Origin of the sequence: Sphingobium naphthae (assembly GCF_043589935.1) — a bacterium.
Classification (GTDB): Bacteria; Pseudomonadota; Alphaproteobacteria; order Sphingomonadales; family Sphingomonadaceae; genus Sphingobium; species Sphingobium naphthae_A.
The window spans coordinates 112,950-159,100 of the sequence record NZ_CP171456.1 but is presented as its reverse complement, the minus strand read 5'-3'; the positions used below and the strand labels follow the sequence as shown (position 1 = coordinate 159,100).

Annotated in this window: 45 protein-coding genes and 2 pseudogenes (1 of these 47 only partly in view); 32 read left to right on the top strand and 15 right to left on the bottom strand. The window is 64.9% G+C overall.

Annotation, left to right across the window (positions count from 1 at the left end):
* The first annotated feature begins 29 nt into the window (after positions 1 to 29).
* Both ACGGKE_RS17995 and ACGGKE_RS17990 read left to right on the top strand, forming a co-directional pair.
* Entirely contained in the window at positions 30 to 266 is a 237-nt protein-coding gene (locus ACGGKE_RS17995; protein ID WP_004212856.1) for a hypothetical protein, read from the top strand.
* A gap of 20 nt (positions 267 to 286) precedes the next feature.
* Positions 287 to 1,465 carry a winged helix-turn-helix domain-containing protein gene (locus ACGGKE_RS17990; RefSeq protein WP_394443185.1) on the top strand — a complete coding sequence of 393 codons (1,179 nt, stop codon included), beginning with the start codon at positions 287 to 289 and terminating at the stop codon, positions 1,463 to 1,465.
* A gap of 51 nt (positions 1,466 to 1,516) precedes the next feature.
* Here ACGGKE_RS17990 and ACGGKE_RS17985 read toward each other — a convergent pair whose 3' ends face one another.
* The 5 genes and pseudogenes from ACGGKE_RS17985 to ACGGKE_RS17965 all read right to left on the bottom strand — a co-directional run.
* Positions 1,517 to 2,668: a replication initiation protein gene (locus tag ACGGKE_RS17985; RefSeq protein WP_037492281.1), complete on the bottom strand. Its 1,152-nt coding sequence runs from the start codon at positions 2,666 to 2,668 to the stop codon at positions 1,517 to 1,519.
* Positions 2,669 to 3,396: 728 nt separating this feature from the next.
* A complete protein-coding gene (gene istB, locus ACGGKE_RS17980; RefSeq protein WP_031304487.1) occupies positions 3,397 to 4,125 on the bottom strand; it encodes an IS21-like element helper ATPase IstB in 729 nt (242 codons plus the stop codon).
* Positions 4,112 to 5,374: pseudogene (gene istA, locus ACGGKE_RS17975) on the bottom strand (IS21 family transposase); the annotation flags it as partial. The gene istB and the pseudogene istA, both read right to left, overlap by 14 nt.
* Before the next feature lie 20 nt (positions 5,375 to 5,394).
* Positions 5,395 to 6,560, bottom strand: a protein-coding gene (locus ACGGKE_RS17970; RefSeq protein ID WP_394443184.1) for an IS3 family transposase whose coding sequence is annotated in 2 segments (ribosomal slippage) — positions 5,395 to 6,299 and positions 6,299 to 6,560 — 1,167 coding nt in all. Because the reading frame shifts where the segments join, the coding sequence is not laid out codon by codon here.
* A 64-nt stretch (positions 6,561 to 6,624) separates the two neighbouring features.
* Positions 6,625 to 6,878, bottom strand: a pseudogene (locus ACGGKE_RS17965) (IS21 family transposase); the annotation flags it as partial.
* 354 nt (positions 6,879 to 7,232) lie between these two features.
* On the opposite strand from ACGGKE_RS17965, the gene ACGGKE_RS17960 reads away from it, so the two are divergent.
* The 19 genes from ACGGKE_RS17960 (at position 7,233) to ACGGKE_RS17870 (ending at position 29,085) form a co-directional block, all read left to right on the top strand.
* Entirely contained in the window at positions 7,233 to 7,553 is a 321-nt protein-coding gene (locus ACGGKE_RS17960; protein ID WP_004212853.1) for a single-stranded DNA-binding protein, read from the top strand.
* Between the two features lie 194 nt (positions 7,554 to 7,747).
* Positions 7,748 to 8,515: a toprim domain-containing protein gene (locus ACGGKE_RS17955; RefSeq protein ID WP_234906592.1), complete on the top strand. Its 768-nt coding sequence runs from the start codon at positions 7,748 to 7,750 to the stop codon at positions 8,513 to 8,515.
* Between the two features lie 67 nt (positions 8,516 to 8,582).
* Positions 8,583 to 12,803 (top strand): strawberry notch-like NTP hydrolase domain-containing protein, encoded by a 4,221-nt coding sequence (locus ACGGKE_RS17950; RefSeq protein WP_137405258.1) that lies wholly within the window; start codon positions 8,583 to 8,585, stop codon positions 12,801 to 12,803.
* A gap of 225 nt (positions 12,804 to 13,028) precedes the next feature.
* Entirely contained in the window at positions 13,029 to 15,083 is a 2,055-nt protein-coding gene (locus tag ACGGKE_RS17945) for a ParB/RepB/Spo0J family partition protein (protein ID WP_037509289.1), read from the top strand.
* 111 nt (positions 15,084 to 15,194) lie between these two features.
* The gene (locus ACGGKE_RS17940; protein WP_037509358.1) at positions 15,195 to 16,118 is read left to right on the top strand and encodes an ArdC family protein; all 924 of its coding nucleotides are present in this window, start codon (positions 15,195 to 15,197) and stop codon (positions 16,116 to 16,118) included.
* Between the two features lie 2 nt (positions 16,119 to 16,120).
* Positions 16,121 to 17,083, top strand: coding sequence for a phosphoadenosine phosphosulfate reductase family protein (locus ACGGKE_RS17935; protein WP_037509292.1), 963 nt, complete (start codon positions 16,121 to 16,123; stop codon positions 17,081 to 17,083).
* 72 nt (positions 17,084 to 17,155) lie between these two features.
* Positions 17,156 to 17,785, top strand: coding sequence for a hypothetical protein (locus ACGGKE_RS17930; RefSeq protein ID WP_037509294.1), 630 nt, complete (start codon positions 17,156 to 17,158; stop codon positions 17,783 to 17,785).
* 55 nt (positions 17,786 to 17,840) lie between these two features.
* Entirely contained in the window at positions 17,841 to 18,251 is a 411-nt protein-coding gene (locus tag ACGGKE_RS17925) for a hypothetical protein (protein WP_037509295.1), read from the top strand.
* On the top strand, positions 18,244 to 18,888 hold the full coding sequence (locus ACGGKE_RS17920) for a hypothetical protein (RefSeq protein WP_037509296.1): 645 nt from the start codon (positions 18,244 to 18,246) through the stop codon (positions 18,886 to 18,888). Before ACGGKE_RS17925 ends, ACGGKE_RS17920 begins: the two co-directional genes overlap by 8 nt.
* Positions 18,885 to 19,889, top strand: coding sequence for a hypothetical protein (locus ACGGKE_RS17915; RefSeq protein WP_394443178.1), 1,005 nt, complete (start codon positions 18,885 to 18,887; stop codon positions 19,887 to 19,889). The genes ACGGKE_RS17920 and ACGGKE_RS17915 overlap by 4 nt, the downstream gene beginning before the upstream one ends.
* A complete protein-coding gene (locus ACGGKE_RS17910) occupies positions 19,876 to 20,088 on the top strand; it encodes a hypothetical protein (protein ID WP_037509313.1) in 213 nt (70 codons plus the stop codon). The genes ACGGKE_RS17915 and ACGGKE_RS17910 overlap by 14 nt, the downstream gene beginning before the upstream one ends.
* 663 nt (positions 20,089 to 20,751) lie before the next feature.
* Positions 20,752 to 21,711: a DUF2493 domain-containing protein gene (locus ACGGKE_RS17905; RefSeq protein ID WP_037509315.1), complete on the top strand. Its 960-nt coding sequence runs from the start codon at positions 20,752 to 20,754 to the stop codon at positions 21,709 to 21,711.
* A 154-nt stretch (positions 21,712 to 21,865) separates the two neighbouring features.
* A complete protein-coding gene (locus ACGGKE_RS17900) occupies positions 21,866 to 22,342 on the top strand; it encodes a DUF6878 family protein (protein ID WP_394443175.1) in 477 nt (158 codons plus the stop codon).
* 10 nt (positions 22,343 to 22,352) lie between these two features.
* A complete protein-coding gene (locus ACGGKE_RS17895; protein ID WP_037509318.1) occupies positions 22,353 to 22,742 on the top strand; it encodes a DUF6915 family protein in 390 nt (129 codons plus the stop codon).
* A gap of 603 nt (positions 22,743 to 23,345) precedes the next feature.
* The gene (locus tag ACGGKE_RS17890; RefSeq protein ID WP_037509321.1) at positions 23,346 to 23,750 is read left to right on the top strand and encodes a single-stranded DNA-binding protein; all 405 of its coding nucleotides are present in this window, start codon (positions 23,346 to 23,348) and stop codon (positions 23,748 to 23,750) included.
* A 580-nt stretch (positions 23,751 to 24,330) separates the two neighbouring features.
* Positions 24,331 to 25,851 carry a TolC family protein gene (locus tag ACGGKE_RS17885; RefSeq protein WP_394443172.1) on the top strand — a complete coding sequence of 507 codons (1,521 nt, stop codon included), beginning with the start codon at positions 24,331 to 24,333 and terminating at the stop codon, positions 25,849 to 25,851.
* Positions 25,848 to 26,852 (top strand): HlyD family secretion protein, encoded by a 1,005-nt coding sequence (locus tag ACGGKE_RS17880; protein ID WP_017502347.1) that lies wholly within the window; start codon positions 25,848 to 25,850, stop codon positions 26,850 to 26,852. The genes ACGGKE_RS17885 and ACGGKE_RS17880 overlap by 4 nt, the downstream gene beginning before the upstream one ends.
* Positions 26,849 to 27,976, top strand: coding sequence for an ABC transporter permease (locus ACGGKE_RS17875; RefSeq protein WP_394443169.1), 1,128 nt, complete (start codon positions 26,849 to 26,851; stop codon positions 27,974 to 27,976). Before ACGGKE_RS17880 ends, ACGGKE_RS17875 begins: the two co-directional genes overlap by 4 nt.
* A complete protein-coding gene (locus tag ACGGKE_RS17870) occupies positions 27,973 to 29,085 on the top strand; it encodes an ABC transporter permease (RefSeq protein WP_394443167.1) in 1,113 nt (370 codons plus the stop codon). The genes ACGGKE_RS17875 and ACGGKE_RS17870 overlap by 4 nt, the downstream gene beginning before the upstream one ends.
* A 337-nt stretch (positions 29,086 to 29,422) precedes the next feature.
* Here ACGGKE_RS17870 and ACGGKE_RS17865 read toward each other — a convergent pair whose 3' ends face one another.
* The 3 genes from ACGGKE_RS17865 to ACGGKE_RS17855 are packed head-to-tail and all read right to left on the bottom strand — an operon-like array spanning position 29,423 to position 34,948.
* Positions 29,423 to 32,740, bottom strand: a complete 3,318-nt coding sequence (locus tag ACGGKE_RS17865; protein WP_066858779.1) for an error-prone DNA polymerase — start codon at positions 32,738 to 32,740, stop codon at positions 29,423 to 29,425.
* Positions 32,737 to 34,296 carry a DUF6504 family protein gene (locus ACGGKE_RS17860; protein ID WP_066858781.1) on the bottom strand — a complete coding sequence of 520 codons (1,560 nt, stop codon included), beginning with the start codon at positions 34,294 to 34,296 and terminating at the stop codon, positions 32,737 to 32,739. Before ACGGKE_RS17860 ends, ACGGKE_RS17865 begins: the two co-directional genes overlap by 4 nt.
* Positions 34,217 to 34,948, bottom strand: coding sequence for an ImuA family protein (locus ACGGKE_RS17855; RefSeq protein ID WP_394443165.1), 732 nt, complete (start codon positions 34,946 to 34,948; stop codon positions 34,217 to 34,219). The genes ACGGKE_RS17860 and ACGGKE_RS17855 overlap by 80 nt, the downstream gene beginning before the upstream one ends.
* Before the next feature lie 192 nt (positions 34,949 to 35,140).
* Here ACGGKE_RS17855 and ACGGKE_RS17850 point away from each other — a divergent pair, with 192 nt between their 5' ends.
* Positions 35,141 to 35,566, top strand: a complete 426-nt coding sequence (locus ACGGKE_RS17850) for a DUF1810 domain-containing protein (RefSeq protein ID WP_037509379.1) — start codon at positions 35,141 to 35,143, stop codon at positions 35,564 to 35,566.
* Positions 35,567 to 35,719: 153 nt separating this feature from the next.
* Here the strand turns inward: ACGGKE_RS17850 and ACGGKE_RS17845 are convergent, their stop codons facing one another.
* Positions 35,720 to 36,133, bottom strand: a complete 414-nt coding sequence (locus tag ACGGKE_RS17845; RefSeq protein WP_004212806.1) for a thermonuclease family protein — start codon at positions 36,131 to 36,133, stop codon at positions 35,720 to 35,722.
* A 296-nt stretch (positions 36,134 to 36,429) separates the two neighbouring features.
* Between ACGGKE_RS17845 and ACGGKE_RS17840 the strand changes: the two genes are divergently transcribed.
* Together ACGGKE_RS17840 and ACGGKE_RS17835 are read left to right on the top strand one after the other, a co-directional pair.
* Positions 36,430 to 36,594, top strand: a complete 165-nt coding sequence (locus ACGGKE_RS17840; protein ID WP_004212805.1) for a hypothetical protein — start codon at positions 36,430 to 36,432, stop codon at positions 36,592 to 36,594.
* Positions 36,578 to 37,162: a hypothetical protein gene (locus ACGGKE_RS17835; RefSeq protein WP_230588557.1), complete on the top strand. Its 585-nt coding sequence runs from the start codon at positions 36,578 to 36,580 to the stop codon at positions 37,160 to 37,162. The genes ACGGKE_RS17840 and ACGGKE_RS17835 overlap by 17 nt, the downstream gene beginning before the upstream one ends.
* A gap of 111 nt (positions 37,163 to 37,273) precedes the next feature.
* On the opposite strand, the gene ACGGKE_RS17830 is transcribed toward ACGGKE_RS17835, so the two are convergent.
* The gene (locus ACGGKE_RS17830) at positions 37,274 to 37,615 is read right to left on the bottom strand and encodes a hypothetical protein (protein ID WP_037492277.1); all 342 of its coding nucleotides are present in this window, start codon (positions 37,613 to 37,615) and stop codon (positions 37,274 to 37,276) included.
* 263 nt (positions 37,616 to 37,878) lie between these two features.
* Between ACGGKE_RS17830 and ACGGKE_RS17825 the strand changes: the two genes are divergently transcribed.
* The 8 genes from ACGGKE_RS17825 to ACGGKE_RS17790 all read left to right on the top strand — a co-directional run bounded on the left by ACGGKE_RS17825 (position 37,879) and on the right by ACGGKE_RS17790 (position 42,744).
* Positions 37,879 to 38,271 (top strand): DUF3768 domain-containing protein, encoded by a 393-nt coding sequence (locus ACGGKE_RS17825; RefSeq protein ID WP_004212795.1) that lies wholly within the window; start codon positions 37,879 to 37,881, stop codon positions 38,269 to 38,271.
* A 183-nt stretch (positions 38,272 to 38,454) separates the two neighbouring features.
* Positions 38,455 to 38,688 (top strand): hypothetical protein, encoded by a 234-nt coding sequence (locus ACGGKE_RS17820; protein WP_004212793.1) that lies wholly within the window; start codon positions 38,455 to 38,457, stop codon positions 38,686 to 38,688.
* Between the two features lie 2 nt (positions 38,689 to 38,690).
* A complete protein-coding gene (locus tag ACGGKE_RS17815; protein WP_004212791.1) occupies positions 38,691 to 38,867 on the top strand; it encodes a hypothetical protein in 177 nt (58 codons plus the stop codon).
* Between the two features lie 27 nt (positions 38,868 to 38,894).
* Positions 38,895 to 39,659, top strand: coding sequence for a ParA family protein (locus ACGGKE_RS17810; protein WP_004212790.1), 765 nt, complete (start codon positions 38,895 to 38,897; stop codon positions 39,657 to 39,659).
* Positions 39,659 to 40,555 (top strand): ParB/RepB/Spo0J family partition protein, encoded by an 897-nt coding sequence (locus ACGGKE_RS17805; RefSeq protein WP_394443159.1) that lies wholly within the window; start codon positions 39,659 to 39,661, stop codon positions 40,553 to 40,555. Before ACGGKE_RS17810 ends, ACGGKE_RS17805 begins: the two co-directional genes overlap by 1 nt.
* 62 nt (positions 40,556 to 40,617) lie before the next feature.
* Positions 40,618 to 40,827, top strand: coding sequence for a hypothetical protein (locus ACGGKE_RS17800; protein WP_004212788.1), 210 nt, complete (start codon positions 40,618 to 40,620; stop codon positions 40,825 to 40,827).
* Positions 40,828 to 41,080: 253 nt separating this feature from the next.
* Positions 41,081 to 41,611, top strand: a complete 531-nt coding sequence (locus ACGGKE_RS17795; RefSeq protein ID WP_004212787.1) for a CopG family ribbon-helix-helix protein — start codon at positions 41,081 to 41,083, stop codon at positions 41,609 to 41,611.
* Positions 41,608 to 42,744, top strand: a complete 1,137-nt coding sequence (locus ACGGKE_RS17790; protein ID WP_137405249.1) for a relaxase/mobilization nuclease domain-containing protein — start codon at positions 41,608 to 41,610, stop codon at positions 42,742 to 42,744. The genes ACGGKE_RS17795 and ACGGKE_RS17790 overlap by 4 nt, the downstream gene beginning before the upstream one ends.
* A gap of 21 nt (positions 42,745 to 42,765) precedes the next feature.
* Here ACGGKE_RS17790 and ACGGKE_RS17785 read toward each other — a convergent pair whose 3' ends face one another.
* The 5 genes from ACGGKE_RS17785 to ACGGKE_RS17765 all read right to left on the bottom strand — a co-directional run.
* Complete coding sequence (locus tag ACGGKE_RS17785; protein ID WP_004212785.1) at positions 42,766 to 42,993, bottom strand: hypothetical protein; 228 nt, start codon at positions 42,991 to 42,993, stop codon at positions 42,766 to 42,768.
* 641 nt (positions 42,994 to 43,634) lie between these two features.
* A complete protein-coding gene (locus ACGGKE_RS17780; protein WP_004212784.1) occupies positions 43,635 to 44,279 on the bottom strand; it encodes an SOS response-associated peptidase in 645 nt (214 codons plus the stop codon).
* Positions 44,280 to 44,327: 48 nt separating this feature from the next.
* Entirely contained in the window at positions 44,328 to 44,987 is a 660-nt protein-coding gene (locus ACGGKE_RS17775) for an SOS response-associated peptidase family protein (RefSeq protein ID WP_004212783.1), read from the bottom strand.
* A gap of 79 nt (positions 44,988 to 45,066) precedes the next feature.
* Entirely contained in the window at positions 45,067 to 45,993 is a 927-nt protein-coding gene (locus ACGGKE_RS17770) for a nucleotidyl transferase AbiEii/AbiGii toxin family protein (protein ID WP_004212782.1), read from the bottom strand.
* Positions 45,990 to 46,151, bottom strand: partial view of a type IV toxin-antitoxin system AbiEi family antitoxin gene (locus ACGGKE_RS17765; RefSeq protein ID WP_004212781.1) — the 3' portion only. The gene runs 699 nt beyond the window's last position; the window shows 162 of its 861 coding nt (coding positions 700-861); the start codon falls outside the window, past its right edge — the gene reads right to left on this strand; it ends in the stop codon at positions 45,990 to 45,992. The genes ACGGKE_RS17770 and ACGGKE_RS17765 overlap by 4 nt, the downstream gene beginning before the upstream one ends.

Here is a 46,151-nt window from a genome sequence, read left to right as displayed (position 1 = left end):
AGCTGCTCCTGTTAAAGTCTGGAGCATCCATGTTCGATTTTCACTTTTTGGTCAATATCCGCCCGAAATTTGACAGTTGGACCATGGAGACCGTCGGATCGCCAGCCCGTACTTCTATCCTGTCCTCTTGGGGGCTAATCGACGCCTTCATGGCAGGAATTGCAGCCCTGCAATTTGTGCCAGACGCGCCTTCCGCTCGCAACCTGACTCGGTGGGGGCACAGGATTGACGATAGCGCGACGTTCATCCTTGCGGGTCGCAAGTGACCGCGTTGATATGTGTCGTCATGACAGAGAGCCTCAACCCCGCGCTTGCCCGACGCATCGCCCTTGCCGCGCAAGGCTTTGGTGAGGCCATGCCTTCTATTGTCAGGGCTAACCATTTGCGGCGTACTATCGCCCGGCTCGGTCTCCACCAGATCGACAGCGTCAACGTGTTGACGCGAGCTCACTACCTTCCGGCCTATTCGCGCCTTGGTGTTTATGATCCGAGGTTGCTGGAGGCCGACGCCTGGGGGCCACTCCGATCGCGTCGGCTCTTCGAATATTGGGCGCACGAAGCGTCTTTGATCCCCCTCCCCCTCCAGCCGTTGCTGCGATGGCGACAGGCAATGGCAGACGCTGGCGAGACTGGATGGAAGGGTCTGCGCATATTCGCGCGCGATCGGCGGGCGGACGCGATCTCGATCCTCGAGCGCATCCGCAACGACGGACCCCTCGCTGCATCCGATATCGAAAGCGGGAAGCGACGCGCAGGCTGGTGGGAGTGGGGCGACAGCAAGATGGCGCTGGAGTGGCTTTTCTGGTCCGGCCACATCACCACTGCGACACGACGTGCGAGTTTCGAGCGAGTGTATGATCTCACCGAGCGCGTGTTGCCACAGACGATCCTCGCTCTCCCCACCCCGGAACCTGCGGCAGCCAGACGCCAACTCATTGAGCACAGCGCCCGCGCCCTTGGCGTAGCAACGGCAAAAGATCTGCGTGACTATTTCCGGCTTTCTCCAACAGAGGCTCATCCAGCTATTGCGCAGCTCGTGGAGGAGGGCGTCCTTCAGCCCGTGAAGATTGATGGGTGGAACCAGTCAACGTGGTTGCACCGGGAGGCGAGGCGCCCACGACGAATACGCCATGCCGCTTTGCTAGCGCCATTCGATCCATTGATCTGGGAACGCGACCGCGCCGAGCGCCTCTTTGGCATACGCTATCGGATCGAAATATACGTCCCTGCTCCGCTGCGCACCTATGGATATTATGTTCTACCGTTCCTGCTTGATGAGCAGATCGTCGCACGGGTCGACCTGAAGGCAGACCGGAAAGCGAAAGCGCTACTCGTTCAACAAAAGACGTTCGAGAGCGACGCGCCTGCTCATGCCGGCGAAGAGCTGGACGAGGCCCTCCGGTCAATGGCGCAGTGGCTGGGATTGGACCGTGTGATATTCGGCGATGCGGTGAGGGGCGTGTGACCGCCTGCACGACCCTTTGTGGCACAAATTGCAGGGCTGCAATTTGTGCTGTTACGGCCGGCCTCGCCGATTGAAAAAGGCTTCGCACCAGCCCTTCCAGGACTTTTCGAGTTTCGTACCGGACAGGGTGTTCAAGCGTGCGCCCATATGGTCGCGATAGGCCTCGGCGATCATGTCGACGTCCCAGCCACCGCCATAGCGAACTCCAATCTCACGAGCCGCCTCCTCGGTAGCCCCGAAATGCAGCCGGCCCCGGGGGAACCTTGCCCACAATTCTACCCCGCCCGACGACGCCGCGTCCGAGCTTACCAGCGCAGCAGTTACCTTCTTCAGGACATTCGCCACGTCCACGCCGTCGACGGTCGGGCTGTGGGGAAGGGGACTATCGCTTGCCACGACCTTCTCGACGGTATCGTCGCGCCTAGCTTTCCGTCCCTTCGAATGACGCTCGAGTTCGTCGACCGTTGCAATCTGCGCCGGCGCATCTTTCGAGACGAACCGGAACTCGATCTCGATCACGGCACGGCCTCGCCGGATCTCTTGCCATTCGACTGTGAAGTGGGCGAGCTGGTCGATCTCTGCCTTGGCGACCGTCAGAACCTTGCGGCGTAGCTGAGCGAAGTCGGCATACTTGTCGGGATCGATCCCCAGCGCCGCGCGCAAACCCACCATATCGACTTTCCACACAGGTTGCCGTCTGTGGAGGCGAAGAGCGCCCTCTTCGTACAGCTTCAGGGCATAGGCTGACCTGAACCCTAGCACGGCCTGGCGGTTCATCACCGCATAGGTTTCGGACTCCTGGATAAGCCGGCGAGCGTCAGGCGTGAACTGCCACTCGATCCAGCCCGTTTCCTTGTCGTTGTCCTCGACCTCTTCCCAAGACGCCTGAATAAGGTTGAAACGCTTCGTGGCGCGCTTGCCGCGCCAAGATTTGTCATCCTCTGCGAAGAGCGTTCTGTGCAACTCTTCAAGCATATCGACAATTCGTTCGTTGCCCTTGTGGCCGCGACGGATGTCCGACTTTCGCATACGGTGCGTCGTGTCTTGCCAGGCATCGCCGCCCGCAGTCAGGATCATGAGGGCGAGGAGGCGGGAGGCGGTCAGACTGAGCGATTGCCCTTTGACGAAGCGGACCTCGACAAGGCGACCGGGTTTGGCGAACTGGTCGCCACCCTTGCGAGCGAGCGCTGCAGCCACGCGCATCGAGCGGGCGGCCGAAGTCTCTTCGCCGCCTTCCTCGTCTACGCTTTCCGCTGGCACTCCCATGCGATTCACCTCACACTGTTTCGGAAACTGCCTGTCCTGACCTCGTTCGTCAAGTCAGGTCAGGTTAGACTCTTCTTAGAGCCCCCAAAAGGTCAGGATAGATTCGCCGTGAGAATCGGACATTCCGCCTGTGATTCCGCCGAGTCGCAATTGTCAGCGGTATCGCGCGAAACAGGGACCAAAAAGCGGCTCGAAACACATGGTTCGGTCACGATACCACGCCTCCCCCAAGAAGACAGGATGATCCCCAAGAGGTCAGGTTAGAGCCCCCGCCAGGACAGGTTACATCCCCCGCGAAGTCAGGCAAAAGCCCCCAAGAGGTCAGGTTAGACCCTGATTCAGTCTGTGGTTTCAAACACATAGCGGCCCTGAATCATAGAATCATTAGAATCTTAGAATCACCCCGACGCTGCGCGCCGGGCGTTTTTATAGATGGAGTCTTTCAGAAGAAGTGATTCGGTGGTGCCCGGTGACCAGCGGTGGCAGCTGTCAAACGGCGTTCAAAAGGGACCCCCGATCGGCGTCGAAGAGGGACCCCCTTTTCAGATAATATGATGCTGGTTTGTTGAAGATGGCCTTGCGCTGCGTGCGGCGGAGGGCGGGCGTAGCCCGACCGGAGGCGCGCGCAGCGCAAGATAGATTTTTGAAGGCGCCGAAGGTGGCTGTCAGCTGCGGTTTTTGAAGCGCCAGCTGTCGTTGCCCGTCTCGACGATATCGCAGTGGTGGGTGACGCGGTCGAGCAGCGCCGTGGTCATCTTGGGATCGCCGAACACGGTCGGCCATTCGCCGAAGGCGAGGTTCGTGGTGATGATGACGCTGGTCCGCTCATAAAGCTTGCTGATGAGGTGGAACAGCAACTGCCCTCCCGAGCGGGCGAACGGCAGATAACCGAGCTCGTCGAGAACGATCAGGTCGAGCCGCGACAGCTGCGCCGCCAGGGTCCCGCCTTTGCCGATCCGGGTCTCCTCTTCGAGGCGTGTCACCAGATCGACGGTGTTGAAGTAGCGGGCGCGAGCGCCCCTTCGCACGACATTGGCGGTGATCGCGATGGCGAGGTGGGTCTTGCCTGTCCCCGTGCCGCCGACCAGCACGATATTGCGGCGAGGCGGGAGGAAGGAGCCATCGTGAAGGGAGCGGATCATCTCCTCATTGATCGGTGTGCCCTCGAAGCTGAACCGCTCCAGGTCCTTCACCACGGGCAGCCTCGCAGCCGTCATCCGATAGCGGATGGAGGCTGCATCCCGGTGGGTCGCCTCAGCACGGAGCAGGTCGGTCAGTATCTCCATGGTGGTGCGCTTGCGCTGGAGGCCGGTGGTGACCGCCTCGTCGAACGCCGCCGCCATGCCCTTGAGTCCGAGGCCGCGCATCGTGTCGATCATATCATGCCGCTGCATCATAGCCTCGCAGCAGATCATAGCGGGCACAGTCGGCGAGCGGAGGATGCTGCAGCATCCGGTCTTCCGAAGTGACGATGCTGTGGGGTGTCGCCGGCTCGCGGCGCCGGGAGAGGATGTTGAGGATCAGCTCGTCGCTGGCCGTTCCGTTCGCCAACGCTTCGCGCACGGCAGCCTCTACCGGCTCCAGGCCATCGGTGAGCACCGCCGAGAGGACCCGCACGAACCTGCGATCGGCCTCGTCCCCGGTGCCGAGCCTTCGCCGTAATCGGTGCAGGGCGGGCGGCAGATCCCAGTCCTGGAACGGTGCGCCGTTACGCAGCGCGCCGGGCTTGTGCGCGAGGACCGGCAGATAATGCCAGGGATCGTATATCGTGCGGTTCCGACCGAAGTGGCGCTCATGCTCCCCGACGATCGCATCGCCGCAGCGTATGACGATGCGATCGGCATAGGAGCGCACCTGAACGGTCCGGCGTGCGGCCGTCGACATGACCGAGTAGCGGTTGCGATCGAAGCTGATGAGGCAGGTGCCGGTGACGGCATGCTCGCTCTCATGGAAGCCGTCGAACGGTGCCAGGATCGGCTGCAGGGCCGGTCGCTCCATATCCAGCGCCTCGGCGACGGTAATATCCCCGCGTTCGGGATGGGCATGATGCTCGGCCCAGCGCCGGCACTCGGCCTCCAGCCACCCGTTGAGCTCGGCCAGGCTGGCGAACCGGAGCCGCGGCTGGAAGAAGCGGCCTCGGATTGTCTGGACCTGCTGCTCGACCTGGCCCTTCTCCCATCCCGCCGCCGGCGAGCAGGCGGTCGGCTCGACCATGTAATGATCGGTCATGATCAGGAAGCGGCGGTTGAACACACGCTCCTTGCCGGTGAACACGGCCGTCACCGCCGTCTTCATATTATCGTAGATACCGCGTCGCGGCACACCGCCGAAGAACGCGAACGCCCGGGCATGGGCATCGAACAGCATCTCCTGGCCCTCGCGCGGATAGGCCCGGACATAGGGTGCGCGCGAGTCGCAGAGACGCATATGCGCCACCTTCACCCGCATCGGCTTGCCGGCGATCTCCACATCCTCGTGGCTCCAGTCGAACTGGTAGGCCTCACCCGGCTGGAAGGTCATCGGGATGAACGCCGGTGCGCCTTCGCCAGCATCCTTCCGCCGCGCAGCACGCCAGCGCGCCGCATAGCGGCGCACCGCATCATAGGATCCATCGAACCCCTCGCGCACCAGCAGGTCATGGATACTGACGTGACCCCGGTCTTTCATCCAGCGGCAACCAGAGACCGACCAAGGTTTTCGCGCATGAGCGCAGGTGAAGCAACGGGCGGGGTTAACCCCGCCCGTTGCTGTTCGAGCCCGGCAGCGAAGGCTGCCGGAGTAGTGTAGCCGAGCGACGAGTGCGGCCGCTCGGTGTTGTAGTCGTCGACCCAGCGCGACAGGATCGAGCGGGCCTGACCGATAGTGAAGAACAGCGTCTCGTTGAGCAGCTCGTCGCGCATGCGACCGTTGAAGCTCTCGACAAAGCCATTCTGCGTCGGCTTGCCAGGCGCGATGTAGTGCCACTCGACGCCGACATCTCCCGACCAGACGAGCACCGCGTTCGACGTCAGTTCAGTCCCGTTGTCGCTGACGATCATCTTCGGCTTGCCGCGCTCGGCGATCAGATCGGCCAGTTCGCGCACGACCCGCCGGCCCGAGATTGACGTGTCCACTACCGCCCGGAGGCATTCGCGCGTGACGTCGTCGACGATGTTGAGCACGCGGAACCGTCGGCCGGTAACGAGCTGGTCGTGCACGAAGTCCAGGCTCCAGCGCTGATTGGGAAGTGCCAGCACCGGCGCGGGCGCCCGCGCGCCGACGGCGCGCTTTCGTCCCTTCCGGCGCCTGACAGTCAGCCCTTCCTCACGATAGAGCCGCTGGGTCTTCTTGCGGTTGATCGTGATGCCGTCCCGGCGAAGCAGGATGTGCAGACGCCGATAGCCGAACCGCCGACGCTGCTGCGCCAGCTCACGCAAACGCGACCGCAGGTCGCCATCATCTGCCCGGCACGAGCGATACCGCATGCTCGTGCGGTCTGCCCCAACAACCATGCACGCCCGCCGCTCGCTCATCCCTAACGTCGCCTGGAGATGCGCGACCGCTTGCCGCTTCGCGGCGGGCGTCACCACTTTTTTGACAGCAGGTCTTTCAACCCCGCGTTGTCGAGCATCGTGTCCGCCAATAGCCGTTTGAGCCGGGCGTTCTCCTCTTCGAGCGACCGCAGGCGCTTTGCGTCAGACACCTCCAGGCCGCCGAACTTCGCCTTCCACGCATAGTAGGTCGCGCTCGACATCCCGTGCTTGCGGCACAGCTCCGTCACCACCGCCCCCGCCTCGGCCTCCTTCAGGATGCCGATGATCTGCTCTTCCGAAAACTGCTTCCGCTTCATTCCGTCCGTCCCTTCGAGGGGCCGGTCTCTAGTTCCAGATGGATGAAGAAACGGGGGTCACGTCAATACGCGTCATCCGTAGCCGATCGCGGCGGCCGCACCTTCGTTCTCCTCAAGCAGCGCATCGAGACGATCCTGATAAGGACCGATCCGCGGCAGCGGCTGGACTTTGCGCTGATAGTTGAACGCCGCCTCCGGCGACCGGATCGCTTTGCGGACGACCTTCCGCGACAAACGAAGGTCACGAGCGATCGCCTTGATCGCCTTACCCGCTGCATGCTCACGCCGAATCCGAACCACTGTCTCCACGATCAACATCCCGTTCTCGCCAACTGATCAAAACCAGTCGGCCGACTAAATCCCCGGGATGAAGGGGTCCTTTTTGCACGCCGATCACCCCACGAAGGGGGTGCCTATTGCACGCTGATCCTCAGCAGCTATCGCTCATCAAGATCCGCATCATCAGTCGGGCGTAGCTCGTCCCCAAGATCAACCGCCAACCATCGAGTGAAGACGGCCTGTTGCTTCCCCTGCCTATCCCTCCAACTGGGGGGATAGGAGCCCAGGTCGTGCTCCCGTACCGTGCAGCCCACGGCAGCTCAGCAGTCATATGGCGTGCGAAATCCGATCGTTTGCTCGTTCATGTTTGCTCAGCGCCAAGCTGGAGGCACCATGATCAACTTCGCAAAGTTCGAGATTATAGGGCGGATCGGGGAGATCGACGCCAAACCCAAGGTCACCAATGTCTCGGTCTGCGCGAATTATCGCCGCCGTGGTGAAGGCGATGAGTGGATCGAGGACAGCTACTGGAACCGCGTCGTGATCTTCAGCGAGGGCCAGAGAAAGTATATCGAAGAACGTGTCCATGTCGGCGATCTCGTCCGGGTAGCGGGCCGGCTACGCGACAGTTCCTACGAGCGTGATGGAACGACCCATTACACGACCGACCGGATCGTCGAGGAATTCGGTGTCCTCGCACCAAAATCAGCATAGCGCCGCGAAGAGGGGAGGGGGCAGGCCGGGTTTGCGCTTCCGGTTCGAGAAGGAGTTTCCCTATGCCTGCCTCTTTAGACGCAGCGACTCGCGCAAAGCAGATCGTCGAACGCCTGGGCGGCCGATGGACAGGCTCACACGGCGAGTGCCGATGCCCTGCGCATGATGATCGATCGCCAAGCCTGTCCGTTCGCTTGGGAACGAAGGCCATCCTGTTCAAATGCTTTGCCGGCTGCACCTCGATCGACATCCTGAAGGCGCTCGATCGGCAGGGCCTCCATGACCGCGCCCCCATTCACGTTGAACCGCGCCTGCCTGCTCGTGATCTGAGCGGTCTCGCCAAGACCTTATGGCATCGCAGCGTTGCTATCGATGGCACGCTTGCTGAAACCTATCTCAGCGCCCGAGGCGTGTTCAGCCCGACACCGGAGTTGCGGTTCAATCCCTCGACTATCATCGGGAAGGGCAAGGATAGACGAAGTCTGCCGGCGATGATTGCCGCCGTGAAAAACGAACTCGGACTGGTCGCGGTCCATCGCACGTTCCTGGATCCTTCCGACATCCTGCATCGCCCGTTTCGCAAGCCGAAGCTTGCGCTCGGGCTGCTGGGATCGGGCAGTGTGCAATTCGGCGTACCGCAAGACACGCTTGGATTGGCCGAAGGGATCGAAGATGCCCTTTCAGCGCGCGACTGGTTTGACCTGCCAGTCTGGGCGGTGCTCGGCGCCGAGCGCTACGCCCATGTCGGCATACCCTCGAGCGTCAGGCGGGTCATAGTATTCGGGCAGCGCAATGAGGCGGCACGGACATGCTTTGAGCGCGCCTACGAACATCTCTCTGCCAACGACCGCCAGGTCGAACACTGGCTTCCAAAAGATCATGACGACTGGAATGACGCCCTGCGCGACAGGCTTGCCCGCAATTCGGTTCCCAGGTCCGGTCTGCTGACCCAGCCATTGTAGAGAGGAGAGGGGGCCTTCGGCGAGGCGGCCCGGTGCTGATCATCGGGCGACATCAAGGAGCCCCATTATGCCCGCTACCGCCTCCGCCGTTGCTGAACTCGACTTCTCCGACCCCGCCATCATTGCCGCGCGCGAAATCGCCGCAAAGATCGGGAGCAATATTCCCATCGATCGACCCACGCTGATCGGCGCCATGACCCGCGCCTATGGCTCGGCACCCGCGAGCGGGGACTGGTCGATCCGTGATGCCTATGATGTGCTCGAACTGGGGCAGGTGCTCTTCCTGTCCGGCAGCACATTGCCGGACGCGGCGCCGGCTCAGCTTGCGCTTGTCGCCGCCATGGTCGCGCGCCTGCCGGTTCATAGCGTACGCAGCGAGAAGCAGATTGATCTCCAGCAATTCTCGACACCGGCATCGATCGCCCTGATCGCGACGCGGCTCGCCGGCATCGGCGAGCGCGACGTCGTACTCGAACCCTCGGCAGGGACTGGCCTGCTCGCCATCTTCGCCCGTCGTGCCCAGGCTCGTCTGATCCTCAATGAGATTGATCCCTGGCGCCGGGCCATGCTCGCGGCTGCTTACCCCGATGCCCGCATCTTCGGCCATGACGGTGAGCTCATCGACGACCTCCTTCCCGTCGATCTGGTGCCGGATGTCATCCTGATCAATCCGCCCTTCTCGCGCAGTGAGGGCCGCGGCCGTGATCGGGTTGCCGGCCTTCGCCACCTGCGCTCTGCCCTCACGCGCCTGCGTCCGGGTGGTCGCTGTGTCGCAATCCTTCCCACCCGCGTTGATCCGCAATCGAGTGAATGGAAGATCGCGACGGCCGGTTCTACGCTCTTCCGCCAGATCGAATTACCAGCGTCTGCCTATGCGCGGCACGGTACGACACAAGCTGTCCAGCTTCTCCTCCTGCACAAGGGCGTTGAAGGCGTCCCTGCCAGCGCGATCGCCTGCGCAACCTTAGACGAAGCCCTCGATGCCTGTTCCCTTCACCCAATGCTCACTGCGGCGACGTCGTCCATACGCCCAGGCCGGGTGGTATCGCGCCCGTCAGCTCTGCTAGCCGGCGCCCGCCGTGGTGCCATCAAGCCCTTGGCACCGAAGCGCATCGACGTGGCTGCCCCGGCGGAACCCATCGCATTCGAGGTGCTCGACGCCCCGGCGCCGGTCGGTGAACCCTCCGGGCTCTACCTTCCCTATCGACCGAGCCGGATCGCCCTGGCAGCAGCGCGGCCTCACCCGACGGCGCTCGTGGAATCGATCGCCATGGGTTCGATCGCAGCGCCCAAGACACGCTATGCGCCGATCCTGCCGCCGAGATTGCTCACCGAAAATATACTCTCGGATGCGCAGCTCGAGACCGTCATCTACGCAGGCGATGCGTTCGAGCGCGATCTTCCGGGCCGATTCCTGACCAAGGATGAAGGTCTCACTTTGACGCCCGACGAGGCGGGCAGCGGGGTTCGCACCGGCTTCTTCCTGGGTGATGGCACCGGCGCTGGCAAAGGCCGCCAGGTTGCAGCGATCTTGCTCGACCAGTGGCTGCGCGGCCGCCGCAAGCATGTCTGGATCTCCAAGAGCGAAACGCTGCTCGAAGATGCCCGTCGTGATTGGGTTGCGGTCGGCGGGCTTGCGCTCGATCTCCAGCATCTCAACCAGTGGAAGCTCGGAACGGCGATCGGGGCCAGTGAGGGCGTGCTCTTCCTCACCTATGCTACCTTGCGGTCGAGCCGGGGCGACAAGGGCACGCGCCTCAAACAGATCACCGATTGGCTGGGTGACGGCTATGAAGGCATGATCGTCTTCGACGAAGCCCATGAAATGGCCGGCGTGGCTGGCGGGGAAGGGCGGTTCGGCACCTCCAAGGGATCCGAGCAGGGCATCGCCGGCGTCCGACTGCAAAATCTCCTACCCCGCGCCCGCGTTCTCTACGTGTCCGCGACGGGGGCTTCGGACGTCAACAATCTGGCTTATGCCACCCGGCTCGGCCTTTGGGGTCCGGGAACGGCCTTTTCCGACCGCCGCGATTTCGTCGAAAGCCTGCGCCGGGGCGGCATCGCGGCAATGGAACTGATCGCCCGCGATCTGAAGGCACAGGGTCTTTATGCGGCACGCGCGCTCAGTTTTGCTGGCGTCGAGTATGACATTCTCGAACACCAGCTAACCCCGGACCAGATCGCAATCTACGATGCCTATGCGGATGCCTGGGGTATCATTCACCGCAACCTGCAGGCCGCGCTCGACGCGACCCGTATCACCGACAGTTTCAGCAAATCGACCTATAATGGCGGAGCGAAGGCTGCGGCGATCTCCATCTTCGAATCGACCAAACAGCGGTTCTTTGCCCAGCTTCTGATTTCACTGAAGCTGCCATCGCTGATCCCCGCCATTCATGCCGATCTCGCGCGCGGTGATTGCGTGGTGATCCAGCTCGTCTCGACGGCCGAGGCGATGCTCGACCGGACGCTTGCCGCCCTGGATGCCGAGGCGAGGGCCAATCTGGATATCGAATTGTCGCCGCGCGAGTTCCTCATGGATTATCTGAGCGCGGCGTTCCCGACGCGACAGATGCGAACCTACACCGACGATTCCGGCAATGTCCGGTCCGAGCCGATGACCGACGAAGACGGGCGACCTGTTCACAGCCAGGAGGCGCTGCAGATGCGCGAACAGCTGCTGGAAGAACTGTGCGCTCTCCCAGTCGTAGGCTCCGCGCTGGACCATATCATCGGCCATTTCGGCGTCGATCAGGTTGCCGAGGTCACCGGACGATTGCGCCGGATCGTGGCTGACGCGCGCGGTGGACAGCGTCTCGAAAGCCGGTCCCCACGCAGCAATCTTGCCGAGACCGATGCTTTCATGCGCGGTGCCAAGCGCATCCTGATCTTCTCGGATGCCGGCGGCACTGGCCGCAGCTACCACGCCAGTCTCGCGGCCGAGAACCAGAGCCGCCGCATTCACTATCTGCTCGAGCCGGGCTGGCGAGCCGACGCCGCGATCCAGGGGCTCGGGCGTACCCATCGCACCCATCAGGCATCTGCACCGCTATTTCGTCCGGTATCGACGGACTGCCGGGGCGAACGCCGTTTCATTTCGACGATCGCGCGCCGTCTCGACAGCCTGGGCGCACTTACCCGCGGCCAGCGCCAGACCGGCGGACAGGGTCTGTTCAATCCCCACGACAACCTGGAATCGGATTTTGCCAAGGATTCGCTCGTTACCTGGTTCCGGCTGCTCTTCGCCGGTAAGCTCGCCTCGACCAGCCTCACAGATTTTCAGGCGCTGACGGGCCTCAATCTCGAGGGTGAGGGCGGTGGCATGGTAGAGGATCTGCCGCCCATACAGCGCTGGCTAAACCGTATTCTTGCGTTGAGGATCAGCCTTCAGAACGCGATCTTCGACGAATATCTCGGCTTGATCGAGGCCCGGATCGAGGCGGCGCGGGAAGCTGGTACGCTCGATGTCGGCGTCGAGACGATCGATGCCGAGCGGATCACCATTCTCGACCGGACCTGTATCCGTGAAGACCCTGTGAGCGGCGCTGTCACGGAAATCCTGCGGCTCGAGACCGAGCAGCGCTATCGTCCGGTCAGCCGCGACCGTGTCGAATGGCTCCTCCAGGGTGGCGAGAGCCGGTGCGTGGTGAACCGCCGATCTGGCAAGGCCGCCATCTGCAGCGCCACCCATTCGCTCACCGACGAGGACGGCCAGCTGGTCAAGCGCTGGGAGCTGGTCCGCCCGGCACGGACCGAGCGTCACCGTCAGGACCTGTTTCTCGAAACGCTGTGGGAAGATGCGGATGCCGAGGAATTTGCGAAGCTCTGGGATCAGGAGGTCGAGGAACTGCGACACCGCACCCGAACCGAGACGATCTACCTCGTCACTGGCCTCCTCCTTCCCGTCTGGGGCAAGCTTCCCGACGATCATGTCCAGGTCTGGCGCCTGAAGACTGAAGATGGGCAGTCGCTGCTTGGCCGTCTCATCCCGGCGCCAATGGTGTCCAAGGTCAGCAGCGCATTCGGCGTGGCGGGCGGGATCGAGATCGCACCGACCGATATTGTTCGGCACGTACTCGATAGCGGCGGCGTGGAGCCGGTTGGTGCATATCATCTCAAGCGCAGTCTCGTGGCGGGCGAGCAGCGCCTCGAGCTGATCGACTGGCCTGCGAGCCGGCTGGCCGAACTCAAGGCGCTGGGCTGCTTCTCCGAGATCATCGCCTATCGCACCCGACTGTTCCTGCCGCCCGCCCGTGCTGCCGATATCCTGGCTCGCATCGCTGCCTGATCCTCTCGGCGGCGATCACGCGTGCCGCGCCGCGACAACCGGCGAGGGAAGACCGTGATCGTCGCCGCATTGGTCCTGTCGCGCAGTGTCTGGCGCGCGTCCGCACGTCTTCGACGGTCCTCATCACCCTTTCTGTGAGAGGGGAGGGGGCTTCGCCTTGGTGGGCCTGATGAGCAGGTCCCGAGCGCGGCACGCTGGCGCTCGTCTCTCCTTCGGAGAAATTCGATGATCCAATCCGTCAAAGTGAAGAACCTGTCCCTGTCCAAGGACAATGTTCGCAAGAGCAATCGCGACCTCGATATCGAGTCCTTCGCTGCCACCATCGCGGCGCACGGGCTGCTGCAGAATCTCGTGGTCACCCCCCTGAAGAAGAACGGCCATTTTACGGTCAAGGCCGGTGGGCGTCGTCTGCGCGCGCTCCAGCATCTTATCGCGACGGGCGTCCTGCCCGCTGATCATGAAGTGCCCGCATTGGTTCTGGCTGACGATGCCGACAGCACCGAGGCGAGCCTTGCGGAGAATTTCGGCCGCTTGCCGATGAACCCGGCGGACGAGGCAACCGCATTCAATCACTTCATCGACAAGGGCGCGTCGGCCGAGGACGTGGCCAAGCGGTTCGGCGTGACCACTCGCTTTGTTGAGCAGCGCGTTCGCCTCGCGGAACTGGCACCCTGCATCTTCCAGGCCCTTGCTGCCGGTGAAATCAGTCTGGGCGTCGCACAGGCCTATGCGGTCACCGGCGATACCGACCGCCAGGCGCGAGTCTTCGAACAGATGAAGTCGGCCTATTACGGCAATCAGCCCGACAATATCCGGCGTGCGATCCTGAACGGCACCGTCAAGGCGAACGACGCCAAGGCGCGCTTTGTCGGCCGGGACGCCTATCTCGCCGCCGGCGGCCGCATCGAGGGCGATCTGTTTGCGACCGAGGGCGACGAGAACTGGATCGATGTCGAGCTCCTGGAGGATATGGCGGCACAGAAGCTCGAAGCTGCTGCCGCCGAACTGGCCGAATCTCAGGGTCTCGCATTCGTCACGCCGGTGGCGGCGACGCATGTGCCCTACGATACCGAACGGCAGCTCCACGAATATCATGCCACCGCCCGTCCGCTGTCGGAGGCCGAACAGGAACGGGTCGATGCCCTTGCGGTGGAAAATGACACGCTGGTCGATCAGCTCGAAACGGAGCTGGTCGACGGCACCGACGCGGCTGACGCCGCGAACGCCCGGCTCGAAGAAATCGAGCGTGAACTCGACGAACTCGACGCCGCCCGCAAGGTCGTCGACCCAGAGGTCCGCGCCCAGCTCGGCACGTTCGTCTATATCGGCGGCGACGGCACTGTCCGCGTCCATACCCGGATGTTCAGCGAGAAGCCGGTGGTCGATCCGAACGCACCTGTCGTCATCAGCCCGATTGGCGGGGCCGACGATGTGGGCGAGCAGGGGGTGAAGCTCAGCGCGACGCTGGTCGACGAGCTCGCTACCCAGCGGCGTCAGATCCTCGTCGCCCACCTTGCAAGCGACCCGGCTCTCGCGCTCGACCTGACCATCTTCCTGATGGCACAGGATGTCGTCTTCGCGAACAATTACGTCCGCAGTCACTCGACGCTGAAAGCATCACCATCGCAATTCCCGATCTTCGCGTTTCGCGACGAGGGCTCGCTTGCGTCGCAGACGATCGCCGATCAACGGCAAGCGCTCGATACCAGCTGGGCAGGGCACGATACGATGTCGGCGCGCTTCGATGCCTTCCGCGCGCTTGACGACGAAGCCCGGGGTAACTGGGTCGCCTTCGTCATCGCCCAGACGCTCGAGCCGACGCTGAATGCCGGTGATGGCGGTCGGCTGAACGGGTTCCACGATCACCTCGGCCGGATTCTTGATATCCAGGTCGAACAGTGGTGGCGTCCCACCGCCGCAAACTTCTTCGGCCGGGTGAAGAAGGATGTGATGCTGGACGCGCTGGAGGACATCGGCGGCCCGATCCTTCGCGGTCGCTACAAGGATGCCAAGAAGGGCGACCTTGCCAGCACCTGCGCGTCGCTCTGCAATGGCCAGGGTATCGTCGAGGCTGAAATCCGCGAGAAGGCGACCGCCTGGTTGCCCGACGCCATGCGGTTCGATGCGATCGAAAAGCCGGAACGTTATCCCACCCGCTCGGCCTTCCTTGAGGCCGAGGATGACGAGGATGTCGAGGCGGTCGATGACGCGCTGGACGGCGAGGACGTCGAGCCGGTGGGCGAGATCACCGACGACGATGACCTGAGCGAAGCGGCCTGACGCTCAGCCGACAGTTCGAGGCGACTTGGGGCGGTGCTCTTCTGAGTGCCGCCCTTTTTTTCATGATCCGTCAGCCGTCGGGTCCGCCTCTTTTCAAATCGGAGATTGATCGTGGCCAAGACCACCGACAAGCCATGGCCCGCTGAATTCATCACCAGCACCATCATCGACAGGCTCGAAGCCGGCGTTCGTCCGTGGGTGAAGCCCTGGCGCCCCGGGCTCGGTGGTCGTCCGCTGCGCGTGACGGGCGAGCCCTATCGCGGCATCAACTGCTTCTGGCTCTGGCTGGTCGCGGAGAGCGCTGGATATGCCGCGCGCACCTGGATGACCTACAAACAGGCTCAGGCGCTCGGTGGCCAGGTCCGCCAAGGTGAAAAATCCCAGTTCGCGATCTTCTACAAGACCTTCACCAAGGAGGTCGCCTCGCCAGTGACGGGAGCCGTGACCGACGAGGTCCGGGCGATGCTGCGCAGCTATGCGGTCTTCAATGTCGACCAGATCGAGGGGCTGCCCGCAGACTATTATCCGAGCCGTGTCGCACTCGTCGCGCCGGGTGACGTATTGCCCGACCGGGCAGATCGGTTCGTGCGCGCCCTTCCTGCATCCGTGCAGGTTCGTGGCGACCGCGCCTTTTACGACCGCGTCGCCGACAGCATCACCATGCCGCCGATCGAGTTGTTCACCACGAAGGCCTATTGGGCATCGACGCTCGCCCATGAGGCTGGGCACTGGACGGGCCATCCCGACCGCCTCAATCGCGAATTCGGCAAGAAATTCGGCGATGACGCTTATGCGTTCGAGGAACTGTGCGCCGAGATGACTGCTGCGCTGCTCGGGGCTGATCTCGGCCTTCCGACCGCGCATCTCGATGACCATGCCAGCTACATCGCCTCATGGCTGCGCGTGCTCAAGCGCGACAGTCGGGCGGTCATGACCGCTGCCGCCAAGGCGGAAGCGGCGGCGGGCTATCTGCTGCGCGCTACCGGTCTTGCCGATGCCCATGATCGAAACGAGACCGTTCGTGAAGCGGCGTGATCATGGACGGCCTCCCCGACCTCGCCGCCTACCGCCGCTTCGTCGTGGCCTTCAGCGGCGGCAAGGACAGCCTCGCCAGCCTTCTCGTCCTGTTGGCGCACGGCGTTCCTCCAGCACGGATCGAATTGCATCACCATGATGTGGACGGTCAGGGGCCGAGCTTCATGGATTGGCCCTGCACACCGGCTTATGTCGACGCGCTCGCCCGCCATCTTGGGATCGTCCTATACCGGTCCTGCCGGGTCGGCGGTTTCGCGCGGGAACTAGACCGGGAAAATGCGTCGACCGCGCCGATCATGTTCGACACCCCCGATGGTTCGCGCGTTGCGGGCGGGGCCGGGCCATCGGGCACTCGGGGCCTGTTCCCCCAGGTCTCGGCCGATCTTCGGGTGCGCTGGTGCAGCCCGGCGCTCAAGATCGATGTGCTTGCGGCGGCCATCCGCAATCAAGGCCGCTTTTTCGAGGGCAAGACCCTCGTTCTCACCGGGGAGCGCGCGGAGGAAAGCCCCGGCCGTGCTCGCTATGCGGTTCTCGAACCCCATCGGACCATGAGCGGCCGGCGCCATGTCGATCATTGGCGGCCGGTGCTGCTTTGGACCGAGCAACAGGTGTGGGACATCATCGCGTCGGCGCGGATCAGGCCGCATCCGGCATATCGTCTAGGTTGGGGCCGCCTCTCATGTCGATGCTGCATTTTCGGGACGGCGGATCAATGGGCGACCCTGCGCCTGATCTTTCCAGACGCGTTTGAGGGCATCGCCCGCCGCGAAGCGGCGAGCGGCAGGACGATCCATCGCTCGTTTAGCGTGACCGAGTTGGCCGACCGCGGGTGCCCCTATCCCGCAGCTCTGACCCATGAGGATGATCGGTCGCAGGCGGATGATTCCGTCTGGCGGCTGCGGATCACGCTCGACCCTTGGTCGTTGCCGGCAGGCGCGTTCGGCGAACGTGCTGGCCCGACCTGATCTTGGCTGGAGCGAGAGGAGAGGGGGCCTTCGGCGGGGTGCGCATCATTGCGCCAAGCTGGAGGCTGACCGATGTTCTACGATACGCTCTATCGCCATAATCAGGCGCTCATTCCCGACCCGGATGCAACCATAGGCGCTGCGCTTCATGGGTTGCTCAGTGCGATCGACGACTGTCGGCGCGCCGGTAAGTCCATCGAACAGGACGCAGCGATCCTGCTTCTTATCCGGGCGCTGGCCGGCAGCGCTGCGCGCGCCGCACCGGATGTCGCCGCTCTTGCCGCACGATGCGCGGCCGATCGCGCAGCGATCCTCGCGCATCCGGCTCTGCTCGCCATTGCCGGCCATCGGGTCGGCGGGGACCGTATCGCCAAGCGGACCTTTCATGCGCAGGCGCGTCAGGCGCTTGCGCGCGTCACCGAGGCGCTCGGTCTCGCTCCAGAGGAGTGCAAGATCGTCGTCACGGCTGGTGGCGATCATGAGGATGGCATGACCGAGCTGCGCCATGCCGACTTCACCGTCCGCGTCGTCCCGCGCGGCTTTTTGCCCGATAGCGAGGTAACCTGGTTCCGCTGCGCGCGCGGCGTGATTGCGGGGCATCCCTGTCACGGCAAGGCGGCGCTTCTGCTCGATCCCGGCGCCTTCGCTCGCCGCCTTTCGGCGCTGCGCCCCGCTCGCACGCCCTTGCCGGTCGCGGCCTAACCACCGGTTTCATCCATGCGCCAGTTCGTCCGGCGCGCAAATCAAGGAGGCTATTGTGGCTGACTATTACACGCATTGTTCCTGCACGCTCGATGTCGGGAACCGCGCCAATGTCGAGCAGGCGCTCGCCTTGTACGCTGATACGCTCCCAAACGAGGATGGCCTCACCTTTCCCGATGGCTTCAGGCTCGAACCGCCCGCCGATGAAGGCACCGAGCTTTGGATCCACGACGATGGCGGAGGCGATGTCGAGCTGGTCATCAGCTTCGTGCTGCTTTGCGCCGAGAGGCTCTTCCTGGAGGGGCGGTGGGGCTTCGAATATGGCCTGACCGCTTCGCGTCCGTTGCTCGATGGCTTCGGCGGGGGCGCGCATGTGGTCGACCTGTCCGACCGCAGTTCCCTCAGCTGGACGTCGACGTCGGAGTGGCTGGCCGGCGTCCTGGCAGGAGGCGACGGCAATGCCTGAGCTTGTCACCACCAACGTCTATCGGCTCCAGGAGCTGTCGGCGACCGCTAAGGATGCGGCGCGCCGCTGGTATCGGCAGGACGCACCCTGCGATGACTGGCATGAATTTGTGTTCGACGACTTCGCGCGCATTTGCGAACTCATCGGCGTCGAACTGAGCAGCCATGCCGTCCGCCTGTACGGGGGAGGGACCCGGCAAGCACCGCGCATCTGGTTCTCAGGCTTCTCGAGCCAGGGCGACGGAGCGTGTTTCGAAGGGCGCTACCGCTATGCCCGGTCTTCGGTGAAGGCGATCCGCGCCCATGCGCCGCGCGATGGCGAACTCCACCGGATTGCGGATACGTTGGCGGCGATCCAGCGGTTGAACTTCTACCAGCTCGGGGCCGGCATCACCCATCGCGGCCGCTATTATCACGAATATAGCATGACGATCGACGTCGAGCGGTCCGGTCCTGTCGAAAGCGCGATGACCGACGGTGCCGAAGAGGTGGTGGTGGAGGCGCTGCGCGACCTCGCACGGTGGCTCTATCGCCAGCTCGAAGCCGAATATGCGTATCAGACGGCCGACGAGCAGGTCGATGCGGCGATCATCGCCAATGACTACAGCTTCACCGATGACGGTGTGCGCTTCCCATGACGCGGCCCCCTGTCATCGCTGCATGGGGCGCCGGCGTCGATTCAACCGCGATGATCATCGAACTGGCGGAACGGGGAGAGCCCATCGACATGGTGCTGTTCGCTGATCCAGGTTCCGAGAAGAACCAGACCTATGCCTTCATCCCACTCTTCCGCACCTGGATGGAAGAACGCGGCATCGCCTCCGAAATCGTTCGGTATCAACCGCGCAATTTCAAGCACTGGCCGCCTTATGCGACCATCGCCGAAAATATGCTCTCGAATGCGACGCTCCCTTCGGTCGTGTTCGGTGGGGGGTCCTGCTCGCAGAAATGGAAGGTGGCCCCCCAGGAAGCGTGGACGGCGGGCTGGGAGCCGGCGCGCCGTTGCTGGGACGAAGGAGGGCGGGTCACCAAGCTGATCGGCTACGATGCTTCAGCGCGCGATACGCAGCGTTACCGCCATGCGCTCGTCTGCGAGGATCCGCGCTACCACTACCGTTATCCGTTGCGCGAATGGGGATGGGATCGCGCGCGGTGCGCGGCGCGGATTGCAGCCGCGGATCTGCCCGTTCCCCCCAAGTCGAGCTGCTTCTTCTGCGGCGCGATGAAGCCGGACGAAGTCATGGACCTGTCGATCGATGAGCTGCGCGTCATCGTGTTGATGGAGGCACGCGCGCGGCCACGTTTGCGCAATGTGCAGGGTTTGTGGCGCAAGCCGGTGCTCGGCTGTCGCGGTGCGATCCCCCGTCCCGGCAGCATCACCGAGTTTATCCGCGAGCGGGGGCTGCTGCCACCGTCCGAGATCGACCAGATCATGGACATCGCGCCAGACGCGCTTTTGGATTTTCAGGCGGCGCAAGCCGCCCTTCCTGTCGAGAAGCGGACGCCGATGGGCGACTGGCTCTACGATTTCCAGCACGCAGCTGCAGCGCTGCGCACCACAACACGCCTGCCTGATGATCCCGAGCGCGCATCAGCCAGGTCGCGTTTCAGCCAAGGAGGACCGGATGCCACGCTATAACCACCTTGTCACGATCGCCTTCAGTATCGTTTCGGACCACGAGCGCGGCGAGGATTTCACGCCAGCGATGCTCAAGGAGGCATTGTTCGCGCGGATCCGTGACCTCGACACTAGCACCGACGGGGTCGAGTGGCTCGAAGCGGTCGGCGCGCCATGCGACACCTATGAGGAAGAGCCGCCTGTGGTCTCCGATCGCTGACACCAACGACGGTTGCGCGAACGATGGCCCGCGTCGGACCATCTCGATCAGGTCAGCGATCGTGACGACAGTGGGCGCAAGCACGGGCACGAACTTGCAGCGTTCTCGACCATGATGACGCCATCTCACCCCGCGTTGGTCTCGCCCTTAAATCGTCCAGTATCGGTGCGAGGAGGTCGACGCGCCTTGCGCCATAGCGCGCCTGACCACTCCCGTTGGACGAGCGGCGCAGTGAGCCGATCTTGAACCATTTGCTCTGACCTCGAAGATCCGCTTGTGCGGACGCTGCCTGTCATGGTGCGGGCACCAGATGACGATGCCGGTGCCATGCCGGATTGGGGGTTATGACACCGCCGAGTGCAAACGGGTGACAGCGCGATCCGAAGCCCCAGATCTCGCGATCAGCGCCTGCGAGGGGGATTTTGGGCTCACCGTCTGAACCGACAGCCTCGCCGCCAGAGGATGCGGCACATGGGCGGTCGCGAGGGCCTGGCAACCCTTTCGCTGCGGGCCGTGTTGCCGCGTGCCGCGGCTGCCCGCTCCACCCCGCCACGAAAGGGTTTCCCTCGGCTGCGCCTCGGTGCCTGACCCTCTCGATCGACCGCCCAGGAGGTGCGCATCCGGCGGAGAGGCCGCCGGTTCAGAACCGAAAGGCAAGCCAACATGTCCACCTCGCTAGCAGCCGCCTTGGCGGCACTGGAACTGGGCCATCTCGAACCTGCCGCCGAAGAACTGTCGGGCATGGCGCCACCGCCGATCGAGGCCCTCGAGCAAACCGTCACCGCCATCTGGAGCGACCTCTTCACGACGATGACGAACACGTCGATCGAACGCGACATCGAAGATCTCGGCTGGAGCCTGGTCAATCTCTTCCACCGCGCCGCCGCCAAGAAGCATGGGCTGGTCGACCGGCTGACCGACGACATTCGGCTCCTCCTCGCCGAACAGGACGGCTCGGAGATCAGCACCAACGACCTGGAGGAGAAGATCGACCTCGCCAAGAAGGTCGAGGAATCCGCAGGCGCCTTCGAGGTCATGCGCGATGTCGCTGCCGCTCACTATATGCGCGAGACGGGGCGGTCCTGGGTTCCCTCTTCCGGCAACCGCATTTCGCTGGGCGTCACGGCCGCGATCGTCGACGGCAACGCCTTCCTGCGGGCACGTCGCGAACGTCGCCTCGAGGCCAATACTGCCCGCGGCACGCCGGTTGTGTTCGCAGGTGGCCGCCTGACCTTTGCCAATGATGCTGACCTCAAGACTTTCGCTGACAATCTGCTGGCGACGCTCAACAAGGTCCGCGCCCATGTCGGCGACATGTACCTCGTCCATGGTGGCGACATGAAGGGCATCGAGCGGCTTGCAGCCTCCTGGGCCGAACAGAAGGGCATCCAGCAAGTGCGGTTCGGTCTCGATCGCAAGCTGGGGGATCGCGCTGGCTTCCGCCGCAACGAGCAGATGCTCTCGCTCAAACCCCGGTTCGTCATCGCATTCCAAGGCAATGGTGTGACCGAACGGCTCGTGATCGAGGCGAAAGCCCGCAACATCCGTGTCGTTGACCGGCGCGGGCCGCTCGGCGCCCCTCCGGCATCCCTCAAAGCCGAGGGCCGTCAGCGATCAAGCTGACGGCCAGGGGAGCACCCTGACGTGGGTGCCTTCCCCCTTTTTTTAGCCTCATCGGGAAAGAACGCCCGCCAGCCAGAGGGGAGGTTGCGACGGCGTGAGCGGGCCGCGCGGGATCGCCGGCTCGGCTTGAAACCATCCCTACTGGAGACATGAAATGGATCATGCAGCACCGCTGACGCCGGTCAATATCGACTGGGGCGCCGTCATGGCACGCCACGCCGCTTACGAGGCGAAGACCGCCTCGCTCATGCCATTGAACAAGGCTGCGCTGTTCGATGCGTTCCAAACTGTCGGTATCACCTTGGTCACGGTGGCTTTCGACGGCGGTGGCGATTCCGGTCAGATCGAAAGCGTTGATGCCGTCGCCGGCGACGAACCGGCGGATCTGCCCCAGGTGCAGATTACCCTGCTCAAGGCGCAGCCGGATGGCTCCGGAACTGAGACGGCGATCATGTCAGTCGCCGACGCTATCGAAGACCTTGCGTATCAACTCCTCACCCAAAGCCATCCGGGCTGGGAGAATAATGACGGCGCCTATGGCGAATTCCGCTTCGCCGTGTCCGCCCGGACAATCACGCTCGATCACAACGACCGCTACACCGCGGTCGAATCCTTCGAGCATGAATGGTGAGGAGGGTGTGATGGGACATTGCTATCACCACGCGCTGTCGTCGGTTCGTAAATGGGGCGGCGTGGCCGAGGATTATCTGCCGCTGCATCAGTGGTTCGATGAATCGAAATCCATCACCGCCGATTATCGGCATCGTGCGCTGCGGCACCATGCCGAAGGCATTTTCATGCTCGAGCGCTTTTTCGGCGCCACCATCACCATTTCGACTGGACGCCAGGTGCCGGTTCGGTTGATCGGCGAGCAGCACGTCATGGAAGACCTCGGTTTCATTCCGAGCTTTGTCGACTGGGTTCGGTGCATCCAGCCCAAGCCCTGGATGGGCCGCGCGCAACCGATCCATACCGTTGTCGACCCATTCGCCGTGGCCGATGGCAATGCCACCGAGCGCGCGACAGCGTAATGGCTTCGCATGCGGCGGGGCAGACGCGCCGCATCCGGGCTGGTGAGTGCGGCCCGGAAGGTCACCTCCTCTGCGATGAGGTGACCTCGGCCGCTCTGTCCTGATGTGCCGCAGGCGGGGCTTTGGCAGTTGACCGTTGTCCTTCGCGCTTGTCGATCCGCAAGGCCAACACCAACGCCAGGCAGCAGTGAAGGCCATCATGCCATCTCTGGGAATTCCGCAGCGCTCTATCTGCCGTGTTGCTGACGCTTGGGGCCGAAGTGTGGGGCAGATGGAGAGAGCTGTACCACCCCCGGTGGAGATTGTGGGGATCGTGGGCTGACGGGGCGGGGATAGACGACGTCCGGCATGGTTTCCGTCAGATCGTGCCGGCAGTGAGGAATAACCCCTTCTTATTCACCTGCCCCCTAAGTCGGCCGTCCAGCGTCTCCAACCCGCGAACCTTCGGGCCGAGTTGCCGTGTGCCACGGCTGCCCGCACCACCCCTCGTTTCGGGGTTTCCCTGCGCGCTGTCGCGCTCCGGTGGAGGCGCTGTCCTGGCCGCCTTTTTCGGGGATCAGTCGAAGGGATCATCCCTCGGCCGACAGAAAAGGAAACCTCGACATGCAGAACATCGTCATCCTCGCCGGCAACGTCGGCGCCACCCCCGAAGCCCGCACCACGCAGGGCGGCATCAGGATCACCCATTTCAGCCTCGCGACTTCGCGGCCCAAGCGCGACAGCGACGGCAAGGTCATCAAGGATCGCGACGGCTACCGCGTCGAAGACACCGAATGGCACCGGATCACCTGCTTCAACGGCGTCGGCAAGACCGTTGAGGAATATGTCGACAAGGGCATGAAGGTGATGGTCCGCGGCCGCATCCATTACACCAGCTGGACCGATCAGGACGACATCAAGCGCTACGGCACCGAGATCATCGCCGACGAGGTGACCTTCCTAACCCGCGCCAAGCCGGCGGATCGCTCGGGCAACGACATGCCGGATGACGAAGAGATTCCCTTCTGAAGCCGGATCGGCCCGGTGGCATCTGCCACCGGGCCTTTTTCATGTGAGGATCGGCACATCGATAGCTTCGGCCTGGCGCTCTATCCAACTTCGGCAGGCTTCGAGCTCAGGTGAATAGGAATTCTCGCCATTAGGCCGATGCTTAATCGCGCCAGACAGCGGGCATTCAGCCTATGACGTGGTCTGGGACTTTGCTGCCGTTCGCCTGCGGTATGTCGAACGGCGCCTCTCGTCAGAAGCCGACATTCAACGTTCGCCCGACCGGCCTCTGGTTATGTCAGAAGCTTGGCCGTTATACCAAGGATCATAGATGATGACTCCCCGCGCCAATGCCGAGGCGATCAAGGCGGCGGGCATTTTCCAGCGCTTTTATGTCTCGACCGGCATCGGCCATGAGTTCCTGACCTAGGGGCCAAACCTGTACGAAATGGCGCCGTTGCTGTTTCGCGACCGCACGGGGGCGGGGCATCCAAGGAATTCAATTGCGCGCGTGTTTCATTGCAAATATGCGTAATCGAAGATCACGCCGTCGCGGGAGCGACCCTCGGCGGCGTGGCAGGCAAAACAGGGGCGGAGCAGGGTGCGCAGCACGAAGCGGCAGGATCTACACGTCGCGCACCGTTGCTGCAGCGGGCCTGCCGCGCTCGCCCTACTGCTCGCCTCTACCGGCACCGCAGTAGCGCAGGAGGCGCCGCCGCCCCCGCTCAGTTTTCAGGCAGCGCTCGCCAGGCTCGACAAAGCCTCACCGGGGCTCAGCGGCGACGACCATGCCGTCCGCGCCAGCGAGGAAATCGCCGCCGCCACCCGAACGCTGCGCCGCCCGGTGGTCACCGCCTCGGCGAGCGTGATCGAATATCAGAAGACGCTCTCGGTCGACCTGTCCGAGCCCAAGGCCGATGCGCTGAGCGCCACCAACGGCTTTCTAGACCAGTTTGGCGGGCAATTCTCCGGCGCGAGCGCGCAGATTGTGGCGCAGGTGACCCAGCGGATCGGCGCGGCCCTGCCCCGGCTGTTTGGCGCGATTCCCAACACGCTGGAGTTCCAGACGCGCGACACCGTGTTCCGTCCGGCGATCACCGCGGCGATGCCGCTCTATACCGGCGGCGCGATTCCCGCCGTCCAGAAGGGCGCGGACGCAGCGGTAGGCATCGCCCGGGCCAAGCAGGCGGGCGGGCAGGATCTCTCCCGCGTCAATCTGGTGCGCGCCTATTTCGGCCAGAAGGTCGCGAGTCAGCTGACCGTATCAACCCGCGAACAGCTCGAAGCCTTCGACCGGCACCTCTCGGACGCGCGCAAGCTGGAAGCGGAAGGCGTGCTCGCCCATGCCCGGGTGCTGGAGGTGGAGGTCGCGCGCAACACCGCCCAGCGCGCCTTCGAGCATGCCCGCAGCGAGGAGGCGATCGCCACCGATACGCTGGCGCGGCTGCTCGATCAGCCGCTGGGCGTCACCGCCTCCACTCCGCTGTTCGTCCATTCGGAGCCGCTGCCGCCGCTCCAGCGCTTCCTCGACGCCATCGACCAGTCGCCGCGCGCGCAGGGTGCGGATGCCGCCAAGAGCGCAGCGCAGGCCGGGGTGGATCTCGCCAAATCGCGTTATCGCCCCCAGGCCTTCGCCTTCGGCAGCTACAACGCCAATCGCAACAACGCGCTGCCGACCGAGCCCGACTGGATCGCCGGCGTCTCGCTGCGCATGACCCTGCTCTCCAACTTCGATCGCCAGAAGGCGCTCTCGGCCGCCCGCGAGAACCAGGCCGCCGCCGCCGATGCCGCCGCGCAAGCGCGCCGCGACGTCGCCGGTGAGATCGTTCGCGCCTGGAACATCGCCGAAGCGGCGCGCCGCTCCTTCCTGCTGCTCGATGCCAACCTCGCCGCCGCGCAGGAAAATCTGCGCGTGCAGCAGCTTTCCTTCCGCGAAGGCGAGGTCGCCTCATCGGCGCTGATCGATGCCGAGGCGGCGCTGTCGACAGTCCGCACCCAGCGGCTCGCCGCCGCCTATGAATATGACCTGGGGTTGATGGCGCTGCTCGCCGCCAGCCACCGCGTCGACGACTATAGCGACTTCATGGCGCGTGCCGACCGGCACGTGGAGGACCAGCAATGACCGACGAGACCGCGGCTCCGCCGCGCCGCAAGCCGCCCATCCTCGCGATCGTGCTCGGCATCGCGGTGCTGGTGCTGATCGTCGGCGGGCTGTGGCTCGCCAACCGGCCCGCACCCGAGCAGCTGCAGGGCATGGTCGATGCCGACGAGGTCAATGTCGCCACCAAGGCGCTCGCCCGCGTCGAGACTCTGGTGGCCGAGGAAGGCCAGCGCGTCCGCGCCGGCACGCTGCTCGCGACGCTGTCGAGCCCGGAGATCGCCGGCGGCAAGGCGCAAGCGCAGGGCGCGGTGGACGCCGCCCGCGCGATCGCCTCGGAAACCAATGAGGGCGTGCGGCAGGAGGACATCGCCTCGTTGCGCTCCACTTGGCAGGCGGCGCAGGCGGCAGCCGACCTCGCCGCGGTGACCAGCCGGCGCACCGCGAACCTTTATGCGCAGGGCGTGGTCGCGGCGCAGCGGCGCGACGAGGCGGCGGCAGCGCGCGACGCCAGCGCCAAGCAGGCCGAGGCCGCGCGGCAACAGTATCTCAAAGCGCTCGCCGGCGCACGCCCGCAGAACAAGCAGGCGGCCAACGCCCAGGTCCGCATCGCCGAGGCGGCGCTGCAGACCGCCACCGCGCTCGGCAGCGAGACCCAGCTGGTCTCGCCGATCAACGGCGAGGTTTCGCGCAAGCTTGTGCAGCCCGGCGAAGTCGTCAGCCCGGTGATCCCCGCCTATCAGGTGCTCGACATCGACCATAGCTGGGTAGCGCTCACCGTGCGCGAGGATCGCTTCAAGTGGATCGCGATGGGCAAGCGGCTGCACGGCCACATCCCCGCGCTCGGCCGCGACGGCGATTTCGCGGTCTATCATATCGCCCCGCGCGGCGACTTCGCGACGTGGCGCGCAACGCGGCAGGCTTCGGGCTATGACGTCCGCGCCTTCGAGGTGAAGCTGCGCCCGGTCACGGCGATCCCCGGCCTGCGCCCCGGCATGAGCGTGCTGTTCGACTGGCCGCAATGAGCGCCTTCGGCCACGCCTTGGGGGCGGAGCTGCGCCATCTGGCGCGGGACCGCTGGGACCTGGCCGGGCTGACGCTGATCCCCGCGCTTCTGCTGTTTCTGATCGGTGCGATGTTCTGGCAGGGATCGATGCGGCGGCTGCCGATCGTGGTGATTGACGACGATCGCAGCTCGGCGAGCCGCGATATCCTGCGCGCGATCGACGCGGCGCCGCTGGTCCATATCGTCGCGATGCGCGCCACCGAGGCGGAGGCAGTGGAGGAAGTGCGGCGCGGCCATGCCAATGGCTTCGTCCACCTGCCCAAGGATCTCGGCGCGGGGCTTGCCCGCCACCGCACGCCGGTAATCCGCATCCTCTACAATGCCAGCTTCCTATCTTCCGGCTCGCAGGCGGCGAGCGGTGCGGAGAGCGCGGTGCAGGCCGCCGCCGCGTCGCTGGTGGTGGACCAGCTTTCCGGCCACGCCCTGCCCCCGGATCCGACGCGGCGCTTCGCCGTCGAGGCGGTGCCGCTCAACAACGCCGCGTCGAGCTTCGAGTGGTTCCTCAGCACGCTGATCTATCCGGCGGTGCTGCATCTGGTCGCGGCGGTCACCTCCGCGATGGCGCTGGGCCGGGAACTGGAGGGGCGGTCGCTCGGCGGCTGGGCGGCGCGCAGCGGCACGATCGTGCCCGCACTGTTCGGCAAGCTGCTGCCGTATGTCGGAGCCGCACTCCTGTGGGGCATCGCCTGGCTGCTGTTCGTGACGCTGGGGCGCGGCTGGCGGGTGGAGGGCAGCGTAGCGGCGATCGTCGCGGGGCAGACGCTCTTCTATCTCGGCACCGCCGCGATTTCCGCGCTGCTCGTCGCGGCCACGCGCGAAACCGCCACGGCGCTGTCGGTCTGCGCGGTCTATGCGGGTTCGGCGTTAGCCTATGCGGGCGCCACCCTGCCGCTCAACGGCGGCAGCGGCTTCGCGCGCTTCTGGAGTGAGGTGCTGCCCCTCACCCATTACCTCGCGCTCCAGACCGGGCAGCTGGGCGGACAGGATGTCGCCACCATCTTCCCGTCGATTCTGGCACTGCTCGCCTATGTGCTGGTGCCGGGCGCGCTCGCCTGGCTGCTGATCCGGCGGCAGGCGCGATGAGTTTCGCCGCCGCCTTCCGCGCCACCTGGGCGACGGTGCTGACCTCCCGCACCCTGCTCAGCACGATGCTGCTCGCGGTGGTGCTCTATGCCTTCTACTATCCGGCGCCCTACAGCCAGGAAGTCGCTCAGCAACTGCCGGTGGTGCTGGTCGACGAGGACGGCAGCGCGCTCAGCCGCGAGCTGGTCCGCAACCTCGAAGCCACGCACGCCGTGATCGTGGCCGAACATGCACCGAGCGTAGCCGAGGCTCAGGCGCAGCTCCGCGCGGGCAAGGTGGACGGCGTGGTGCTGATCGCCCGCGGACTGCAACGCCAGCTGCGTACCGGCGCGCCGGGGGCCGGGATCGCGGTATGGGTCAATGCCTCGTACCTCCTGCGCGCCAGCACGATCGGCGAGGCGGTGACCGAGGTGCTGCGCGATCTCGCCGTCGAGAAGCTGGACGTGCTGGGCCAGGCCGTGCGCACCGGGCCGCCGGTCACCATCGTCCGCGAGCCGATGTTCAACCCGACCGCGGGCTACAAGGGCTATGTCTTCCCCGCCGTGACCATCGTCATCATCCAGCAGACCCTGCTGTTCGGCGTCGCTACCTTCGTCGGCGGGCGGCGGCGCGATGGGCGCTGGCGGATGGGGCATGGCGAATATCTCGGCACGTGGGCAGCGTTCACATCGGTTGGGCTGCTGACCTGCCTGTTCCTGTTCGGCTTCATCTTCTGGGTGCAGGGCATCCCGCACGACGAGAATGTCGCGGGCATGCTGCTCGCCGCGCCGTTGTTGGCGGCCTCGGTCGCCGGGCTGGGGCTGTGGCTGGGCAGCTATTTCGACCGGTCTGAGCGGGCGATGATGATCCTCGCGCCCACCTCCGCGCCCTTCTTCTTCCTCTCGGGCACTGCCTGGCCGCTCGACCAGATGCCGGGCTTCGTCCGCGCGGTGGCGAAGCTGATCCCCTCGACCAGCGGCGTGCAAGTATTCGTGCCGCTCAACCAGATGCACGCCAGCCTCGCCGACGTGGCGCCGGGGGTGCTCACGCTCCTCGGCCTTGCGCTCCTCTATGGCGGGCTAGGCTGGTGGCGGATCACCGGGCTGCGTCAGAAGCTGAAGCTGAGCTAGCCGGCGACGAAGTCCGAACTCGCATAGCCTGCCTTGGCCGACGCCGGCCCAGCGGCGAGATGCTCGTAGCGGCCGGTCAGCGACAGCCGCGGGGTGAGTGACCAAACCTCCTGCAGCCGAGGGACATCGGAGGTCCGAGTGTGGCGGACTTCACTCTTTATACCGAAGGCGATCAACCACGATGCGGAAGGCTGCGGTTGCCTAGGGCCGCTTTCGGCCCGAGCGGTCGTTCAAAGTGACTGGTGGGAACGGCTTGAGCTGGTCGGCAACCGACGCCGCGTGAGCGGCAATTATCCTCGAAACCCGGCTTTTTTGCCGGACGTTCGGCTACCGGCCATCAGCGGAAGTCTCGCGGCTTGATCTTGATGCCCTCGGTTGGCTGGCCCGGGATGATACCCGATCCTAACCGCAGATCGGGGATATAGATGTCGCGAGGGTCTCGACCGAGCGGCCGCTGCTCGCGGTCGCGCGGGTCGGGTGCCATCGGGTTCCTGACGATATCCGCACGGCTCACCCGGTAGATATCGGCGACGTCGGTGCGGCGTCCGACGCTCGCCAGCATGCCCGACAGATCATCGAGCCGCTGCGCAATGACATGGATCACCTCGCCTTCGCGCTGGACCTGACCGCGCACCCCCATCATCGACGCGCCCAGGACAGTGCGGCGGTTCTTCTCGAAGACATTGGTCCATACGACGAGATTGGCGACATCCGTCTCATCCTCGAGCGTGATGAACATCACGCCCTTGGCGCTGCCGGGCTTCTGGCGGACCAGCACCAGCCCGGCCAGTTCGATCCAGCGCCCGTCGCGCGTGGTGCGCAACTGCTCGCAGGTGATCATCCGGCGCGCCTTGAGCTCGTCGCGCAGGAACGCAACCGGATGCGCGCGCAGCGACAGACCTGAGGCGCGATAATCCTCGACCACCTCCGCGCCTTCACCCATCTCGGCCAGGATGACGCTGGGCTCAATCGCTTCCTCGCGCAGCTTGCCGGCCCGCTCGTCCGCTGCTGCGAACAGCGGCAGCGCCGCGTTCCCGAGGCCCTTCACCGCCCAGAGGCCCGATCGCCGGTCGGCGCCGAGCGATCCGAACCCGTCGGCATCGCCAATCCGGTCCAGCGCGCCGCGCCCGACACCGGCACGGTGCTGGATTTCCTCGATGCTGGTATAGGGCCTGCCGCCCCGCGCGGTGATGATCGCCGCTGCATCCGCATTGGCCAGATCGCGCGCCATGCGCAGGCCGAGCCGCACCGCCTTGTAGCGACCGCGGCCCTCTTCAAGCGTGCAATCCCAGCGACTGGCATTGACGTCGATCGGGCGGATCTCGACGCCATGCTCGCGCGCGTCGCGCACGATCTGCGCCGGGGCATAGAAACCCATCGGCTGCGCATTGAGGAGGCTCGCGCAGAAGGCGTCGGGATGATGGCATTTCATCCAGGACGAGGCATAGGCGATCAGCGCGAAGCTGGCGGCATGGCTTTCGGGAAAGCCATAGGAGCCGAAGCCTTCAATTTGCTTAAAAGTTTTCTCGGCGAACTCCTGATCATAGCCCCGGCTGACCATGCCGCTGATGAGCTTGTCGCGGAAATGGCTGACGCCGCCTGTCAATTTGAACGTCGCCATCGCACGGCGCAGCAGGTCCGCCTCGCTGGCCGTAAAGCCCGCGCATTCGATCGCCACGCGCATGGCCTGTTCCTGAAAGAGCGGCACGCCGAGCGTCTTTTCCAGCACGCGGCGCAATTCCTCGGTCGGATAGGTCACCTCCTCCTCGCCGTTGCGACGGCGGCGATAGGGATGGACCATGTCGCCCTGGATCGGGCCGGGCCGCACGATCGCGACCTGGATGACGAGATCGTAGAAGGTTTTGGGCGCCATCAGCGGGATCGAGGCCATCTGCGCGCGGGACTCGATCTGGAAGACGCCCAATGTGTCGGCCCTGCGGATCATCGCATAGGTCGCGGGATCCTCGGCCGGGATGGTCGCGAGGTCGTGCCGCAGCCCCTTGTCGTTCTCGAGAAACTCGAACGCGCGGCGCATGCAGCTCAACATGCCGAGCGCAAGCACATCGACCTTCATGAAGCCGAGAAGATCGATATCGTCTTTATCCCATTCTATCACCTGGCGATCGTCCATCGCCGCCGGTTCGATCGGCACCAGTTCGTCGAGCCGGTCACGGGTCAGCACGAAGCCACCGGGATGCTGGGACAGATGACGCGGGGTGTCGATCAGTTGGCGGGCGAGGTCGAGCGTCAGCGCGAGGCGGGTGTCGCTCAAATCGAGGTTGAGCTCCTGCGCGTGCTTCTCCTCCACCCCCTCGCGGCTATAGCCCCAGATCGCCCCGGCCAGACCCGCCGTCACATCCTCCGACAGGCCGAGCGCCTTGCCGACTTCGCGCACCGCGCCGCGCGCCCGGAAGCGGGTCACGACGGCGGTGAGCGCCGATCGCGTTCGGCCATAGGTCTCGTAGATCCACTGGATCACCTCCTCGCGCCGCTCATGTTCGAAATCGACGTCGATATCGGGCGGCTCGCGCCGCTCGGCCGACACGAAGCGTTCGAACAGCAATTCCGAGCGCACCGGATCGATCGAGGTGATGCCGAGGACATAACAGACCGCGCTGTTCGCCGCTGACCCGCGCCCCTGGCACAGGATCTCGCGCCGCCGGGCCTCGGCCACGATCGCATGGACGGTCAGGAAATAGGGGGCGTAATCGAGTTGCCCGATGAGCTGGAGCTCATGTTCGAGCTGCCGGCGCACCTTGTTGTCGACGCCTTGCGGATAGCGCATCGGCGCCTTCTCCCAGGTCAGCCGTTCCAGTTCTTCCTGCGGGGTGCGGCCGGGCACCTGGATCTCGTCGGGATATTGATATTTGAGCTCGTCGAGACTGAATGCGCAGCGCCTAGCGAATTCCACGCTGCGCGCGACCGGGCTGCTATCCTTGAGATAGCGCCGGAACAGCCGCGTCATCTCCGCGCCGGTCTTGAGATAACGGTCGGCGAACCGCTCGCGCGTGCGGCCCAGCGTGTCGATCGTGCATTTCTCGCGGATGCAGGTGACGACATCCTGCAGCTGGCGGCGTTCGGGCACATGATAGAGGACGTCGTTGGTCGCGATCGTCGGCACGCCTGCGGCGGCGGCGATCCGCGACAGGTCGCGCAGCCGGATTGCGTCCTTTGGCCGCCGCCGGACCGACAGCGCCATATAGGTGCGCTCGCCAAACAGCCGCTTCGTGCGCGCCAGCGCGGCCTGCGTCGTGGCATCGGCCCGGTCGGGGACGAGCATCGCCAGCAGTCCCTCGTTCCAGTCGGCCACATCCGACCAGTCGAGATGGCAGGCCCCCTTGCCCGCGCGCGTCTTGCCGATGCTGAGCAGTCGGCACAGGCGTCCATAGGCCGCCTTGTCGGTGGGATAGACGAGGAGGGCGGTGCCATCGGTGAGATCGAGCCGGCAGCCGACGATCGCGCGGACGCCGGTCTGCCGCTCCGCGTCCCATGCGCGCACGATCCCGGCGACCGAATGGCGGTCGACGACGCCAAGCGCGGGCATCTCCATCGCCGCTGCCGTCGCGAACAGATCCTCGGGGCTCGATGCCCCGCGCAGGAAACTGAAATGCGTCGTCACCTGCAGTTCGACATAGCCCGGTTTGCCCGCGCTCATGCGAAGGCGCCGTGGATGAACCAGCGCATCGGGCCGGTCGCGGCGCTCTCGCCGTCGCCGGCGCGGAACAGCCAATAGCGGCCGCCACTCACCGTCTCGACCTGATAATAATCGCGCACGCTGAGCGGCTGTCGCCCCTCGATGCCGCCATCGCGCCACCATTCGCCATGCAGCCGCTCCGGACCGTCGCCCTGCGTCACCCGGTATCGCTTGCCGCGCCAGATGAACATGCGCGGTGCATCGTCGGGCAACAGCGCGATCACCTCGATCGGTTCTGGTTTGGCCAGCATACGCGCCGGGCGGGGCAGATCATCGTCCCATCCCATGCCGCGCGCCTCACCCAACGCCGGCGCGCCGGTCGCGGAGCGTTCGGGCATGCCGCTCGGGCAAGGCGCCATCCGGTGCAGGTTTCTGGAGCCGAAGCGGTTGGCGAGCGTATCGACCAGCGCAGCCAGATCGGGCCCGCGCCGGCCCAGCTGTTCGAGGCTTTCGCCCTGTCGCGGCGCGGCCGCCTCCATCAGCGAGACCAGCAGCGTCATCGCCTCGATGCCAAGACCCGGTTCAACCGTTTCGATCTTCGCGCAGAGCAATTTGGCGAGATGCCCCGCATCCCGGCTCGGCGTCGCCGTCCCGATGCGGATGACCTGACAATGGCCATCGACACGGTGGAAATAGCAATCGAGACGCCTGCCTCCGCGTCCTGCGCGGACAAGCTGTTCGACAATGTCGGCGACGAGATCGCCGATCACCTGGGCGAAAGCCTCGGGCGTCGCGATCGGCTCCATGAAACCGCGCCGCGCACGCGGCATCTGTTCCGGAAAGATCGGCTCTATGGGTTCGGCGACCTGTCCGATGGCCTGGTCGAGACGGCGATGCAGGCTGCGGCCAAACCGCTTGGCGAGCGGCGCGCGGGGTGCGCCGAGCAGTTGTTCGACCCGCTCGAAGCCAAGCTTGCGCAGCCCCTCGACGATTTCGGCTTCGAGCCGCAGCGCCGGGATCGGGAGCAGCTCCATCGCCCTGCGATGTTGCCCCGGTTCGATGACGACGGGCCTGCCGTCGCGGACATGCCGTGCGACCGCGTGCGCGCAGCCCGCCGTGTCGGCGACCGCGATATGCACCGCGACGCCGAAGGCCGCGATGCGGCGATGCAGATCCTTGAGCAGGGCGGTTTCGCTGCCGAAGAGCGAGGCGCAGCCGGTGATGTCGATCCACAGCCCGTCCGGGGCGTCGGGCGCCACGATCGGCGAATAGCGCTGCCCGGCCCACAGGGCGAGGCGCCGCAGGCCGTCCATGTCAGCGTCGGGCAGCGCGTCGATGACCTCCAGTTCGGGCGCAAGCATCCGCGCCTTGGTGACGGTCATGCCGGGCATAACGCCGAGCGCGCGTGCGGCAGCATCCACCGCCGCGACGATCCGGCGGCCATGGTCAGGAATTGCGGTGACGAGCGGTCCATCGGGCGTGGTGCTGCAACGCCCTTCAGGCGGCGATTTGGCTGTCGCCCGCCGCAGCCGGTCGGTCGACCAGTGCGGCAGGTAGACCGATACGACCCGTCGCATCGCAGCCCTCCACAATCCATGCGTGCGGATTACCGCCGCGTACGCGCTCCAGCGCCAGCTGCCATCGCGGACGGCCAAGGCTCGGGATGCCGAGATCCTCGCTCGGGCTCGCGGTCACCCGCCAGCGCGTGATCGCCGCCGTGCCCTCGGCCGCTTGCGCGACTTTCGACGCGCGCCGGAAGATGAAAGCCGGCACGCCCGACGCTTCGGCTGCGAGCTGCAGCCGCTTGGAGGCGGTGGTGCTGTATTTGCCGATCTCGCCCACGACGCCGCCGATCCCGGCATGGCGCAGGCATTCCTCCATCGCGAGCAGCACATTAGTGTCGCTGCCCGCCTCGACATAGATCACCCGGTCAGGATGCAGTCCCGCGAGGTGGAGCGCGGGGGCAAACAGGTCGCGCCATCGCAGGCACCACAGCACCGGCCCCTCCATCCGCGCGAGAATGCCGGCCAGGAACACCGTCGCGCTTGCATCGTCGGCAAGGTCTGGGCTGCCCGCGACCTCATGGAGCGCGCCGCCGGCAATACCGCCGCCCGGCAGGCGCGAGTCGATCGCCTCGATCCCGAACGGCGTGGTTGCGTGGCATACGCCTTTGCCCTCGATCTGCGCAATATGCGCTCGCAGCTGATCAAGGACGGTGGCTTCACGCATGGCATTCAAAAGACTCGGGGTTTGATATGTTCTCTTTTTGTTCATACTGCTGCGATCGAGAGTCAAGCACCGGGTCCGTTCCGACTTGTTGACAGGAGGGCCCAAGTTGCGGGGGAGCGGGCATTTCATCTTTGAGAAAAAATTTTGCGGCCGGGCGGCGCGCGCCTGCGCGCAGGCTATGACGGCATCATCATGACCGCCTCTTTCGACCTTGACCGATTCGTCGCCGCACAGGCGCAGATCTATAACACGGCCCTTGGCGAGATCCGCCGCGGCGCCAAGCGCAGTCACTGGATGTGGTTCATCTTTCCGCAGATCGCCGGTCTCGGGTCGAGCGAGATGGCGCGGCGCTACGCGATCGCATCACTCGACGAGGCGCGCGCCTATCTTGCGCACCCGGTGCTGGGTGCCCGGCTGCGCGATTGCGTGGCGGCGCTGCAGGACCTCACCGGCACCAGTGCCGAGGCGGTGTTCGGTGGCATCGATGCGCTGAAGCTGCGCTCGTCCCTCACCCTGTTCGTCGAAGCCGGGGGCGGGGGGCTGTTCACGGCCGCGCTCGATCGCTGGTTTGGCGGCGAGGCCGATGCAGCGACGCTGGCGCGCCTGGCCCCGCGCTGAGGCGAGGAACCGCTCGCGCGTCGATCGGTTCTAAAAGACGAGGCCGCTTGTTTCCCCCCGCTCATGCGGCCCCTGATACGGACCCGCCGGTTCCCCCGTTCCGGCGGGTCCATTTCTTCCTCTTTCTGGACCTGAGCATAGGCGCCGTGACGCCTATCGCGCGCGGCACCAGTCGGGCTTGGGCTGGCGGCGCAGCCAGGGCCGTGCTGCGCCGATGCTGATCAGCCTTGCGGCCAGATCGCGCCCGTCGAGCGTGACGCGCGCGACAGTGCGATTATAGCTGCGCCCGATCCGCTCGAAGCGGATCGTCTTGCCATCGAGCAGGGCTTTCGCCTGGCGGGTCGCCGCCTTGCCGCGCGCGAGCTCGGCAGCGCATTTGGCCTGGCCGGCGCGGCTCTCGGGCGCATCGATATCGGCGATCCGAATCCGCTCGCCACTCATCAGGCGAAAGGTGTCGCCGTCGGTCACAGAGCGGATTTTGCCGGTCGCGGCGGGGAGCGCTGCCGCGCTCGACAGGGAGCAAACGAACAACAGGGCTGCGAGGGCGTGTCGGTAGGAAAGGGTCATCGGCCCCGCTCTAGCCGTCCTGACCATCACGAACAAAGGGGCAACCGGCGCGGCGTGCATCCTGGGCGACGGGGTCGGTGGCGGGACGTCTCATGCCGGCCGACGGGATCACCCCGCTCTTTGAGGCGCAATCCTTGGTCGCTCCCGCGGACCTATTCGATCAACCCGTAAAGGGTCCGTACGCTCACGCTACGGCCTTTTGCCGTGCCGCCAAAAGGTGATCGCGGCCACGGGAGCGACGCTTCGGGCGCCAGTCGAGCGGGGATGAACCCGCCGGCACCACAAGGAGCCTCGATATGTTCACCGATCTTGGGACCGCCCGCAAAAGCGCACTCACTCTCTCGAAGACCCTGATGGCCGCCACGATGGTCATCGCAATCGGAACGCAGTTCGCCGTCATCACCGCCGACGACTTCGATGGCGACGTCGCCGTGCTCAACGAATATGATCCCTTCGCCTGACAATCAGGCGGGGGCTGCCGCCCCCGCCGCCTTTCGAGATCCGTTGCCATTGGAAGACCTGCCGAGCCAGACCAGCGCCCATTATCTGCACTCGACCCTGCGCGAGCGCATTGTCGAGCATGTCTTTGTAGGCGAGGCGCTGCGGCGTCTATGGCAGCGCGGGATTACCGGAGTCGAGGTGCTGCGCTCGGAGTTCGATGCCGGCGGCTATGATCTGGTGATGAGCTACAAGGCGATTACCCGGCATATCCAGTTCAAGACGGTGACCTTGGGCGGGCGGGCGCCGCGCGTGACCGCAAACCTCAAACTCATGGAGAAGCCGAGCGGCTGCATCATCTGGATCGTGGTGTCACCCGACCTCGATCTCCTGTCCTATCTCTGGTTCGGCAATGCGCCCGATGTGCCGTTGCCCGATATTCGCGGCTTTCCGGTCGCACGCCATGCCAAGGGAACGGCGCAGGGCAAGAAGAACGAAAGACCGATGCACCGGGTGATCGCCAAGGGACAATTCGAGAAGGTCGCGACGCTCGATCTGATCCTGACCAGATTGTTCGGTCCGCTGGATTGAGGGAGGTCGGGGCACCGGCTGCGCCGGACCGGGCTCTAGGCTGACGCCCCGAGCCCCGTGCCGGGTCTCGGCCCTGCCGGGTAACGATCCCTTGCTGGAAAGGCGATTGCTCTAGCGGGCGGTCGGCCCAAGCAGCGTCTCGGCCGTGACCGGCGCGACGCCATTGGCGAGGCCCTCGGCGAGGCCGGGATCGCCCAGCAATGTTCGCCATGGACCGCCATAGCCGGGCGAGGCCAGATAGAAGGCCGCACCGTCACAGGCGACCATGCGGCAGCGCTCCTGTACGTCGATGAGCGAACCGCTGCTGCCATGGCGCGCGACCATGTCGTCCAGGTCGACACGCATCAGCGCCCCGCACCGCCGGCATTGGCTGCGCACCAGGACTTTGTGCCGCTGCATCGCGCCGATGCTGCGCAGCGCGACAGGCCAGAGGATGTGAAGAGCAGCGGTCATCGGGCAATGATAGTCCGCGTCACCGTCCGGTCCAGCATTCTGATGCCCGTCCAGCGAAATCACCTGTTCCTGTGTGCCGCCCAAAGCTCGGGTGTCATCACCATGTCCGGGTCTCGCCGAGGCGCTGTCCCGCGCAAGCCCGTGGCCGGGCTTCTCCACTGCCGTTGCGACCCTACGGGTGCGCGAGCCTGCTGTGCCCCGGCGCGCCGGCCCGTGTTGAAAGACCCCGATCGGCGGGGTTTCGAACGCACAGGACAGATCGCATGCCCGAGCATCAGAGCCATACCTCTTCGCAGCCCGATCGCACTGCAACCATCGCCCAGCTCAATGACGCGCTGCGCCGCTCACTCACCCAGCCAGGCCATAACCGCGTGGTCATGACCATCGGCGTTCAGAGCCTGATCGGCGACGTCAGCCTGTTCCGCAACTTTCAGGCCCGGGCGCAATTGCTGCGCACCATCCGCGACTATGACAGCTTCGGTCCCGACGTGGATCCGCATGGCGAGCGCGATTTCGGCCGGTTCACCTTCCGCGACGCGGTGCTCTACTGGAAGATCGACTATTATGACCGCGCGCTGGAGTTCGGCTCGCCCGATCCGACCGACGAGAATGTCACCACGCGCGTGCTGACCATTCTTCTCGCGCAAGAGTATTAAGCCATGCTGGCCCCGCGCGGCGGGGCCAGCCCTCCTCATGAAGGCGGTGCCGGGCAAAGTCTGCTCGAGCAGACTTTGGTGCGCGCTGCGCCGGTCGTGCCGGGGAGACGCCTCATCGCGACCGTATTGAATTCAATACGGTGGGCGCGGATCATCCGGGCAGCGCGAGAGGAGAGAGAGCATATGGTGACGGAGGGGCAGGGGAGCGAGGAACGGCGCTCGGCCTTTCTGCAGCTGCGGGTCACCCCGCAGATGCACGCCGCGATCGCGAGGCTCGCGCTCGACCACGATAATATCACCATCCGCGCGCTCGTCATGAACGCGCTGAAGCAAACCTATGGTCTTGATGTCCCCGATGCGGAACTTCGCGACCAACGCGGCCGGCAGCCCCGGCCCGCGGCTGCTACAGGAGACTGATCATGGCGGAATATTTTTCCCAGCATCCCGATCACGCGATCCTCTTCGGTTTCGCGTGCTTCGCCTTCACCGTCTATCTGTTCCGCGATGTCGGCCCCCGGTTCGGCAGCGGCGGCGGGGACTGGTCGGCGCGCGACCATTATGAGCGCAACCTTCGCAACGGTGGCGACGATTTCTGAGCGCGGCGCCTGGCAGGGAAACATGATGTGAAGACCATCGTCATCAGCCTGCTCAAGGGCGGCGTCGGCAAGACCTTCTTTGCAACCCATCTCGCCTGGTATCTGGCCGAGCAGGCAGGGCGGCGGGTCGCGTTCATTGATCTCGATCCGCAGGGATCTTCGACCCGCCGGCTCGCGAAGGAACGGACCGGCTGGTTTTCCGCCGACCTGTTCGATCCCGACGCAAAACTGGCGCTGGACGACGCAGCCGGCATCACCGTGTTCGCGGCCGATCCGCGTCTCCAGATGGTCAAGGCCGCGCAGGACGTGCATGACTTTATCGTCCGCTTCCGCGAGCTGCCTCACCACTTCGATTATTGTGTGATCGACACCGGACCCAAATGGGACGAGCTCACCTTGAGCGCGATGGCGGTCGCGGACGAAGTCATCGCGCCGGTTCAGGTCGCCGAGGATTCGCTGGAATGCGCCAAGATGCTGCTGACCGCGCTCAAGAAGGCCGAGGGCGCGCGCGGCGGGCGCAAGGTCAATTTCCTCGGGCTGCTGCCCTCGATGGTCAATGCCTTCGACAAGCGGGACATGGACAATGCGGTCAAGCTCACCCAGGCGGTCGGCCCGGCGCTCATGTTCCCGGCCTTCGTGAAGGCGCGCCCGACCTACAAGCATTCGGCCGAGAACCATCATGCGGTCTGGCATGAAACGGGCAGCGGCGCCAAGGCGGCCTCGGACGAGATCCGCTCGATCCTCGCCGAAGTAGAACGGCGCGTCGATGCGCGGGCGAAGGAGAGCGCCTGATGGGCAAATTCGATCAGCGCGCCGAAGAGTTCGGAATGCTCGTGGGCGCGCATGAGAGCGCACGGCGCGTCGAGGACTTGCCGCTCGACTGGGTGATGCCCGACCCCGGCAATCCGCGCACGCACTTCGACGAAGTGGAACTCGCCGAGCTTGCAGCGTCGATCGAGGTGCGCGGCGTGCTGCAGCCGATCATCGTTCGCCCCAGGAATGAGGACGGCAAACATGTCATCCGCATGGGCGAACGGCGCTACCGCGCATCGCTCGCGGCGGGCAAGACGACCATTCCGGCGATCGTCAGCGAAGCGGGGGAGGGCGGTGACGTCCTCGCCGATCAGATCGTCGAGAATGATCAGCGCGCGAGCCTCTCGTCGCGTGAACTCGCGCTTGGCGTCGAGCGCATGCTGGCGCAGGGCAAGACCCAGGCCGAGATCGCCAAGGCGCTCGGCCGGTCCAAGCAGTTCGTCTCGCTCTACGCAGCCTATGGCGAGATGGAGCCTTATCTGCGCGAGGCGATCGACAAGGCCCCCATCCGCGTCCTCTACGATCTCCACCGCGCCGCCCGCAAGCATCCGGTCGAGGTGCGCGGGTTCGTCGCAGGACTGGGCGAGCGTGGCGTCACGCTTGCCGAAGGTAGCCGGTTCATTGCCTCGCTCAAGGGTGCGGTCGATGCCGGTTCCGCGCCTGCGCCCACCGCGCCGGCAGCCGTGCCCGCCGCACCATCGCCAGCCAAGCCGACGGGCCGGGCAGGGCACGCGCGTCCGATCGTGGCGCCCAGCCCCGTCAAGGTGATGGTCGGCGCCCGATCCGCCCGGCTCATATTGCCCGAGCGCGTTCGGGTGGTGTTCGATGACGGCGATGAGGGTGAGGTCGCCTCGCGCGATCTGTCGTTCGAATGAGCGCTGGACTGGAGTAGGCTGTTTCTCAACCTGCGATGAGTCGCTTCGCGCAAGGAGGCATGATGACCGGCGAACTGGACGATATCTGCGCACAGGTGGATTGCCCGAAATGTGGAGCCGAACTGAGTGTTCCGTACCGGCAGATGCGCTTGCAGAAAGCCGCTGCCTGTTCCTGCGGCGCGATGATCCGGCTCGAGGATGATACGCCGATCGCGGCCATCCAGCGCTTGATCGACGAGGCCAACCCGCCGCACCCGGACAATGATGGGTAGCGCTGGCCCCGGCCAACAGCACCACTCACTCCGCGTCAGTAAGCTTGAATTTTCAGATCGAATGATGGCGGCATCCCTCCTTCGGGGATGCCGCCATTTTCTTTTCAACGATCATTTCGGGCTTGCTTGCGCAGCCGGTGAGGCGCTTCTTCCAGAGAGGCTGCGAGTCTGCTTGAGCAGACTATGGAAGGGGTCAATTAAGGTGAGGGCCGGATAGGCTTGTCGCCGGGGATGTTTAACAATAGGATGGCGCATGGCTTTTTTCGGCCTCCGCCTGCCCGATGATCTCGCGGCGCGCTTCGATGCGATGGCAGCCTCCCGCGGCGGCCGCTCGGCACTGCTGCGTGGGCTGGTCGACGAGGCGCTGCGCACGAACGCGGACGATGTCGTGGTGCCGGCGCCTCGCGAGCGCACGACGGGCCGGGTCGAGGTTCGCCTGACCCCGAGCGACCTGGCCTTGCTCGATGCGGCGGCGGAGGCGCGTGGCCTCAAGCGCACCGAATGGATCGTTGCCCTTTTGCGCCGGCGTCTCTTCGGCAAGGCACCGCCACCGCGTCCCGATCGCGCGGCGATCGCGCAGTCCTGGCGCGAGCTCAACCGCATCGGCATCAACCTCAATCAGGCGGTCCACGCTCTGCACGCCGCGACGATGGTCGATTCCGGCCTCGACCTCGCACGGGAGGCCGCTCGCGTTGCGTCCTTCCGCGATGATGTGGACAAGAAGCTCGCGGCGCTGGGCCAGGCGCTCAAGGGCGATGCGAGCTATTGGGATACGCCGGCATGAGCGGCGGCGACGAAGACGTCCTGCCGCTCCCGAGCCTGATGGAGGCCTGGCGCCCGCCGAGCGGCGGCAAGCGTACGTTGAAAGGCGCGACGTTGCGGATACGGGGCGGCCGGAGCAGTGCGGGCGGTGATGGCTCGGCCATGCTCACGCCCGCGCAGGCGCGCGCCAAGCTCGAGCGCATCGTGCGCAAGGCGCCCGAGGTCATGGTCAAGATCTCGGGCAAGCAGCGGGGGCCTGCGCATCTCTCCGAGCATTTCGGCTACATCTCGCGGCATGGCAAACTCGAGGTGCGCAGCAGTGAAGGCGAGATCATCACCGACGAGAAGCGGCTGAAGGCAATCGCCAGCGACTGGGCGATGCTCGACGATGCGATGAACCCGACTGGACGCGATCGGCCGACGTCGATGTCGATGGTGCTGTCGATGCCGGGCGGCACGACCGATGCCGCGACCATCCATGACGCAGTTCAGGCTTTTGCCCGCGTCGAGTTTGAGGGGCAGTTTGCCTATATGGTCGCGCTGCACACCGACACGGACCATCCCCATGTTCATCTGACCGTCGCCACCCAGGGCGAGGACGGCACCCGGTTCAATCCGCGCAAAGCCGACCTGCATCATTGGCGTGAAAGCTTTGCGCATGAGCTGCGCGAGCGGGGGGGCGCCGCCGAAGCCACGCCGCGCCGGGCGCGGGGCCATGTCCAGAAGCGCATCCGCTCTTCGGCGCGGCATCTCGACGCGCGGACCGACGGCCTTGGCGCAGGAGAGGGCAAGGGGCTCGACATTCACCGCCTGACCGAAGAGCGCGCTGAAACCTTCGCGAACTCTGCCGAGCCCGAACGCAGGGCCGAGGATGTGGCGGCGCTTGGCCGTCAGAAGTTCATTCGTGCGACCTATGCGCAGGCGGCCGCCGCGCTCGCGGCAACGGGCAAGGAAGAGGATCTGGCGCTGGCGCAGGATGTGACCAGCTTCGTGGCCGCCATGCCGCCGGCCGTGTCCCGGCGCCTTGCCCGTGCGCGTGAGATCATGATGGCGCAGCGCGCAGCCGGGCAGGGGGAGCGCACGCCAGAGATGGGATCCAAGGCTGCGGACAAGCCAGACCGGGAGCCGCACAAGCCGCGTGACCGGGAACGCTGAGCGATCGGTTGCGCCGCGCCGCTAGTTGGGCGGGGCGCTGCGGGCCGCGAGGGTACGTAGCATCGACACCCATTGGTCCAGGATTTCGGCCTGATCGGGATCGGTCTCGCGCGTGACGCGCGCATAGACGCTCAGAGCGCCTGCAAATTCCTCCAGGGATGCGACGCCAGCGCGCGCCAGTAGAGCGCCGATGATCCCGAGGGTCCCGCCGATCGCGCTGACGACCGGATCCTTGTCTTCAGGCTCCATCAAAAAGCTGGAGAGACGGACAGACGTCCACCAAAGCTCAGGTCGTTGATCACGCTCCAGTTCCCTTTGTCGAGCGCTCGCGCCACCCCGAAGCCATCTTCTCCGGACAGCCGGCGGCACGCCCTGAATTATGAGGCGTGCCGGCGTTGGAACCGGGTGTTCGAAACCTGAAACGAGACATGCGCGGCCGCCTTTGGGCCGGGTGGCCTTGGACATACGCGTCCGCCACCCGGTCTCCATAGCTGGGACCGGCTCTCGCTTTTGAAGGTTTCGACGCCTCCACCCATGTCTCCACGGGCAAGGTCAATTAGGCCAGATCGGGTCGAATTTGCAATCACGAAGGCGACTTAGGACGTCGCCAATTCGAATTTTCAACAGGGGAAAGGGAACGCGATACGCTGCTGGGCGCGCGCATCCTTGCTACTCTCGCGCCATGAAACGCCTTCACTCTCGATGGCGGGCTCGACGCGACACCCGCGCTATCTCCACCCTTCGCGAGATCGAGCAGTCGATCGGGGCGCTTGGCGACGAAGATCTTCTCGATCTCGAGGACATATTTGGGACCAGCGACACAGCGCCGCTCGGACGCATGGCGAGGTCGGAAATGGCGCGCAGGGGTCTTCGCGCCTGACTGGCGCTGGCTAGTTCGTCTCCGCCGATTTTGCCGCGCGGCGCGACCACAGCTCGGTGGTCCTGTCCATCTCGATCAACTTGTCCGGGAACACCCGATCCCGGAACGCTTCAACATCGGCGAGCGAGCCGTGCAGCCATCGATCATATTCGTCCTCCTGTAGCAGGACGGGCATTCGGTTGTGGACCGGTGCGATCGCTGCGTTCGCATCGGTCATCAGTCCCGAATAGACTGCACCCCATTCATCGCTGTGCCGCCACATCCCCGCCCAAGCGAAGATCGGGGCATCCTTCACGCGAAACCAGGTCCGGGTCATCGATCCCTTCTCGCCTTCTGCCTCGGCAAATCCCGTCAGCGGAATGAGGCAACGCCACTGAGGCTTGGGCGCGATCCCCCGCCACATGAAGTTGGTGAGATCAGCGATATTGTTGACCGGCTTCGGCTTGATCGGGACACCGGTCTTCTTGCTCTTCATGGGTCGGGGAAAGCCCCAGACCATCGATTCAAGTACCCTCTCGCCATCGGCCTCGCGCACCACCATTCCCGGATATCCCGGCAGGGTCTCCTCGGGCGTGTTGAACGACGCCGGTGCGGCAACACCGAAATGGGCGGCGACCTCGGCAGCGCTTTTGCGCACGGTATAGAGATTACACATGGCTACCCTCGGCGAGGCGACTGTACGGGTTCTTGCTCACTGCCACGCTCAGAGCAATGCCATTTGCGGGCGCAGCGCAACCGGCAGATCGCCGCTGCGCCAGAGATCGTCACTATCGAGTACCTGCATCCGCTCGGCCGCGATGGGCGGGCGAAACTGGAAGCCGATGACATCCTGAATGCTGCCGCCCAGCCAGCGCGCATAATCCTGTGACTCCAGCAGCACGGGCATGCGATCATTATACGGCATGACCGCGCTGTTCGCGTCCATCGTCATGCCGGCATAGACCGGCCCATAGTCCGGCACGTTGCGACAGAAGCCCGCCCAGGCAAGAAGGGGCCGGTCGACGATCGAAAACCAGCTGCGCGTCTTGGCTCTCGCATCGCCGTGCGGATTGGCGAAATGGGTGAGCGGAATGAGGCAGCGATATTGCGGGTGGACGACCATGCTGTCCCACAGCGGATTGGTCAGGTCGGCGACGAGACCGATCCGGCCTGGCGGCTCGTCCCGTTCGCGCATCTCACGGGTGAGCCGCGGAAAGCCCCAGTCCATTTCGCGCAGGATCCGACGGCCGCCCTTTTCGAAGATGACCAGGCCTGGCAGTGCCTCGACAGTCTCCGAAGGGACGACAAGATCAGCCTTCGCCTCGGCATTGAAATGCGCGGCGATGTCGGCAGCTGTACTGATGACTGTGTAGAGCCGTGACATGGCTCACCTCTCGCATCTCACAAAACGAATCGATGCGAGAGCTTATCACGGAACATAGATGGAACAAAACGGGCGAGGCTTACGCCGTCTCCTCGCCGATGCAGTCGCCAAGAGCGCGGAGCTGGCCAGCGAATTTGTCCGGGTTCTCGCGCTGTAGACGCTCGAGATTGATCGCCTTCCACCGCAGCGCAGGCAGTTCGGCAATCTCCGGATCGAGCCCGACCGCCGACCAATCGGGCGCGAGTTCGTGAAACGACATGAGGAAGCGCCTGTTGGCGGGCTGTCGCGCCCGTTCGCCAAGTTCGCTGATCAGGCGCTCGCGCGCGTCGAGCAGCGCCTCGAGCGGCAGGTCCGTGACGGTCATGCCGAGAAACTCCGCACCATATTGATCGCGGATGTCGAGCCGGTGCGGACATAGCAACTCATGGGCAGGGCGCGGATGACTGACGAGGTAGATGAGGAACGCCTTGAAGAGGTCATCGCTGATCCCTTCATTGGCGAAGAGAAAATGAATGTCGAACAGATCGCGCGGGTGCTGGCGGTCGAGCGCGGCCGCGATCTTGCCCGCATAGAGATCTGCCTCGGACACCAGCTGCATCTCGGCAAAACCGAAACGGTCTTCGACCGCGCGGCTGACCGATCGCACGGCAGGCGAAAATACCGTTCCGCGCAAGACCGGCGAGACCTCGATCTTGATCGTCACACCGTCGGCTTGGACGACAAGACGCTTGCCGTCGGGAAGCAGGCGACGCTCGACCGCCATGCGGCCACCCCGTTCGAGACGGCCCGCGACCCGTTCGAGCCCGTCTCTCACGGCCTGCAATGAGCTCTCGCGATCGGCAACCGGCAGGTAGACAAGGTCGATGTCGACCGACAGGCGTGGGAGATCCCGCACGAACAGGTTGATCGCCGTTCCGCCCTTGAGCGCGAAGATCTCCTCCTGCGCGATTTCCGGGATGGCGCGGACCAGCAGTCGTACCTGGTCCGCATAGATCTGCGCCGTCATTGGTCTTCACTTTCGGTTTTGGGGCCGAAGGCTTCGGGCACCGTGATCTGATACCGTGTGTCCAGTCGGCCACCGGGTACGAGCTGGCGTTTGCCCCGGCCCAGATCGACGACGTCGCGATCGATCCGCTTCGCCCAGCCATGCGCGTGACGATCGGC

Bases quoted from the DNA above. Each gene is read 5' to 3' on its own strand.
- ACGGKE_RS17995 (WP_004212856.1), top strand. From the start codon at position 30: ATGTTCGATTTTCACTTTTTGGTCAATATCCGCCCGAAATTTGACAGT.
- ACGGKE_RS17990 (WP_394443185.1), top strand. From the start codon at position 287: ATGACAGAGAGCCTCAACCCCGCGCTTGCCCGACGCATCGCCCTTGCC.
- ACGGKE_RS17985 (WP_037492281.1), bottom strand. From the start codon at position 2,668: ATGCGCGTGGCTGCAGCGCTCGCTCGCAAGGGTGGCGACCAGTTCGCC.
- istB (WP_031304487.1), bottom strand. From the start codon at position 4,125: ATGCAGCGGCATGATATGATCGACACGATGCGCGGCCTCGGACTCAAG.
- ACGGKE_RS17960 (WP_004212853.1), top strand. From the start codon at position 7,233: ATGATCAACTTCGCAAAGTTCGAGATTATAGGGCGGATCGGGGAGATC.
- ACGGKE_RS17950 (WP_137405258.1), top strand. From the start codon at position 8,583: ATGCCCGCTACCGCCTCCGCCGTTGCTGAACTCGACTTCTCCGACCCC.
- ACGGKE_RS17945 (WP_037509289.1), top strand. From the start codon at position 13,029: ATGATCCAATCCGTCAAAGTGAAGAACCTGTCCCTGTCCAAGGACAAT.
- ACGGKE_RS17935 (WP_037509292.1), top strand. From the start codon at position 16,121: ATGGACGGCCTCCCCGACCTCGCCGCCTACCGCCGCTTCGTCGTGGCC.
- ACGGKE_RS17930 (WP_037509294.1), top strand. From the start codon at position 17,156: ATGTTCTACGATACGCTCTATCGCCATAATCAGGCGCTCATTCCCGAC.
- ACGGKE_RS17920 (WP_037509296.1), top strand. From the start codon at position 18,244: ATGCCTGAGCTTGTCACCACCAACGTCTATCGGCTCCAGGAGCTGTCG.
- ACGGKE_RS17915 (WP_394443178.1), top strand. From the start codon at position 18,885: ATGACGCGGCCCCCTGTCATCGCTGCATGGGGCGCCGGCGTCGATTCA.
- ACGGKE_RS17910 (WP_037509313.1), top strand. From the start codon at position 19,876: ATGCCACGCTATAACCACCTTGTCACGATCGCCTTCAGTATCGTTTCG.
- ACGGKE_RS17905 (WP_037509315.1), top strand. From the start codon at position 20,752: ATGTCCACCTCGCTAGCAGCCGCCTTGGCGGCACTGGAACTGGGCCAT.
- ACGGKE_RS17900 (WP_394443175.1), top strand. From the start codon at position 21,866: ATGGATCATGCAGCACCGCTGACGCCGGTCAATATCGACTGGGGCGCC.
- ACGGKE_RS17895 (WP_037509318.1), top strand. From the start codon at position 22,353: ATGGGACATTGCTATCACCACGCGCTGTCGTCGGTTCGTAAATGGGGC.
- ACGGKE_RS17890 (WP_037509321.1), top strand. From the start codon at position 23,346: ATGCAGAACATCGTCATCCTCGCCGGCAACGTCGGCGCCACCCCCGAA.
- ACGGKE_RS17880 (WP_017502347.1), top strand. From the start codon at position 25,848: ATGACCGACGAGACCGCGGCTCCGCCGCGCCGCAAGCCGCCCATCCTC.
- ACGGKE_RS17875 (WP_394443169.1), top strand. From the start codon at position 26,849: ATGAGCGCCTTCGGCCACGCCTTGGGGGCGGAGCTGCGCCATCTGGCG.
- ACGGKE_RS17870 (WP_394443167.1), top strand. From the start codon at position 27,973: ATGAGTTTCGCCGCCGCCTTCCGCGCCACCTGGGCGACGGTGCTGACC.
- ACGGKE_RS17865 (WP_066858779.1), bottom strand. From the start codon at position 32,740: ATGAGCGCGGGCAAACCGGGCTATGTCGAACTGCAGGTGACGACGCAT.
- ACGGKE_RS17860 (WP_066858781.1), bottom strand. From the start codon at position 34,296: ATGCGACGGGTCGTATCGGTCTACCTGCCGCACTGGTCGACCGACCGG.
- ACGGKE_RS17855 (WP_394443165.1), bottom strand. From the start codon at position 34,948: ATGCGTGAAGCCACCGTCCTTGATCAGCTGCGAGCGCATATTGCGCAG.
- ACGGKE_RS17850 (WP_037509379.1), top strand. From the start codon at position 35,141: ATGACCGCCTCTTTCGACCTTGACCGATTCGTCGCCGCACAGGCGCAG.
- ACGGKE_RS17845 (WP_004212806.1), bottom strand. From the start codon at position 36,133: ATGACCCTTTCCTACCGACACGCCCTCGCAGCCCTGTTGTTCGTTTGC.
- ACGGKE_RS17840 (WP_004212805.1), top strand. From the start codon at position 36,430: ATGTTCACCGATCTTGGGACCGCCCGCAAAAGCGCACTCACTCTCTCG.
- ACGGKE_RS17835 (WP_230588557.1), top strand. From the start codon at position 36,578: ATGATCCCTTCGCCTGACAATCAGGCGGGGGCTGCCGCCCCCGCCGCC.
- ACGGKE_RS17830 (WP_037492277.1), bottom strand. From the start codon at position 37,615: ATGACCGCTGCTCTTCACATCCTCTGGCCTGTCGCGCTGCGCAGCATC.
- ACGGKE_RS17825 (WP_004212795.1), top strand. From the start codon at position 37,879: ATGCCCGAGCATCAGAGCCATACCTCTTCGCAGCCCGATCGCACTGCA.
- ACGGKE_RS17820 (WP_004212793.1), top strand. From the start codon at position 38,455: ATGGTGACGGAGGGGCAGGGGAGCGAGGAACGGCGCTCGGCCTTTCTG.
- ACGGKE_RS17815 (WP_004212791.1), top strand. From the start codon at position 38,691: ATGGCGGAATATTTTTCCCAGCATCCCGATCACGCGATCCTCTTCGGT.
- ACGGKE_RS17805 (WP_394443159.1), top strand. From the start codon at position 39,659: ATGGGCAAATTCGATCAGCGCGCCGAAGAGTTCGGAATGCTCGTGGGC.
- ACGGKE_RS17800 (WP_004212788.1), top strand. From the start codon at position 40,618: ATGACCGGCGAACTGGACGATATCTGCGCACAGGTGGATTGCCCGAAA.
- ACGGKE_RS17795 (WP_004212787.1), top strand. From the start codon at position 41,081: ATGGCTTTTTTCGGCCTCCGCCTGCCCGATGATCTCGCGGCGCGCTTC.
- ACGGKE_RS17790 (WP_137405249.1), top strand. From the start codon at position 41,608: ATGAGCGGCGGCGACGAAGACGTCCTGCCGCTCCCGAGCCTGATGGAG.
- ACGGKE_RS17785 (WP_004212785.1), bottom strand. From the start codon at position 42,993: ATGGAGCCTGAAGACAAGGATCCGGTCGTCAGCGCGATCGGCGGGACC.
- ACGGKE_RS17780 (WP_004212784.1), bottom strand. From the start codon at position 44,279: ATGTGTAATCTCTATACCGTGCGCAAAAGCGCTGCCGAGGTCGCCGCC.
- ACGGKE_RS17775 (WP_004212783.1), bottom strand. From the start codon at position 44,987: ATGTCACGGCTCTACACAGTCATCAGTACAGCTGCCGACATCGCCGCG.
- ACGGKE_RS17770 (WP_004212782.1), bottom strand. From the start codon at position 45,993: ATGACGGCGCAGATCTATGCGGACCAGGTACGACTGCTGGTCCGCGCC.